Origin of the sequence: Rhizobium sp. YJ-22, from assembly GCF_029601685.1 — a bacterium.
Taxonomy (GTDB): domain Bacteria; phylum Pseudomonadota; class Alphaproteobacteria; order Rhizobiales; family Rhizobiaceae; genus Metarhizobium.
In genome coordinates this window covers 562817-620487 of the sequence record NZ_JARRIR010000001.1, presented here as the reverse complement: position 1 = coordinate 620487, position 57671 = coordinate 562817, and the positions used below count along the sequence as shown (strand labels likewise).

Sequence of the window (57671 nt, the reverse complement as noted above, 5' to 3'; positions counted from 1 at the left end):
CGTCGTCTCGCGGATGCGGGCGCACAGAAAGCGGATCACGGTTTCCGCGGTGCCGGGCCGGGTGGTGATGATCGGCAGCAGGTCGCGCTTGGCCAGCACATAGCCTTCGGTGGCGGTCACGGTGGTGGCGTCGGCCGAACGCGGCTCGCCGTCGAGGATCGCCATCTCGCCGAGAATGGTGCCGGGCTCCATGTGGCGGATGGCCAGTTCCTTGCCTTGCGGAGAGATCAGCGACAGCTTGACCCGGCCGCTGGCGATGGCGAGCATATAGTTTCCTTCGTCGCCGCGCTGGAAGATTACCGTGCCCGCCGGCCATTTGCGATGGGTTGCGATGTCGGCGATGGCCGCGATCGTTTCCGTGTCGAATTCCTCGAAGATCGGAAAGGAGCGCCAGAAGGCCGCGCTTTTGCTCGTGTCGCTCATGGGGTTCGATCCGGTGCCGCAGGTAATCCGGCGATTTTTGCCGAGGCGCGCGCCGGTTGCAACGGAATTTTTTTTGAAGATGCCGCCTGCTATTCGGCGTCGGCGGCCTCCACGGCCTTAAACAGCACGTTCTGATCGATGAGGTAGCGGGCGAAGATCGGCAGGCTGGCGCCGCCGATGGCCCGCGCCTGGGCGCCGACCGTGCCCTCCCGCAGCTCCGGCATCGGAATGCCCTGAAGGTCCATGCGCCCGGCCGCTGCAATCGTCGCCGCCACCAGCCGCTGCCGCACCCAGGCGGGAAAGCCGCCGTCGATGATCGCTGCGGAAAAATCGATGATCGAGGCGGCCGAGAGGATCGCCTGCGCCAGCGCGGCGGCCGTCTCCTGGATCCAGCGCTCCAGCGGCGCGCCGAAATCGATCCATTCGTCGGCGGAATACCATAGAGGTTGCGGATCGATGTTGTCGGCGCGCAGCATGTCCTCGAGCACGAAGATCGAGGCGATTTCCAGAAGCTGGCGGGTTTCGCCGTTGCGGTTGCGCACCGGCAGCGAGCCGACCGAACCGGCCATGCCGGTGCGCCCGACGAACAGCGCCGAATTCAAGACGATGCCGCCGCCGATGAACGAACCGACGAAGAAATAGATGAAATCGGGATAAGCGGGGCCGGCGCCGAACACCAGTTCGGCGCCGCAGGCGCTGGTGGCGTCGTTCTGCAGATGCACCGGATAGGGAACGAGGGCGGCGACTTCGGCCTGCAGGTCGAAGGAGCGCCAGGCATCCATGGTGCCGCGCGGCGCGCCGACCTGCTCGGCCCAGTTCCACAATTCGAAGGGGGCGGCGATGCCAAGGCCGGCGATGCGGCCGCGCTCGGCGGGCGTCAGTTCGGCGCTGATTTCGGAAAGCGCGCTCTGCAGGAAGGCGATGATGTCGCGCGGCAGCGGGAAGGGATAGGTACGCCGCCGGTGCTTGCGGATATGGCCGACGAAATCCATCAGCACCAGATCGGCGCTGCGCCGGCCGATCTTCAGGCCGAAGGAGAAGACGGCGTCGGGATTGAGATGCAGCGGCGTCGAGGGCTGGCCGACGCGCCCGCGCACCGGCGCGCCGCGACGGAGCAATCCGTCCTTTTCGAGCGAGCGCATGATGACCGACACGGTCTGCGCCGAAAGCCCGGTGCGCCTGGTGATCTCGGCCTTCGACTGGCTGCCGTGGCGGCGCACCAGCGACAGCACCAGACGTTCGTTATAGGCGCGCACGCGCGTCTGGTTTGCGCCTCCGGACGGCTCGGCGGCCGGCAACGCTGAGGAGACGGCTCCTCCTTCCTCCGGAATGGGCATGCGGGTTTCCTCCCCTGCGGCGACTGGTTCCTTTCCTAGCCACGCTGACGCCAGAATGCCAGATCGGATTATTAATTCAACTGGATTTATTTATTGACAGGCCTGAGACGTCGTGTCTAAATATCCACCGTAAAGTGCATCGACGGCCTTTGGAGGAGGGCCCGCAAAGCCCCTCCAGACAGGCCTCACCCACAAAATGTCCTTGGCGGAACATGTCGTTCCGCATCTGCAACTCTCGGGAGGAGTTCATGAAGAAATCGCTGTTATCGGCTGCTTTTGCTGCCCTGTCGCTGGGCGTCGTCTTTTCCGCGCCGGCTCAGGCCGCCGATGTTTCCGCCTGCCTGATCACCAAGACGGACACCAATCCCTTCTTCGTCAAGATGAAGGAAGGCGCGACCGCCAAGGCCAAGGAAATGGGCATCAACCTGAAGACCTATGCCGGCAAGATCGATGGCGACCATGAAAGCCAGGTCGCGGCTATCGAGGCCTGCATCGCCGATGGCGCCAAGGGTATCCTGATCACCGCTTCCGACACCAAGGCGATCGTCGACTCGGTCAAATCAGCCCGTGACGCCGGTATCCTGGTCATCGCCCTCGATACGCCGCTCGACCCGGCCAATGCGGCCGACGCCACCTTTGCCACCGACAATTTCAAGGCCGGCGAACTGATCGGCCAGTGGGCCAAGGCGACCATGGGCGACAAGGCGTCCGCCGCCAAGATCGCCATGCTCGATCTCTCCATCTCCCAGCCATCGGTCGACGTGCTGCGCGACCAGGGCTTCCTCAAGGGTTTTGGCATCGAGCTCGGCGATCCCAACAAGTGGGGCGATGAGACCGACCCGCGCATCGTCGGCCATGAAGTCACCGCCGGCAACGAGGAGGGCGGCCTGAAGGCCATGGAAACCCTGCTCGCCAAGGATGGCGACATCAATCTGGTCTACACCATCAACGAGCCGGCCGCTGCCGGCGCCTACGAGGCGCTGAAGGCCGTGGGCAAGGAAAAGGACACGCTGATCGTCTCCATCGACGGCGGTTGCCCCGGTGTGAAGAACGTCGCCGACGGCGTCATCGGCGCCACCTCGCAGCAATATCCGCTGCTGATGGCTTCGCTCGGCATCGAGGCGATCAAGAAGTTCGCCGACAGTGGCGAAAAGCCCGCCCCGACCCCCGGCAAGGACTTCTTCGACACCGGCACCACGCTGATCACCGACAAGCCCGCTTCCGGCGTCGATTCGATCGACACTAAGGCCGGCAAGGACAAGTGCTGGGGCTGATCGCCCGCCGCGCAGGCGAAGGCTGACAGGATGTGAATGCAAGGGCGGAGCGTCAGGTTCCGCCCTTGCATCGGCACACGCGAACGCCGGGTGCGCACGCACCCGCCATGGGGAGGAAAACCGCTCATGTCATCCGATGCAAAGGCGGTAACCAGCTACGAGGAAGGCCTCAAGGGCGCTTCCGAAAAGGTTGCCGAATTCCAGGAGCAGAAAAGCCTGCTCAAGCAATTGCAGCATTGGCTGCATCAGACGCCCTCGGCGGTGCCGATGATCGTGCTGGTGGTCTCCGTCATCGTCTTCGGGCTGTTGTCGCCCAATTTCTTCAAGGCGATCACGCTGTCGACCATCCTGCAGCAGATTGCCATCGTCGGCATTCTCGGCTGCGCCCAGTCGCTGGTGGTGCTGACCGCCGGCATCGATCTTTCGGTCGGCGCCATCGCGGTGTTTTCCTCCGTGCTGATGGGGCAGTTCACCTTCCGCTACGGCATTCCGGCGCCGTTCTCCATTCTGCTCGGCCTCGGCTTCGGCACGGCGATGGGCTTCGCCAATGGCTGGCTGATCGCCCGCGTCAAGCTGCCGCCCTTTATCGTCACGCTCGGCACCTGGCAGATCATTCTTGCCGCCAACTATATCTATTCGGCCAACGAGACGATCCGCTCCTCGGATATCGAGGCGGTGGCGCCCGCCCTTCAGTTCTGGGGCTATTCCATCCAGCCCGGCGGCGTGAAAGTGTTGTATGCCGTGTTCCTGATGGTGGCGCTGGTGATGCTGCTCGCCTATGTGCTGCGCCACACCGCCTGGGGCCGCCATGTTTATGCCGTCGGCGACGATCCTGAAGCCGCCGAACTGGCGGGCGTGCAGACCAAGCGCATCCTGGTGCAGGTCTATGCCATCGCCGGCCTGTTCTGCGCCATCGCCGGCTGGGTGATGATCGGCCGCTTCGGTTCGGTATCGCCCTCGGCCTCGACCGGCCAGCTCGGCAATATCCAATCGATCACCGCTGTCGTGATCGGCGGCATCTCGCTCTTCGGCGGACGTGGCTCGATTGCCGGCATGTTCTTCGGGGCGCTGATCGTCGGCGTCTTCGAAATGGGCCTGAAGATGGTCGGCACCGATCCGCAATGGACCTTCTTCCTCATCGGCGTGCTCATCATCCTCGCCGTCGCCGTCGACCAGTGGATCAGAAAGGCATCGGCATGACCCAGGAACCCATCCTCAAGGCGCGCGGCCTGATGAAACGCTACGGCAAGGTGACCGCGCTCAACAATTGCGACTTCGACCTCATGCCCGGCGAAATCCTGGCGGTCATCGGCGACAACGGCGCGGGAAAATCCTCGCTGATCAAGGCGCTCTCCGGCGCCATCCGTCCCGATGACGGCGAAATCATGCTGGACGGCAATCCTGTGCGCTTCGCCAATCCGCTGGATGCGCGCGGCTACGGCATCGAATGCGTCTACCAGACGCTCGCCATGTCGCCGGCGCTCTCCATCGCCGACAACATGTTCATGGGCCGGGAGCTGCGCAAGCCCGGCATCATGGGCAGCCTGTTCCGCCAGCTCGACCGTCCGGCCATGGAAAAGTTCGCCCGCGAAAAGCTGACCGAACTCGGCCTGATGACCATCCAGAACATCAACCAGGCGGTGGAAACGCTGTCTGGCGGCCAGCGCCAGGGCGTGGCGGTGGCGCGCGCCGCCGCCTTCGGTTCCAAGGTGGTCATCCTCGACGAGCCGACGGCAGCCCTTGGCGTCAAGGAAAGCCGCCGCGTGCTGGAGCTGATCCGCGACGTGCGCTCGCGCGGCATCCCGATCATCCTGATCAGCCACAACATGCCGCATGTCTTCGAGGTGGCGGATCGCATCCACATCCATCGCCTCGGCAGCCGCCTCTGCGTGGTGAAGCCGCAAGACTACACCATGTCGGATGCCGTGGCCTTCATGACCGGGGCCAAGGAACCGCCGGCGGAGGCATTGGCGGCCTGATGACCTCGGTTCAAGCCATCGCGGCGGAGATCCTCCGCCGTGCGGGCGATGCCAAACGCTTCGTCGTCGGCATCGCCGGCCCGCCGGGTGCGGGAAAATCCACTCTGGCCGATGCGCTGCGCGAAGAATTTTTGGCACGCGACGAGCGAGCCGAAGTCCTGCCGATGGACGGCTTCCACATGGACAATGCCATCCTCGAAGCGCGCGGCCTGCTGCCGCGCAAGGGCGCCCCTGAAACCTTCGATGTGCGCGGCTTCATCGACATTCTCGAAGCGGTGAAGAGGGGCGGCGAGGAGGTGCTGGTGCCGGTCTTCGACCGGTCCCGCGAGATCGCCATCGCCTCGGCCCGCGCCGTGTCGCCGCAAACCCGCATCGTGCTGGTCGAGGGCAATTACCTGCTGCTCGACGAGGCGCCCTGGTCGAAGCTCGACGGACGCTTCGATTATACCGTCTATGTCGGCCCGGCCTATGACGTGCTGGAGGAGCGGCTGCGCCAGCGCTGGCAGCATTACGGCCTCGACGAGGAGACGATCCGCCAGAAGCTCTACGGCAACGATCTGCCGAACGGCAAGCGGGTCAGCGAACGGAGCCGCCCGGCGGATTTGCGCATCGAGATCTTCTGAACGGCATTTGCAAGCGGCCGGCTGTTGATGATATCGGAACTGCAAGGCAAGCCCGGGGCCGGACCCCGGGTTTGCGTCCTGACGCGACAGAGCCGGAGCCGATGCCGATGACCACCCCGACCGCCGAAATCACCCTGCGCCGCCCCGACGACTGGCACCTGCACCTGCGCGACGGCGAGATGCTGAAAGGCGTGATCGGCGATACCAGCCGGCATTTCGCCCGCGCCATCATCATGCCGAACCTGGTGCCGCCGGTGGTTACCACGTCAGATGCCAGGGCCTATCGCGACCGCATCCTCGCCGCCCTTCCGGCCGGCGACCGTTTCGAGCCGCTGATGACGCTGTACCTCACCGAGCACACCAGCGCCGACGACGTCGAAGAGGGTAAGAAGAGCGGCCTGATCACCGCCGTCAAGCTCTATCCGGCCGGCGCCACCACCAATTCCCACGGCGGCGTGCGCGACATCGAAAAGGCGATGCCGGTGCTGGAGCGCATGGCGAAGATCGGCCTGCCGCTCTGCGTCCATGGCGAGGTGACGACGCCGGAGGTCGATATCTTCGACCGCGAGGCGGTGTTCATCGATACCGTGCTCGACCCGCTGCGCCGCCGCCTGCCGGAGCTGAAGGTGACGATGGAACACGTCACGACATCTGATGGTATCGACTACATCTCGTCTGCGGAAAAGAACCTCGCCGGCTCGATCACCACCCATCACCTGATCATCAACCGCAACGCCATCCTGGTCGGCGGCATCAAGCCGCATTATTATTGCCTGCCGGTCGCCAAGCGCGAAAGCCATCGTCTGGCGCTGCGCAAGGCCGCGACCTCCGGCGATGCCCGCTTCTTCCTCGGCACCGATTCCGCCCCGCATGTCGATCCGCTGAAGGAATGCGCCTGCGGCTGCGCCGGCATCTATACCTCGATCAACACCATGAGCTGCCTTGCCCATGTCTTCGAGGAGGAGGATTCGCTCGACAGGCTGGAGGCCTTCGCCTCGCTGAACGGCCCGGCCTGGTATGGGCTCGCCCCGAACGAGGAACGCATGACGCTGGTGCGCCAGCTCGAACCGGTGGCCTATCCGGCAAAAATCGAGACCGGCGCCGGCCCGGTCACCGTCTTCGATCCGATGTTCCCGCTGCACTGGGCCGTGGCCGGCTGAGCCGACGTTTCAGTTTTTAAAATTCAGGAGAGCGCCTCATGTTTCAGACCGTTTTTACCGACCGCGCGGTCGTTGCCGAGCTGGTGGCGAAAATGCTGTGGGAAATCAAGGCCGTGCATTTTTCCGCCGACAAGCCCTACAAGCTGTCCTCGGGCATGATGAGCCCGGTCTATATCGATTGCCGCAAGCTGATCTCCTATCCGCGCATCCGCTCGGCGATCATGGATTTCGCTGCCGCCACCGTCTTGCGCCAGGCCGGCTTCGAGCAGTTCGACGTGGTTGCCGGCGGTGAGACGGCGGGCATTCCCTTCGCCGCCTTCCTCGCCGAGCGCCTTGGCCTGCCGATGATCTATGTGCGCAAGCAGCCCAAGGGCCATGGCCGCAATGCCCAGATCGAGGGCCATCTGCCGGAAGGCGCGCGCGTGCTGGTGATCGAGGATCTGACCACGGCCGGCGGCTCGATGTTCAAGTTCATCGATGCCATCCGCGATGCCGGTGCCACCGTCGATCACGGCATCGCTTTGTTCTATTACGGCATTTTCCCCGAGGCCCAGCAGCGCTTCGACAAGGGCGGCGTCAAGCTGCATTACCTCGCCACCTGGCGCGACGTTCTCGCCGCGGCGCGAGCGGAAAAGCTGTTCGATGACAAGACGCTGTCGGAAGTCGAGGCCTTCCTCGATGCGCCGCTCGCCTGGTCCGGCCGCAACGGCGGCGTCGCTTCTCTCTAGGAACACACATGCGAATTGGCGCTGGCTTGGCCGACGCTTGATTTAATCGATTGAAACGGGATCTGCGGAGGAAGGCTATGATCATCTGCTGTGGCGAGGCGCTTATCGATATGCTGCCGCGCGAAACGACGTTGGGAGAGAAGGGCTTTGCACCCTATGCCGGCGGCGCGATCTTCAACACGGCGATCGCCGTCGGCCGCCTCGGGCTCTCCGCCGGTTTCTTCACCGGTCTTTCCGACGATATGATGGGCGATATCCTGCGCGAAACGCTGACGGCGAGCCACGTGGACTATTCCTTCTGCGCCGTCTCCGGCCGTCCGACGACCATCGCCTTCGTCAAGCTGGTCGAGGGACAGGCGACCTATGCCTTCTATGACGAAGGCACCGCCGGCCGGATGATCACCCGCGACGACCTGCCGACGCTCGGCGACCATGTCGAGGCGCTGCATTTCGGCGCCATCAGCCTGATCCCCGATCCCTGCGGCGACACCTATGAGGCGTTGCTGATGCGCGAGGCCGACAGCCGCGTGATCTCGCTTGACCCCAATATCCGTCCCGGCTTCATCAAGGACAAGGCCTCGCATCGCGCCCGTCTGGAGCGCATGGCGGCCAAGGCCGACATCATCAAATTCTCCGACGAGGATCTGGATTGGTTCGGCCATGAAGGCGGCCATGATGAGATCGCCGCCCATTGGCTCGATCATGGCGCCAGGCTGGTGGTGATCACCAGGGGCGCCGAGGGCGCCACCGGCTACAGCCGCGCCCACAAGGTCTCCGTGCCGAGCGAACGCGTCACCGTGGTCGATACGGTTGGCGCGGGCGACACTTTCGATGCCGGCATTCTCGCCTCGCTGAAGATGCAGGGATTGCTGACCAAGGCGCAGGTCGCGGAGTTGACCGAGGAACAAATTGCCAAGGCACTGGCGCTCGGTGCCAAGGCCGCGGCCGTCACAGTCTCTCGCGCTGGCGCCAACCCGCCCTTCGCCCACGAAATCGGCCTCTGACGAAAAAAGGCCCGCATCGGCGATGCGGGCCTGGAAGCGGTCTTCAGCGACCGCACGGTGTCTTGGGAGGAGTCTCAGGAGTTGAACGAAGAACGGGCGTCAATGACGGTCGTTCTTGTGGCTCTGCTGGCCGGCCTTCACATGCTGCTCATGCGAGCCGCCCTGGGAGCCGCCTTGCGAACCCTTGTTCATGTCGCGGTCGTCGGAAGACCGGGAGCCGGCCTGCTGGGTATTCTTGTGGCTTTGCTGACCAGCCTTGACGTGCTGTTCGTGCGATCCACCCTGATTAGCCATTGCAGTTCTCCTTGGTTACGTTCGTTTCGAGGCGGGTTCGCAGTGCCTCGTGCTTGATACGAACCCGATCCGACGAGGCCGTTCGTTGACCTCGCCCCGTCTAATCGCCAGAAGGGGCAGGCGTTCCCTTTTTTAATATTTCGTGATCGCATCGCACAAAAAAGGTGCCGTCGCGGAAGGCCGCGACGGCACCTGCGGTTTTTTTCGAAAGCGAAGGCGATTACTGGCGCAGCCCTGCGAGCGCCGCGACAAGCCCGGCGGTGGAACTGTCGTGGCCGGCAGCGCTTTGCTTGCCCTCGACCACCGGCAGGAGGCCGGTCGCCAGTTCCTTGCCCAGTTCCACGCCCCACTGGTCGAAGGAATTGATGCGGAACAGCACGCCCTCGACGAAGACGCGGTGTTCGTAAAGCGCGATCAGCCGCCCGAGCGCAAAGGGCGTGAGCCGGTCATAGACGAAGGTGATCGACGGCCGGTTGCCGGTGAACACCCGGTGCGGCGCGATGAAATCGGCCTTTTTGTCGTCCATGCCCTTGGAGGTCAGCTGCGCCTTGGCTTCCGCCAGCGTCCGGCCCTTCATCAGCGCCTCGGACTGGGCGAGGCAGTTGGCGATCAGCAATTCGTGCTGGTGTCGCAACTCCGGCTCGAAGCCATTGGCGGCGATCATGAATTCGGCCGGGACGATGCTGGTGCCCTGGTGGATGAGCTGGTAGAAGGCGTGCTGGCCATTGGTGCCAGGCTCGCCCCAGACGACCGGGCCGGATTGGCCCTCGACCGGCGTGCCGTCGATAGTCACGCCCTTGCCGTTCGATTCCATGTCGAGCTGCTGCAGATAGGCCGGGAAGCGCGACAGGCGCTGGTCATAGGGCAGGATGGCACGCGAGGGGTAGCCGAGCACGTTGCGATGGTAATAGCCGATCAGGCCGAGCAGCAACGGCAGGTTTTTCGCAGGTTCTGCTTCCCGGAAATGGACGTCCATGGCGTGCGCGCCGTCGAGGAAGCGACCGAAATCCTCCGGCCCGATGGCGATCATCAGCGGCAGGCCGATGGCCGACCAGATCGAATAGCGCCCGCCGACCCAGTCCCAGAAGCCGAAGACGCGGGTGGGGTCGATGCCGAAGGCGGCGACCTTGTCGAGCGCCGTCGAGACGGCGGCGAAATGATGCTGCACGGCCTTTTCGCCGAGCGCCGAAGCGATGAAGGCGCGCGCCGTCTGGGCGTTGGTCATCGTCTCGATGGTGGTGAAGGTCTTGGAGGCAATGATGAACAGCGTCGTCTCGGCCGTCAGCAGCTTCAGTGTATCGGCGATATGGGCGGCGTCGATATTGGAGACGAAGTGCAGGCGCGGGCCGTCGTGATAGGGCGCCAGCGCCAGCGTCGCCATGACAGGGCCGAGATCGGAACCGCCGATGCCGATATTGACGACATCGGTGATCGCCTTGCCGGTCGCGCCCTTGATCGCGCCGGAGCGGATGGCGTCCGCAAACGTGCCCATCGCCGCCAGCACGGCGTTGACGTCGGGCATCACGTCCTTGCCGTCGACTAGAACCGGCGTGTTGGCGCGGTTGCGCAAGGCGGTGTGCAGCACGGCGCGGTTTTCGGTGAAATTGATCGCCTTGCCGGTGAACATCTCCTCGCGCTTGCCCGCCACGCCGCCGTCTTCGGCCAGCTTCAGCAGCAGCGGCAGGATGGCCTCGTTCACGGCCGTCTTGGAGAAATCCATAGTCAGGTCGTCGAACCGGACGCTGAAGCGGGAAAAGCGCTGCGGATCGGCCGCGAAGGCGGCGCGGATATCCGTGGCATCGGTTTCGGCGGCGGTCGTTTTCAGGGTTTCGACAATCGCGTGCATGGCAAAATGCTCCTGGGCCGAGTTTTCAATCGATTAAACTACTAGTCGCAATCGCCCTGCCAAATCAAGCGGCCCCACGCAATTCCTTGCGCAGGATCTTGCCGACGGGGGATTTGGGCAGTTCGGTGCGGAATTCGATATGGCGCGGCCGTTTGTAATTGGTGAGATTGGCGGCGCAATGGGCGCGCAAAGCTTCTTCGGTCAGGGCCGGATCCTTTTTGACGACGAACAGCTTGACCGCCTCGCCGGAATGCTCGTCGGGCACGCCGATCGCCGCCGCTTCCAGCACGCCGGGCAGCATCGCCGCGACTTCCTCGATCTCGTTGGGATAGACGTTGAAACCGGAGACGAGGATCATGTCCTTCTTGCGGTCAACGATGCGGGTATAGCCGTCCTCGCTCATGAAGCCCATGTCGCCGGTGCGGAAGAAGCCGTCTTGCGTCATCACCCGCAGCGTCTCGTCGGGCCGCTGCCAGTAACCGGCCATCACCTGCGGCCCGCGAATGCAGATCTCGCCGATTTCGCCCAGGCCCACGTCCCGGCCGAGATCGTCGCGGATGGCGAGTTCGGTGGAGGGCAGGGGCAGGCCGATCGAGCCCGTAAAGCTCCGGGAATCGAAGCGGTTGGCAGTGGCGACCGGCGAGGTCTCCGAAAGTCCGTAGCCTTCGGTGATGGAAATGCCGGTGCGCTCGAACCAGCGCTCGGCCACCGGCCGCTGCACCGCCATGCCGCCGCCGAGCACCAGCAGCATCTGCGAAAAATCGATCTTGCCGAAATCCGGGCAGTTCATCATCGCGTTGAACAGCGTGTTGAGCCCGGGGAAGATGTGGAACCGGTATCTGGCCATTTCCCGGGTAAAGGCGGGAATGTCGCGCGGATTGGCGATCAGCACGTTATGGCCGCCGACCGAGATGCCCATCAGCGAATTCACCGTCAGCGCGAAGATGTGATAGAGCGGCAGCGCGCAGACGAAACGCAGCACCTCCGGCTGCGGCCGGTCGATGAAGCAGGCGCGCAGCCATAGCAGGATCTGGTCGCGATTGGCGATCAGATTGGCGTGGGTCAGCGCCGCGCCCTTGGAAATGCCGGTCGTGCCCCCGGTATATTGCAGGAAGGCGACGTCGCTGCCGCCGCGTCCCGCCGGCGCCAGCGGCAGGCCGGCGCCCTTTTGCAGCGCCGCGCGGAAGGAGACATGGCCGGGAAGCGACCAGGCCGGCACCATCTTCTTCACCTTGCGCACCACGAAATTCACCAGATGCCCCTTGAGGCCGAGCAGGTCGCCCATGGCGGTGACGACGATATGCTTCACCTTGGTCTTTGCCACTGCCTGCTGCACGGTTCGGGCGAAGTTCTCCAGCACGAAGATCGCCTTGGCGCCAGAATCGTCGAGCTGGTATTCCAGCTCGCGCGGCGTGTAGAGCGGGTTGATGTTGACGACCACGAAACCGGCCCGGAGGATGGCGTAGACAGCGACCGGGTTCTGCAGCACGTTCGGCATCATCACCGCCACACGGTCGCCCCGGGCGAGCCCTATGGACTGCAGCCACGCGGCGATGGCACGGCTCTTTTCATCCAGGTCGCCATAGGTCATGTCGCGGCCCATGCTGGTGAAGGCGATGCGCGCCGCGTGGCGCTTGCAGCTCGCCTCCAGCACGTCGGACAGCGACGTATCGCGCGACGGCTCGATTTCGGCGGGCACCACCGGCGGATAGGAAGCGAGCCAGATTTTGGCCGGGCTGGCGGCTGTCGCCCTTGCATCCTGTTCCTGCATCGTCCTCACCTCCTGCCTTGTCCTCGGACGCCGCAGCTCTCCCGAAGCAGGCGGCGTCCGAGGATGAGCTTAGGCGATTGTGTTCGAGGCGCAAGTCGAAGGCATGACGGAAGGGGAACAATCGATCCGCCGGGGCGTTGGGTCCATGCAAGAAGAATCGAAAGGAGAATCAAAATGCTGCATCAGGACACCACAAGCCACCGGGATGCGTCCGTTCGTGAAACCTCGGCGCTGATCGCCAGCGACAAGGTCGAGGGCACTTCGGTCTACGGCGCCGATGGCAAGCATATCGGCTCCATCGAGCGCGTTATCCTGGAAAAGCGCGGCGGCCGTGTCGCCTATGCCGTTCTGAGCTTTGGCGGCTTTCTCGGCCTCGGCCAGGACCACTATCCGCTGCCGTGGGAAAAGCTGACCTATGACGAAAGCCTCGACGGCTATCGCATCGACCTGACCCGCGACCAGATCGAGAACGCGCCGCGTTATGCCGAGCGTGACGACGAGAGCTGGTATCGGGAAAACAGCCGCCGCGTCAACGATTACTACGGCGTTCCCCCCTTCTGGATGTAACATCGCCATAATCTTTCAGGTTCAATTCGGCGCCCCGCCGCAAAAGCGGGGCGCCTTTTCTGTATTGTCGGCATTGTTGCGTCGATTAAACAAAATATTAGAGTTTCGCGGCAAGATTGGCATCCCAGAGAGGTCTGACGATGCAGGACGAACGACAGACAAAGGGGATCGGTGAAACCTGCGCTGCCCTGTGGCGGCGGATGGTGAACTTTCCCTATCTGCCGGCAGCGATCATGCTGGTCGTCGTCATCCTGACCGGCATGTTCGCCGACAACCAGAAGCTCAGGATCGCCGAGGAAAATCTGCGCGCCCAGGTCACCGAGCAGTTGAGCCTGGTGCGCTCGCGCGTCGAAGGCAAGATCAACGGCAATGTCGAACTCATCCAGGGTCTCGTTTCGGTCATCGAGACCGAGCCGAACATGAGCCAGGCGCGCTTCAACGATCTCGGCTATCGCATTTTCCAGAACGCCTCGCAGATCCGCAACATCGCCGCCGCCCGCAATATGGTGGTCAACCTCATCTATCCCCTGCGCGGCAACGAGAAGGTGCTGGGCCTCGACTATCGCAACCGGATAAAGCAGCGCGACGGCGTCGAGCGGGTGCGCGCCACCGGGAAGATCGTCATTGTCGGTCCGTTGGATCTGGTGCAGGGCGGGCGCGGCATTATCGTGCGCTATCCGGTTTTCTCGCAGACTTCGCCCTATAGCGGCCGCTTCTGGGGCATCGTCTCGGCCGTCCTCGATCTCGACTGGCTCTACCGCGACAGCCATATCGCCGAAAACCGGACGATCGACGTCGCTATCGCCGACAATTCGCCGGAAGGCCAATACGGCATTCCCTTCTACGGCGACGGCGCGGTGTTCCGCTCCAGGCCGGTGGAGATGACCATTGACCTGGCCCAGGAAAAATGGCGTATCGCCGCCATTCCCAAGGGCGGCTGGGAAAGGCTGCCGGCGGATATCTGGTGGTTTCGCGGCGCCAGCATCGCAATCGGGGCGCTGCTCCTGTTGCCGATGGTCTGGGCCGGCCGTCTGACGGCGGAGCGCCAGCGCAACATGGCCGATCTCGAACGCGGCAAGGAGGCGCTACGCGTTCTGTCGCAACGCCTGAAGATAGCGGTCACCTCGTCACGCACCGGTATCTGGGAATATGACGCCGCCAGCGGCGTGCTGGTCTGGGACGAGCGGATGCGCAATCTCTATGGCGTTTCCGCCACCCAGACCGTCTGTACCTATCACGATTGGAAAAAGGTGCTGCACCCGGAAGACTGCGCCCGTGCCGAAGAGGAATTCGACGCGGTGCTGCGCAGCGTCGGCGCCTATCAAAGCCAGTTCCGGATCGTGACGGCGGAAGGTTTCGTGCGCCATGTGCGCGCCATCGGCCAGGCCTATATGTCACCAGCCGGCACGCTGAAGATCGTCGGCGTCAACTGGGATGTCAGCGACGACATCCGCCTGCAGCAGGAACTGCTGGAGGCCAAGCGGCGCGCCGAGCAGCAGAACATCGAGCTCGAGCAGGCCCGCCTGCTGATGGAGCACAATTCGCTGCATGATGCGTTGACCAAGCTGCCGAACCGCCGCTATCTCGACCAGATCCTGGCCCAGAAATCGGCGGCGCCGAACGGCCGGGCGACGCTGACCGTGCTGCATATCGACCTCGACCGCTTCAAGGAAATCAACGACACGCTCGGTCATGCCGCCGGCGACGAGATTCTCAAGCATACCGCCGAGGTGCTGCGCGCCAGCCTCCGCCCGGAAGATTTCGTCGCCCGCATCGGCGGCGACGAATTCGTCATCATTTCCGATATGCCCGAGGCCGGCGGCTATTACCAGCGCCTTTCCGACCGCATCATCGAGGCGCTGGGTCAGCCGATCCTGTTCGAGGGCCACGAGTGCCGCGCCGGGGCCAGCATCGGCATCGCGGTGCGCACCGATGCCTGCGAGCGCAATGACGAACTGCTGATCAACGCCGACATCGCGCTCTATGAGGCCAAGCGACGCGGGCGCAATCGCTGCGAGTTCTTCACCGACATGCTGCGTTCCTCGGTCGTTCACACCAAGCAGACAGCCGACGAAATTCTGCGCGGGCTGGAGGCCGGCGAATTCCTCGCCTATTACCAGCCGCAATTCGACGCCCATACGCTGGAGATCTCCGGTGTCGAGGCGTTGGTGCGCTGGGATCATCCCACCAAGGGCATTCTGCCGCCGGCCGCCTTCCTGAAGATCGCCGAAAGCCTGAACGTCGTCGGTACGCTCGACCAGATCGTTCTCGAACAGGCGCTGGTGCATTTCAACCAGTGGACGGCGCATGATCTCGCCATCCCCAAGGTCTCGGTCAACATCTCGGCGCAACGGCTGCACAATCCGCATCTCTACGAGCGGGTCGCGGCGCTCGGCCTGCGTCCCGGCTCGGTCTGCTTCGAATTGCTGGAGTCCATTTCCTTCGACGAGCATGACGAGACGCTGATCGGCAACATCCACAAGCTGAAGTCGCTGGGCATCGAATTCGAGATCGACGATTTCGGCACCGGTCATGCCTCGATCATCAGCCTGCTGAAGTTGACGCCGCGCCGGCTGAAGATCGATCGGCAGCTCATCAAGCCGATCCTGTCGTCTTCCACCGAGCGGCAACTGGTCGAGTCGATCATCGACATCGGCAAGGCCTGCGCCATCGAAATCGTCGCCGAAGGCGTCGAGACGATGGAACATGCCGCCATGCTGCGCGACATGGGCTGCGATCATCTGCAGGGCTATGCCTTCGCCCGCCCGATGAGCGCGGCCGATTTCCTTGATTTCGCCCACCGCCGCGCCTGGTTTGCCGCTTATGAGAAGGCCGCCGGCCCGCCACGCCTGCAATGGGCCTGAACTGCCGTCTCGGCCAATAAAAAACGCAGGGACCGAAGAGCCCTGCGTTCGTATTTCAATTCGTTGAACTGACGTTTAGCGCATTTTGCGGCGCTCTGCGACCGGCTGGTAGGCGAGGCGCTGGTGATAGGTGCAATAGGGCGAGCTTTCCGGGGCTTCGCCGCCGCAGAAATGGAAATCGTCCTTCAGCGGATCGCCGACCGGCCACTTGCAGGTGCGTTCGGTCAGTTCCGTCAGGCCGAGACGGCGCGAGATCGGCACGACCACGTTGCCGCGTGTGGAGGGGGTGTAGGGCGCTGCCTCGACGGTATCGTCGATCTCGATCTCTTCCTGAACCATCGTGGCGCCGACCGGGCGGGCAACGGTGCGGGTGACGGCGCGCGGCGCGAAGGCCGGATTGCGCGGCGCCGGCGCCGCTGCGGGGCGCTTGGGCGTGCGGGCGGCGGCCGGCGTGCCGCCGGCCTTGGCGCGGCCGGGCAGGTTGAGGCGGTGGACCTTGCCGATCACGGCATTGCGGCTGACGCCGCCGAGCTGGGCGGCGATCTGGCTCGCGCTCAAACCCTCGGCCCAAAGCTTCTTGAGTTTCTCGACCCGCTCGTCTGTCCAGTTCATGCTTATCTCCGCCTGTCCGCATTGCAGATGATGACGGAATCCGTCATCGTGCCCCGAAGATGCTCCGGAGCGCAACGCATCTCGATTTGTGGTGACTAGTTCCGCCGCATGCAGTCTAGTAATTGAACTTTAACCTAGTGTGAGGCTGACTCCGTGGCAAGAGTCGCCGGAATCATCGCGAATCGATTTCGCGTTTTTCCCCAACTTGCTCGCCGATAGAGTCAAATTTGCAACGGTTCCGTGCCCCTTGCCTGCGCGGATCGGATAGGCTCGCATCCCCGCGGATTTGTTGACAACCCGCCGGGAAATGGGGATAGTGCCCGCGCCGCCGAAAGGCGGCATTTTGATTTTTTGGGTCCTGCCCCAACGCGTCATTTCCGGGAGTTTATGCCATGGCTGAAGCCACGCCCCTCTTTGAGACCTACAATCGCATCCCGCTGCGGTTCGAGCGCGGCGAGGGCGTCTGGCTGGTGACCGAAAGCGGCGAGCGCTATCTCGATTTCGCCGCCGGGATCGCCGTCAATTCGCTGGGCCATTCCCATCCCCATCTCGTCGAGACGATGAAGGCGCAGGCCGAAAAGCTCTGGCATCTCTCCAATCTCTACGAAAGCCCCGGCCAGGAGAAGCTCGCCGCCCGCCTGACGGCGGCGACCTTCGCCGACAAGGTGTTCTTCACCAATTCCGGCGCCGAGGCGCTGGAATGTGCGATCAAGACCGCGCGGCGTTATCATTATGCCAAGGGCCATCCCGAACGCTTCCACATCATCACCTTCGAAGGCGCCTTCCATGGCCGCACCCTGGCGACCATCGCCGCCGGCGGCCAGGCGAAATATCTCGAAGGTTTCGGCCCCAAGGCTCCCGGCTTCGACCAGATCCCCTTCGGCGACCTCGATCTCGTCAAGGCCGCGATCACCGACGAGACGGCGGCCATCCTCATCGAGCCGGTGCAGGGCGAGGGTGGCTTGCGCTCCGCCGGCCGCGAATTCCTGCAGGGTCTTCGCGCACTTTGCGACGAGCATGGCCTGTTGCTGATCCTCGACGAAGTGCAATGCGGCGTCGGCCGCACCGGCAAGCTGTTTGCCCATGAATGGGCCGGCATCACCCCCGATATCATGGCGGTTGCCAAGGGCATCGGCGGCGGCTTCCCGCTCGGCGCCTGCCTGGCGACGGCGGAAGCGGCGGCCCCCATGGTCGCCGGCACCCACGGCACCACCTATGGCGGCAACCCGATGGCCATGGCGATCGGCAATGCCGTGCTCGACATCGTGCTGGAAGACGGCTTCCTCGAGCATGTGCGCGATGTCGCGCTGGTCTTCCGCCAGGGCTTGGCCTCGTTGCAGGACCGGTTCCCCGATATCATCGAGGACGTGCGGGGCGAGGGGCTGATGCTCGGCCTCAAGGCGCGCGTTCCCCATAGCGAATTGCTGGCGGCGATGCGCGACGAGCATGTGCTCGGCGTTCTCGCCGGCGACAATGTCATCCGCCTCCTGCCGCCGCTGACCACCACGGCGGAAGAGGCGCGTGACGGCATCGCCCGCATCGAGCGGGCAGCCGCGAAGTTGCAACAGGAACAGTTGAAGAAGTCCGCCTAGTTCCAGGAGGGGCGGGCGAAGCATTTCCGGGAAAAGTGGAAACCGGTTTTCCGTCCGGAAATGCGCAAAAAGAAGCACAGGACAGGACCATGGCATCACCGAAGCATTTCCTCGATCTCTCGGCCATGACGGCGGACGATCTGCGTCGCATCATCGATGACGCCCGCGTCCGAAAAACCGCCACCAAGGCCGGAACCGCGGACAAGCCGCTTCAAGGCAAGATGCTGGCGATGATCTTCGAAAAACCCTCCACCCGCACCCGCGTTTCCTTCGATGTCGGCATGCGCCAGCTCGGCGGCGAGACGCTGTTCCTGTCGGGCACGGAAATGCAGCTCGGCCGCGCCGAAACCATCGGCGACACCGCCAAGGTGCTGTCGCGTTATGTCGACGCGATCATGATCCGCACCACCGATCACCGCCGCCTGCTGGAAATGGCCGAGCACGCCACCGTTCCGGTCATCAACGGCCTGACCGACGAGACGCATCCCTGCCAGATCATGGCCGACATCATGACCTTCGAGGAGCATCGCGGCCCGGTTGCCGGCAAGACCATCGCCTGGACCGGTGACGGCAACAATGTGCTGCATTCCTTCGTCGAGGGCGCGGCCCGCTTTGGTTATCACATGAACATGGCGGTGCCGATGGGCTCGGAGCCGATCGACCGCATCCTCAACTGGGCCCGCGACAATGGCGGCGACATCAAGCTGTATCACGATGCCGAGCGCGCCGTTGACGGCGCCGATTGCGTGGTCACCGACACCTGGGTGTCGATGAACCTGGAGCACAAGGCGCGCGGCCACAACATCTTCCAGCCCTACCAGGTCAACGGCGCGCTGATGCGCCATGCCAAGCCCGAGGCGCTGTTCATGCACTGCCTGCCCGCCCATCGCGGCGAGGAAGTTACCGACGAGGTGATCGACGGCGCGCAGTCGGTGGTGTTCGACGAGGCGGAAAACCGGCTGCATGCGCAGAAATCGGTTCTGGCCTGGTGCCTGGGCGCAATCTGAACCTCAGGGTTTTGCTGTCGCCGGCGGCTTGACCTTCGTCGCCGGCGTGACCATCTAGGTAGCCAAAGGACAACCGGAAGCGGTTTTCCGCCCGGAACAAGGTAAAAACACAGAGCCGGACCATTTTCGCTTTTCGAACGAGAGCGAAAAATGCTTCGGCTCGTTTCGATGTAAGGAGCCGTATCATGGCAGATTCAGGGGCCGAACTCGGCGAATTTGGTTTCGCCGGTGACGATCGCGTCGTGCCGTTCCAGGTCGACGGGCTGGACGTGCGCGGCCGCGCCGTGCAGCTCGGGCCGATCCTCGACAGTATTCTCGGGCGTCATGCCTATCCGCTGCCGGTCGCCAGGCTGCTGGCGGAAACCGTCGTGCTGACGGTGCTGATCGGCACCTCGCTGAAATTCTCGGGCAAATTCACGGTGCAGACCAAGAGCGACGGGCCGGTCGATCTGCTGGTGGCCGATTTCTCGACGCCGGACAGCGTGCGCGGCTATGCCCGCTTCGACGAGGATGCCGTCAAGGCGGCGGTCGCTGCAGGCCTGGCTGAGCCGCATCAGCTTCTAGGCCAGGGCGTGCTCGCCTTCACCATCGACCAGGGCGGCTATACCCAGCCCTACCAGGGCATCGTGCCGCTGGACGGCTCGACGCTGGAGGATATCGCCGGCGTTTATTTCCGCCAGTCGGAGCAGATCCCGACCCGTGTGCGCCTCGGCGTCGCCGAACTGTTCGACCGCGATGCCGACGGCAAGTCGCGCCATCGCTGGCGCGCCGGCGGCCTGATCGCCCAGTTCCTGCCCGAGGCCCCGGAGCGCATGCGCCAGCCCGACCTGCATGGCGGCGACGGCGACGACCGCGACGGCGATCATCTGGAAAACGATTCCTGGTCGGAAGCGCGGATGCTGGTCGACACCGCCGATGCGCATGAACTGACCGACCCGCAGGTCGGCACCGAACGGCTGCTGTTCCGCCTGTTCCACGAGCGTGGCGTGCGCGTCTACGAACCGCAGGCGGTCGCGGATCGCTGCTCCTGTTCGCGCGAGCGGATCAAGGGCGTGCTGTCGGGATTGTCGGCTGAGGAGATCAAGGACAGCATCGAGGACGATCATATCGCCGTCACCTGCGAATTCTGCTCGACCACCTACCGGTTCGAGCCCTCGGAATTCGAAGAACAGACCGTCTAATATGAGAGCGCCGCAGGCCCCGAGCCTGCGGCGCTTAATTCAAGGTGCGGCGCAGGCCGGGCGAATCCAGCGAAAAGGCGGGAATATCGACGTCGAACAGCTCACCGTCGTCGGTCTCCATCTGGTAATGCCCGAACATCATGCCTGATGGTGTATCGAGCGGGCAGCCGGAGGAGTATTCATAGGTGTCGCCGGGCTCCAGCCGCGGCTGTTCGCCGACCACGCCGGGGCCGGTCACCTCGTCCACCTGGCCGTTTTCGTCGGTAATATGCCAATAGCGGTTGAGCAGGCGCACCGGCGCATCCGAATGGTTGGAGATGACGATGCGGTAGGCCCAGACATAGCGTTGGTCGTCCGGATCGGATTGCTCCTCCAGATAGAACGGTTCGACGACCACTTCGATGTCTCTCGTCAGGGCGCGATACATCCCCTACACCTTCACCATCTGCCGCCGCATCCTTGCCAGCGATGCCGCCACCATTCCTTATAACAAAAGAACGGCCGGAAAGGTCTCCTTTCCGGCCGATCCCGTTTCGTTCTGACCCAATTCTGCGCCATCATGGCGCAAAAAGGTTAAGGATGTTTATTTGCTCGCCATGCTGGCAGTCGCTCAGGCTGAAACCTTCGACAGCGCCCGCTCGAAATCGGCGATCAGGTCGTCGGCATCCTCGATGCCGGCCGAGAGGCGTACGGTGCCGGCGGAAATGCCCAGTTCGGCGCGCGCTTCGTCGGTCAGGTTCTTGTGCGTCGTCGTCGCCGGATGGGTGATCAGGCTCTTGGCGTCGCCGAGATTGTTGGAAATCTTGACGATTTCCAAAGCGTTCTGCAGCGCGAAGGCTGCCGCCTTGCCGCCCTTCATCTCGAAAGCGACCAGCGTCGAGCCGCCGCTCATCTGCCGGGCGATGAGATCCGCCTGCGGATGGTCGACGCGGCCGGGATAGATCACCCTGGCGATCTGCTTGCTGTCGGCGAGGAAGTCGGCGATGCGGGCCGCATTCTCGGTCTGCTGCTTGACGCGCAACGGCAGGGTTTCAAGCCCCTTCAGCAGCGTCCAGGCATTGAAGGGCGACATGGCCGGGCCGGTATGGCGGAAATAATCGTGCAGGTTCTCGTCGATCCACTGCTTGTCGGAGAGCACGACGCCGCCGAGGCAGCGGCCCTGTCCGTCGATATGCTTGGTGGCGGAATAGACGACCACATGCGCGCCGAGTTCCAGCGGCTTCTGGAAGAGCGGCGTGGCGAAGACGTTGTCGACCACGACCTTGGCGCCGATCTGATTGGCGAGCTTGGCGACGCCAGCGATATCGACGATCTCAAGCGTCGGATTGGTCGGGCTTTCGAGGAAGAACACCTTGCTGTTGGGGCGGATCGCCTGTTCCCAGTTGGCGAGATCCCGGCCGTCGATCAGCGTGCAGTCGATGCCGTATTTCGGCGCCAGCGTCTCGACCACCCAGCGGCAGGAGCCGAACAGGGCGCGCGCGGCGACGATATGATCGCCGGCCTTCAACTGGCAGAGGATGGCGGAAGCGACGGCGGCCATGCCGGAGGCGGTGGCGCGGGCGTCTTCGGCGCCTTCCAGCGCGCACATGCGCTTTTCGAACATGTCGTTGGTGGGGCTGGCATAGCGGGCATAGATGAAGCCGTCGGTCTCGCCCTTGAAGCGGGCTTCGGCCGCTTCCGCCGTGTCATAGACGAAGCCTTGCGTCAGGAAGATCGCTTCGGAGGTTTCGCCGTGATGCGAGCGGGTCGTGCCGCCATGGACGAGGGTTGTTGCGGGGCGCCATTTCTGAGACATGCCATCACCACTTTCAAAAACAAAAAAACCGGTCGCGAAAGCGAACCGGTTTTCAACCCGGTCCTTTTAGCCACTTGTTTAACGTGGCTGCAAGCCGACCGGCCAAATCACCACGGGATAACGGCCTGAATACTGCGCCTTGCCGCTTGCGTCAATTGCTCAGGTTTGGTTTTGTCTGCCGCAAAAGGAAGGGCATGATGACCAGGACCACAGGCATTCTGGCGGACAAGGCGATCCGCGCGCTGTTTACCGCCGGGCGGCTGAACTCCGAGTCCGCGCTCGATTCCGACCAGATCCAGCCGGCAAGCCTCGACCTGCGCCTTGGCGCGCGTGCTTATCGGGTTCGCGCCAGCTTCATGCCGGGTCCGAACCATTCCGTCGCCGACAAGCTGGAGCGGCTGAAGCTGCACGAGGTCGACCTGAGCGTGGGCGCGGTGCTGGAAACCGGCTGCGTCTACATCGTGCCGCTCCTGGAAAGCCTCGACCTTCCGGCCGACATGTCGGCCTCCGCCAATCCGAAAAGCTCCACAGGCCGGCTCGACATCTTCACCCGCGTCATCACCGACCGGGCGCAGGAATTCGACAAGATCCCCGCCGGCTATAACGGTCCGCTCTATCTGGAGATCTCCCCGCGCACCTTCCCGATCGTCGTGCGCCGCGGCTCGCGCCTGTCGCAGATCCGCTTCCGCATCGGCCATTCGCTGCTCGCCGACGCCGAACTTCTGGACCTGCATACGCGCGAAACCCTCGTCGCCAGCGAGGCGCCGAACGTCTCCAACGGCGGCATCGCGCTGTCCATCGACCTCAAGGGCTCCGGCCCGCTCGGCCTCATCGGCTATCGCGGCAAGCACCATACGGCCGTCATCGATGTCGACGCCAAGGCGGCGCAGGACGTGCTCGATTTCTGGGAGCCGCTCTATAGCCGCGGCCGCGACGAGCTGATCCTCGATCCCGACGAATTCTACATCCTCGTCTCGCGCGAGGCCGTGCATGTGCCGCCGCTGGTCGCGGCGGAAATGACGCCCTATGATACGCTGGTCGGCGAATTCCGCGTCCATTACGCCGGCTTCTTCGATCCCGGCTTCGGCCATGCCGAGGCCGGCGGCTCCGGCAGCCGTGCCGTCCTCGAAGTCCGCAGCCACGAGGTGCCCTTCATCCTCGAACATGGCCAGATCGTCGGCCGCCTGGTCTACGAACACATGCTGGAACGCCCCGAAGGCCTCTACGGCGAAGGTCTCGGCTCGAACTATCAGGCGCAAGGCCTGAAACTCTCCAAGCATTTCCGCCCCGCCTGATTCTGTCGCTCCCTTGACAGGCCGCGGGAACTGGTGGAGAAGAAAACCCGCGCGGGTGTAGCTCAATGGTAGAGCAGCAGCTTCCCAAGCTGAATACGAGGGTTCGATTCCCTTCACCCGCTCCAGGTTTTCACGCAAATGATTTCATTTTTTTGAAGCCATGACGGTCGATGCCGTTGCCGTCTGCCCGGCCTTGGCCGGTGAATCGGCGGCGTTGGCGCAGCGCGCGGGCTCGTGCGGTGTCTTGTGCCAGAGGAAAGGGTTGCTGCGCAGTTCGAAAACCGCGCGCCAGGCCGCAGCCGAGACCATCATCCAATAGGCGGGCAAGGCGAGCCAGCGCCAGCCGATCAGCTTCTTTTCATGGCGGATCATTGCGGCGCTGCCGACGCCGAGAACGGCGGCGTAGCTGCCGAGGATATTGGTGAAATCCATGGCGAACAGGATCTGCGTGGCGATCGACAGGCCTTCGCCCGGCGCCTGCATCAGCGCCCAGATGGTCACGAAGATGAACAGCAGGATGAAGGGATGGGCAAGCGACGAGATCAGCATGCCGCCGATCAGTAGGTTGAACATGGCGAAGGCCGAGGTTCCCATCTCGCGCCGCAGTTCGGCCGGCGCGCGCATCATCACCAACCAGGTCTGGAGCCAGCCCTTGAACCAGCGGGTGCGCTGGTTCATCCACACCCTTGCCGTGGTCGGCGCATCCTCCAGCGTCTGCCGCAGCAACACGTCGGAGCGATAGCCGAGCCGGTAGAGCCGCATGCCGAGATCGGCGTCCTCGGTCACGTTGAACGGATCCCAGCCGCCGGCGGCGCGCAGCACGTCGGTGCGGAAATGGTTGGAGGTGCCGCCGAGCGGCAGCGGCATGCGGCTGCGGGCCAGCATCGGCAGCAATGCCCGGAACAGCGCCGAATATTCCAGCGAAAACAGTGCGCTCAGCCAGGATTGCCGGGCATTGGCGATGATCAGCGGCGCCTGCAGGCAGGCGATATCGTCCGGTGCCTGCCGGAACCTGCCATAGGCCTCGCGCAATTGGTCGGGATGTGGCCGGTCCTCGGCGTCGTAGACGGCGAGATAGCTGCCGCGCGCGGCCGTCAAGGCATAGGTCAGCGCCTTCGGCTTGGTGCGCGGCGCCATCGGCGGAACCTCGACGATCTCGAAATGCGGCGGCAGGTCGAAGGACTTCAGGGCCAGGATGGTGGCGTGATCGTCCGCCTCGCAGACCAGCTTGATGTCGAGCCGCGAGGTCGGCCAGCGCAGCCGCCGCAGTGCCGTCACCAGCTGCGCCGCTACCTGTTCCTCGCGATAGAGCGCCACCATGACCGAGTAGACCGGCAGGTCGCGCAGCGGCGGCAGGGGCGGGATCGGCGCCGCCGGCTCGCGGCAATGGCGGATGGCGCAGCATTTGATCAGGAAGGTCAGGAAATAGAGCAGCGTCAGCACGACATGGATCACGTCGATCGATGGGTGCGGCGCCAGCAAGAGGCCGGCAATCACCATGGAGACGCCGAGCCCGGCATAAAACCCTTGCCGCCCCCAGAACACCACCCGCGCCGAAAGATGCGGCTGCCGTTCGAACAGGCCGGTGATGCTGTCGCGCACGCGGCGCATTCGCCCCGCCTCCCAGACGGCGGCGCGCAGCGTCGTGGCGGAGACGACGACCATATCGGCGCGCAGGCCCGGATTGCGCGCGAGCAGCGCCATGGTCTGCGGCAGCCGCCGCGCCTCGGGCGCCAGCGCCGTCAGCGCGCTTTTGCGCGGGCGCTGCAACCGGACCATCATCGGGCGCGTCAACTGGCTGTCGAGCGCGGCGGTGTCCGGCAGCCGCCCTTCGGGAATCTTGTCGAGATAGGAAAGCGACAGGAGGTGCGCCAGTCCGGCATAATAGGCCGGCTCGCTGACGGCGCCGCTGGCCAGCAATTCACGCTCCAGGGTTGCGCCGGATTGCGTGGCGCGCTCGGCCATTTCGGCGATCAGCGGCTCGCCAATGCCGAGGCGACGCAGCACTTCGCTCTCGATTTCGGCATCGGTCATGGCTGGCATCGAGAAAGGCGCGCCGCCCGTGTCCGGCGGTTTGCAGATGTCTGGATATTTCCCGTTGCGCATGAACCTGCTACACCCCGTCACGGACTGAGACTCCGTTGCCGGGCCATCCGCTGATGGCTTTGGTCAACGGTTGCGCGTGTTGTCGTCAACTCCTTGTGCGAGGTGGTGACAACGACATCTGGAGTTGGATCATAATGGCGACGCCGCGTCTCGCACCCCTAAAATTTTGGGGTAAATGCACTTTTCTCGTGTTTTTTTTGGTTCTGTCTCTCCCGAATATGGCGAGAACCGAGCCGACGCATACGGTGCCGCTGCTGTTCGACGCGCGCGATCGCCTGCCGGGGGCCGATCTGTCGGCGCTCACCCGCCTGCGTTTCGTCACCACGGTCGATTTTCCGCCATTCAATTTCATGGACCAGACGGGCAGGCTTGCCGGCTTCCAGGTCGACCTTGCGCGGTTGATCTGTGCCGAGTTGAAGGTTGCCGACAAGTGCCAGATCCAGGCCATGCCGTTCGGTGAAATCGAGGCGGCGTTGGACAGCGGACAGGTGGACGCGGCCATCGCCGGCCATGCGGCGACGGCGGCGTTGCGCGCGCGCTTTGGTTTTTCGCGGCCATTCCTGGCGCTGCCGGCGCGCTTTGCCGTGAACCGCAAGGCGATGCCGGCGGGCGAAACGGCGGCGGCGCTCGCCGGCCGCAAGGTCGGCGTGCTGGCCGCGACGACGCATGAGGAAATGCTGAAGGCCTATTTTCCCGGGATCGTGCCGGTCACTTTCGAAACCCGGGCGGCACTTCTGGAGGCATTGAAGGCGGGATCGGTCGAGGCCGTCTTCACGGACGGCGTGCAACTGATCTTCTGGACGGCCAGCCCCGCCGCCGAATCATGCTGCAGCCTGTTCGATGGTCCGTATTTCTCCGAGACCTATCTCGGCGAGGGGCTATCGGTGATGCTGCGCAAGCAGGACAAGGATCTGACAGCGGCGATCGACCATGCGCTGCTGATGCTGTCGCGCAATGGACGGCTGCAGGAAATCTATCTGCGTTATTTTCCGAATGGATTGTATTGAGTTTCAGAGCATAATCCGACCGGAGCGAAACGAGGATCGACACTCTAAAGCGGCCGGTAGCGCGCCTCGGCGGAGCGCTCGATGGCGGCTGCGGTCAGCTTGTCTAGCGCCAGGCGGTCGCGCAGCAATTGCAGGAGGCGCAGTTCCTCGGCCACCACCCGGCGATCTGCGGCGACGATCTCGACGGCCAGCGCATAAGCCGTGTCGCGCAGGCGCGGCGGCAGCGTGTCGCGGATGATTTCGAGCGCGATGTCGAGACCCTCATTGCCGGAGACCAGCGCGGTGCAATCCTGCGCCACGGCGATCAGCCGCTCGGGATCGAACCCGTCGAACACCGGCAGATGCTGCACGATCTCGCCGATGCGCGCCAGTTCGCCGTCGCTCATCGTCCGGTCGACGGCCGAGGCCATCACCATGGCATAGATCAGGGCTTCATGGGGTGTCAGCGCGGTCATGCGGGTGTCTCCGGTTCGTTCGAGCGTTTCCAGGAAAGTGCATCGCGGTTTTCCGTCCGGAAATGCTACTGGCAGATCGCGCCGTAGATAGAGAGTGGCGGAAGGCGGCGCAAGGGCGCTGCCGCGGCCCGCGAGACGAGAGGCGTCATGGCGCCCCGGCGGCGGTGCTGCGGCGCGGGTCGTCGCCGAACAGGCCCTCGCCGGCCTTGCGCGCCTCCTCCTGCAGCTTTTCGTAGCCCGAGCCGGGGGCGGCCTCCGCCCAGCCATTGCCGACCAGCCAGGCGCCGATATCGATGTCTCCGAGCTTGCATGTGGCGGTGCTGCCGTCCGCCCAGTCCTTGCCCTTGAGGTCGCAGGCGATGGTGCGGTTGCGCAGGAACTGGCGCTGGGCGGTGGCGGCGAGCGCACCGCACGGCCAGTCTTGGCCGGCCGTGTCCCTGCAGGTGCGGGCGGGATCGGTGGCGACGAGGCCCGCAAAGGCAAGCTTGCGCCCGCCGGCGGTGACGAGGCCGGCTTGGACCGTGACCGGGCGCGGCAGCAGGGCCGGCTTGGGCGGAGCCGGCGGCGGCGTGGGCTGTTGCTTCGGCGCGATGCGCTCCAGCGGCTGGGTGTTGTCGGCAAGAGGATTGTCGAAACCGTCGGCCGCGGCCGGGCGCACGGGCCTGTTTTCCTCCATCAAAGGCGAGGTCTCGGAAGGGGCTACGGGCGGCGGCGCACTTTCCGCCTCCGCCATGCCCTGCGACAGGATCGCCTCCGCCTCGGCGCTTTCCGCCGACATGGCGGCGAGGTCGTCGCCGCTGACGGCGGTTCCGGCCTGCTCGCCCCGGGCGCGCACATGTGCGCCGCCGGCCATCAGCAGTCCGCTCCACAGGGCGATGCCGGCAAGCGCGAGGGCGGGAAGAATGGGATGAGCCACTGAAAATAATCCTATGGCATTTCCACCCTGTCTGCGGTCGGGAAATGCGGTGAATATTACTGGCTGGCCCAGATGATCCGGGCGATCCAGTCCAGATCCGCCATCTCGAAGCTGCGGTTGGGATGATCGGGATTGAGCGACATGAGCTCGATGGCGCGCGGCGTCTGGCGCATCAGCACCTTTGCCATGACCTCTCCTTCGTTGGTGCGCACCACCACGCGGTCGCCGCGGCGAACCTGCGCGCCGGGCTCGACGATCAGGATATCGCCATCGCGATAAAGCGGCAACATGCTGTCGCCCTGCACTTCGAGCGCATAGACACCGGCCTTGCGATCCGGCGAGGCGGGAAACTCCACGACATCCCAGCCCTGGCCGGCGGGAAAGCCGCCATCGTCGAAAAAGCCGCCGGCGCCCGCCTGCGCGAAGCCGAGCAGCGGAATATTGCCGGTTTGTGGTGGAAAAAGCCCGTCCGGCAGGCCCCGCTCGGGCATGGCCGGCTGCATGTAGCTCATGAACTGGTCGAGCGACGCGCCCGTCGCCTCCAGCACCTTGGCGATCGATTCGGTGGACGGCCAGCGCAGCCGCCCGTCGGTGCTGAGGCGCTTGGACTTGTTGAAGGAGGTGGGGTCGAGCCCCGCCCGGCGCGCCAGCCCCGACGGCGTCAACTGATGCCGCTCGGCCAGCGTGTCGATCGCGCCCCATATCGTGTCGTGTGAAAGCATGGTTCAGGGTTCCCGGCGATCAGGGCGTCGTTGCTTTGCATCTCCGGACGGAAAACCGGCGCCCGTTTTTCCTGGACATGCGTCAGGCGATTTCGTCCGCAATCACGGCCCTACATTAACCAAGCCGGGCGGCTGAGTAAAGGGATAAAGGAATAAAATCCTGTCCGTTCACGCAGGCGTGGCGGCGTTGATCTTGCCGAGCTGGATCACCGCCTGGGTGCGGCTGTCGACATTGAGCTTGAGCAGGATGGCCGAGACATGCGCCTTGATCGTCGCCTCGGAGACGCCGAGTTCATAGGCGATCTGCTTGTTGAGCAGGCCTTCGGCGAGCATGCCGAGCACGCGGCTCTGCTGCGGCGTCAGGGTGCGCAGCCTGGCGATGACGTCGGCAACCTCCGGGTCCGGCTCGTAGCCGCCCTTGAAACTGGGCGGCGTGGCGATATCGCCCGAGAGTACGGTGCGGATCGCCTGGCGGATCTCGTCGATGCCGGCGGATTTGGAGATGAAGCCGGAGGCGCCGAGTTCGAGGGCGCGGCGGACGGTGACGGCGTCGTCGGTGGCCGAAACGATGACGATCGGCAGATGCGGGAATTCCGAGCGCAGCGCCATCAGCCCGGAAAAGCCGCTGACGCCGGGCATGGCGAGGTCGAGCAGCATCAGGTCTGCTTCTCCTTTTTCCGCCGCCGTGCGATGCGCGGCATCGAAATCGCCGGCTTCGAGGATCTCCAGCGTCTCCTCCAGCCCGTTCACGGCCTGACGCAGCGCGCCGCGGAACAACGGGTGGTCGTCGGCGATGATGATCGTCAGGCTGTGCATGGTCGAAACTCCCTCCCAAGAGCTTCCCGGTGCGTTCTTCACCGCTTGATGCGGGTCACGTCTTGTTCGGATAGGCGTCGTTCTTGGGGTGTTCTTGCGACCACTCCTGCGCCAAACCCATGAACCGGCGCATCATTTGTTCCATGATCGAGAGGCTGCGGTCAATCTCCGCTTGGTCCGGCAGGGCCGACTTTTGCGGGATTTGGCTATCTTTCAACGCCTTTTCCAGCGCGGCGATGCGGTTTTCCAGCGCCTTGACCTCCTCCGGCTTGACGCCGCGCATGGCTGCGGCGCCATCGCAGGTGAGTAGGTCGCCCTCGTCGCGGCACAATGTCATCGCTCCGGTCTGGGTGTCGAGCCGCACGATGCCGCTGGGTGTCGGGGCGATCTGGTAGCGGCCGGGCGCATCTTGCGCGGATGCGGCAAACGGCAGGGCGGCAAGCGCCAGACTCCATAAAATCTGCTTCATGCTGTCCTCCATGATGCGTGAGGTTACGAAAACTTGCGGCTTAACCCGTGGACAAACGCGTCGGCTTTCGGCAAATGCCTTTAGCTTGGAAGGAGGGCCTGCCTCATGACCCATGTCGTCTACAAGATCGTCCCGGAAAACCTGTGGAATGAAGCGCGAAAAACTGGCGTTTTTCAAGGCGCGCCGGTGGATCTGGCCGATGGTTTCATCCATTTTTCGACCGCCGCGCAGATGCGCGACACCGCGCGGCTGCATTTTGCCGGTATCTCCGGTCTGCTGCTGGTGGCGATCGATGGCGAGAAACTGGGCGAAGCGCTGAAATTCGAGGCCTCGCGCGGCGGCGCTCTCTTCCCGCATCTTTATGGCAACCTGCCGCTCTCCGCCGTGATCTCGCAAACGCCGCTGCCGCTCGGGGCCGATGGCCTGCATGTCTTCCCGGAGGATGCCGGATGATCGATGCCTTTTCGCTGATCGGCAAGCGTGGCCTGTTCCTGTTCGATCCCGAAACCGCCCACGGCCTGTCTATCGCGGCGCTGAAATCCGGCTTGCTGCCCGCTTGCCGCCTCGCGCCCGATCCGCGCCTCGCCCAGACGGTCGCGGGCTTGAGCTTTCCCAATCCGCTCGGCATGGCCGCCGGCTTCGACAAGAATGCCGAAGTGCCCGAAGCGCTGCTGAGACTCGGTTTCGGCTTCACCGAAGTCGGTACGATCACGCCGAAGCCGCAAGCCGGCAATCCCAAGCCGCGTATCTTCCGGCTGGAGGCCGACAAGGCGGTCATCAACCGCCTCGGCTTCAACAATGAGGGCCATGCGGCGGCCCTTGCCCGGCTGAAGGCGTTGAAAACCGGCGGCATCGTCGGCGTCAATATCGGCGCCAACAAGGACAGCGCCGACCGTATCGGCGATTATGCCGAGGGCATACGCACCTTCTACGGCGTGGCGCGCTATTTCACCGCCAATATTTCCTCGCCCAACACGCCCGGCCTGCGCGACCTGCAGGCCCGCGCTTCGCTTGCCGAACTGCTCTCCGCAGTGCTGGCGGCGCGGGCGGACGAGGCGCAAAAGAGCGGCCGGCGCGTGCCCGTCTTCCTCAAGATCGCCCCGGACCTGACGCCCGAAGGCATGGACGATATCGCGGCGGAAGCGCTGGCCCATGATCTTGACGGCTTGATCGTCTCCAACACGACGTTGTCGCGCGAGGGGCTGAAGGATCGCGCCCAGGCGGGCGAGGCCGGCGGTCTTTCCGGTGCGCCGCTGTTCGAGAAATCGACGTCGGTGCTCGCCGGCATGCGCAAGCGCGTCGGGCCTGCCTTGCCGATCATCGGCGTCGGCGGCATTTCCTCGGCGGAAACGGCGCTGGAAAAAATCCGCGCCGGGGCCGATCTGGTGCAACTCTATTCCTGCATGGTCTATGAGGGGCCGGGGCTGGCCGGCCGCATCATTCGCGGCCTGTCGCAACTCCTTGATCGCGAGCGCGTCGCCTCGATCCGCGAGGTGCGCGACAGCCGCACGGATTACTGGGCGGCGCTGAACGCCTGATCGGCCTTGGCCGGCAGGCGCAGCGCCAGCAGCACGCCGCGCAGCAGCAGGAAGACGTTCATCGCCGCCCAGAGGCCGTGATTGCCGAAGACCGGCACGAATACCGCCAGCGCCGCCAGATAGAAGGCGAAGGAGAGCAGCATGCGGTTACGCATCTCGTTCGACCAGGTGGCGCCGATGAAGACGCCGTCCATCAGAAAGGCGAGCGCGCCGGTGAGGCTGGTCAGCGCCGCCCAGGGCAGGAAGGTCTCGGCCGCTGCACGCACCTCCGGCGCCGTCGTCAGAAGCGCGATCAGCGCCGGCCCGGCAATCAGGAAGAAGGCGCTGGCAAGGGCGGCGAGCGCGAAGGACCAGATGATCGTCAGCTTAACGCCACGCTGGAAGGCCGGGCGATAGCGCGCGCCGATGGCGCGGCCGGTCAGTTGCTCGGCGGCATTGGCGAGCCCGTCGAGGAAGTAGCCCGATAACAGGAAAAAATTCATCAGCACCGCATTGGCCGCCAGCGTCACCGCCCCGAAACCGGTGCCGATGCGGGTCATCAGCGCAAAGGCAATCAAAAGCACGAAGCTGCGGATAAGGATATCGCGATTGAGCGCAAACAGCGCCCCGATCGCCTGCCGCGACAGGATTTCCGCCCGCGGCGGCCGGTCCGCCGGCGAAAATCCCCGCATCACGATGGCGAGGCCAACAAGCGCGCCAACCGTTTCGCCGACCATCGTGCCCCAGGCGACACCGGCCACGCCCCAATGCAGGCCGAGGCCGAGCGCGATGGACAGTACGATATTGATGCCGTTGACGATGGTCTGCAGCAGCAGCCCGACACCACCCTGGCCACGCCCGAGCACGAAGCCGAGGATGGCGTAATTGGCGAGCGCCGCCGGGCCGGAAAGAATACGGATCGAGAAATAGGTCGAAGTCGCCTCGGCCACGACCGCATCAGGCCCCATGATCGCCAACCCCGCCTTCAGCAGTAGCGGCGAGAGCGCCAGCACCAGCAAGCCACAACAGAGCGCCGAGAGCAGCGCCCGCCAGAAGATCGCCTGCTGCTCGCGTCCGTCATGCCGACCGAAGGCCTGTGCCGTCAAGCCGGTGGTCGAGGCGCGCAAAAAATTGAAGCTGCCGAAGATCAGGTCGAACAGCATGGCGCCGATGGCCAATCCCGCCAGCGCTTCCGCCACGCCGAGCTGGCCGACGACCGCCGTATCGGTCAGACCCAGCAGCGGCGTCGTTAGGAAACCGAAGGTCATGGGGATGGCGATCGACAGCACCAGCCGGTGCGTGACGTCGAAAGCGAGCCGGTTAGAGCGTATCTGCTGATCCATGCTAGGCGCCTCATATCGTCAGGAGGCGGAATCACCTCAGTTGGACAGCACCATGGCCCAATAGGGCCGATTCCCGGAAGAGGGATCGCGCGCCACGGCGACGCCGAGGCCGCGATAATTCCCAAGCATGTTGGCGAGATGTTTTGGCGAGTTGATCCAGGCCGTCACCGCATCCGCGGTATTCGCCTGCCCGGCGGCGATGTTTTCGGCCGCCGGCAGTTTTACATCATGCGCCTTCATTCGCTTGCCGAAATCGTCGCCGAAGCCGATGAGATGGGACATCTTTCCGTTCGAGGCCATGCGTTTCGCCTGGTGGGCGGCGGCGCGTGCCGCAACCGGATCGAGGCTGAGCGCCGGCAGGCCCCTGGATTTACGCAGTGCATTGACGGCCGGAAGTGCGGCGGCGGTCTCGTCGCCGGCGATCGCCGACGGGCGGTTCAGCGTGCCGCAGCCGGCAAGGGTCGCGAGAAGACCAAGGCCTGCGCCAAGCGCGAGGCGGCGGGAAAGAGGCGGATGGGGCATGGTCAGCGGCGATAGCTCAGGAGGCGCAGGAGGATGAAGGCGGGAATGACGATGGTGGCGCCGAGCAGCAGATAATCCCCGACGCGGCCGAGCGCGGCAAAGCCGGTATGCCAGAGATCGAGCAGGAAATAACGGAGGCTGTCGACGAGATCGAGCGGGCGCAGGCCGAAGACGTTCATGATGAAGCCGACGATCAGCGACACCACGACGAGCTTGACGAGCGTGCGCGCCGGCGAGTCTCCCAAAAGCCTGTTCATCTGTTCGGACATGTCTTCTCCTGTCGGCGGTCTCGCCCGTTCTCTTCGCCTCTGAAATAGGACTTGAGTTTTTTTGTGTCCACCGTCACAAGCGCATCTTATCCTCGAAAATCAGCTTGCGCCCCCGGAGCGCCCCCGATGTCGACCCACGCCTTGTCCTCCGGCGACCTGACCGCCGACCGCCGTGCCGATTATGCCCGCATGCTGGGCGAGGGCGGCGATCCCGGAGCTGCGGCCGAACTGATGGAGCAGGCGCTGGACCTGGTTCCCTGCTGGGCCGCCGGCTGGTTTCGCCTCGGCGAGTACCGGCAGAAGGCCGGGCTGGCGGGCGCGGCGGATGCCTATCGCCGGGCGCTGGAATGCGATGCGCAGGATATTTTCGGGGCGGGGCTGAAACTGGCGCTGCTGGGCGAAGCCAAAATTCCGAGCCAGCCGTCGAGCCGTTATGTCGAGCGCCTGTTCGACGATTATGCCGATCGTTTCGAAACGGCGCTGGTCGAACGGCTCGATTATGTCGTGCCGCAAGCCCTGGCCGCGATGATCGCCGCCACCGGACGGCAGTTTCGCCTCGGCGTCGATCTCGGCTGTGGCACCGGCCTTCTCGGGCCGGAGATCCGCGATCGCGTTACGCGGCTGGAGGGCTTCGACCTGTCGCGCAACATGCTCGCCAAGGCGGCGGAAAAGCAGGTCTACGATCATCTGGCCCAGGCCGACCTGTCTCTGGCCCCGGAGGGGTCCGGCCTGTTCGAGGGTGCCGCCATGCACCGCGCCGACCTGATCACCGCCGCCGACGTGTTGATGTATCTCGGCGATCTCGAAAACGCGTTCGTGCTGATTGCGGCACTGGCCGCTCCCGATGCCATCCTCGCCTTCTCGGTGGAGGACAGCGGCGAGCCGGATAGCTTCGTCCTGCGCGATTCTATGCGGTATGCCCATGGCGAGGCTTATGTCGCGGCGCTGTGCGCCATCCATGGCTTCGCCGTTGCCGCAACGCAAAAAACCGCCATTCGCAAAGATGGCGGCAAAGCCATCATGGGCATTCTGTTCGTTGCCGCGCGGACGACATGAACGCAGCTTTCTTGCGAAATGAAAATGGGTCAGCAGTCCTGACGTATTTCGCTTGCAAGCGGCCGAGAAATACCCCAGATTTCAGCCACTTCACGATGGCGCCGGGCGAAGGAAATCCGATGCGTCGTGACATCCTGTCATCGCAATTTCGGTTTTCGGCAAGAAGCACCCGTTTCGGGGCGAAGCGTTGCCGCGTGCTTTCTGGAGACGGCTTTCATGGCGCACATCATTTCGGCTCTCGGGGTGTGGAACACCAGCGCTACGAAGCATACGGCGCTCGAGGATGTGCAGGGTATTGCCTGCGGCAGCGTCATCGCCGCGCTCGGCCTCTATTGCCTCGCCAGCGCCGGCCTGTTGACCGGCAGCACCGCCGGCATTGCCTTCCTGCTGCATTATGCCTTCGGCCTGAATTTCGGCCTCGCCTTCTTCCTGCTCAATCTGCCTTTCTTCTATCTCTCGTGGAAGCGGCTCGGCATCGGCTTCACGCTCAAAACCTTTGCCGCCATCGGCCTGACCTCCGTTCTCACCGACATGCAGTCGCGCTTCATCCATATCGACAGCATCCATCCCGCCTGGGCGGCGCTGATCGGCGGCTTATTGCTCGGCTTCGGCCTGCTGGCGCTCTATCGCCACCGCGCCAGCCTCGGCGGCGTCGGCATTCTCGGCATCTACATGCAGGAACGCTTCGGCATCCGTGCCGGTCTCGTCCAACTCGTCATCGACCTCGGCGTGCTGGCCGCCGCCTTTTTCATTACCGCCCCTTCGGTCGTCTTCTACTCCGTCCTTGGCGCCGTCGCCCTCAACTTGTTCGTCACCGTCAACCATCGCGCTGACCGCTACATCGCGATGTAAGCATCTTTTTGCGCAATTCCGGACGCAAACCGTTGCACACTTTTGCTGGAATGGCTTGAGCCCTTCAATTCCCTTCGAATCGAACTACATTCGCAGCCGTGGATCAGAACGGCGCCGATAGTCTTGCGAACCTGCCTGCCCCCTTTCAGCGCTGGTTCGCCGAGAAGGGATGGCGGCCGCGTGCGCATCAGATGGAACTGTTGCGTCGGGCTGAGGCGGGGGAGAGCACGCTGCTGATCGCCCCGACCGGTGCGGGCAAGACGCTGGCTGGTTTCTTACCGGCGCTCACGGATCTGACCCGGCGCGGCAAGCCCAAACCCGGAACCGGGTTTCGTGGCGTGCATACGCTCTACGTCTCCCCGCTCAAGGCGCTGGCCGTCGATATCGAGCGCAACCTGATGAAGCCGGTGGCCGAGATGGGCCTGCCGCTGACCATCGAAAACCGCACCGGCGACACGCCCGCCTCCAAGCGCCAACGGCAAAAGCTCAATCCGCCGGATATCCTGCTGACCACGCCCGAACAGGTGGCGCTGCTGCTGGCCAACAAGGAGTCCGAGCGCTTTTTCAAGGATCTGCGCTACATCGTCCTCGACGAGTTGCATTCGCTCGTCACCTCCAAGCGCGGCCATATGCTTTCGCTGGGTCTCGCACGGCTGCGCCGGCTGGCGCCGAAGCTGCAGACCATCGGCCTCTCCGCCACCGTCGCCGAGCCGATGGACCTGCAGAAATGGCTGGTGGCGCAGAAAGAGGGCGAGCCACGCCATTCCGGGCTGGTGACGGTCGAGGGTGGGGCGAAGCCCGATATCTCGATCCTGAAAACCGAGGAGCGCATTCCCTGGGCCGGTCATTCGGCCAAATACGCCATTCCCGACGTCTACGATCTCCTGAAAGATCACCAGACGACGCTGCTCTTCGTCAACACTCGCAGCCAGGCGGAGATGCTGTTCCAGGAATTGTGGACCATCAACGACGACAATCTGCCGATTGCCCTGCATCACGGTTCACTCGACGTTTCCCAGCGCCGTAAGGTCGAGGCGGCGATGGCGGAAAACCGGCTGCGGGCCGTGGTCGCCACCTCCACCCTCGATCTCGGCATCGACTGGGGCGATGTCGATCTCGTCGTCCATGTCGGCGCGCCCAAGGGGGCCAGCCGGCTGGCGCAGCGCATCGGCCGCGCCAATCACCGCATGGACGAGCCGTCCAAGGCCGTGCTGGTGCCGGCCAACCGGTTCGAGGTGATGGAATGCCAGGCCGCACTCGACGCCAATTATATCGGCGCGCAGGACACGCCGCCGGTGGGGGCAGGGGCGCTCGATGTGCTCGCCCAGCATGTGCTCGGCATGGCTTGCGCCGAACCCTTCGACATGCTGGAGCTTTATGACGAGGTGGTCGGCGCCTCGCCCTACGCGGATTTGAGTTGGGAAACGTTTGAGCGCATCGTCGATTTCGTCGCCACCGGCGGCTATGCCCTGCGCGCCTATGAGCGCTACGCCCGCATCCGCAAGACCAAGGAAGGGCGCTGGCGCGTCTCCAATCCGCAGGTGGCGCAGCAATATCGCCTGAACCTTGGCACCATCGTCGAAAGCCCGATGCTGAACCTGCGCATGGTCAAGCGCGGCGAGAAGGGGCGCATCGGCCGTGGCGGCGCGACGCTCGGCAAGGTCGAGGAATATTTTCTCGAACAGCTTTCGCCTGGCGATACCTTTGCCTTCGCCGGCAAGGTGCTGCGCTTCGAAGGTATCCGCGAGAACGAGGCGCTCGTCAGCCAGGGCTTTTCGCTCGATCCGAAAATCCCGGCCTATGCCGGCGGCAAGTTTCCGCTTTCGACCTATCTCGCCGACCAGGTGCGTTCGATGCTCGCCGATCCCGAGCGCTGGCATCGCCTGCCGGATCAGGTGCGCGACTGGTTGGCGCTTCAGAAGGACAAGTCGATGCTGCCCAAGCGCGACGAACTCCTGATCGAAACCTTTCCGCGCGGAAACCGGGCCTATCTGGTCGCTTATCCCTTCGAAGGGCGGCTGGCGCACCAGACGCTCGGCATGCTCCTGACCCGCCGGCTGGAACGCTTCGGGGCAAAACCCCTCGGCTTCGTCGCGACAGATTATTCACTCGGCATCTGGGGGCTGGAGGATCTGGGGCTGATGATATCAAATGGCCGTTTGAGCCTTGCCGAACTGTTCGACGAGGACATGCTCGGCGACGATCTCGAAGCGTGGCTAGCGGAATCCTTCCTGCTCAAGCGCACCTTCCGCAATTGCGCCGTCATCGCCGGCCTGATCGAGCGCCGCCATCCGGGCAAGGAAAAGACCGGACGGCAGGTGACGGTTTCCGCCGACCTGATCTACGACGTATTGCGCAGCCATGAGCCGGATCACATCCTGCTTCAGGCGACGCGACAGGATGCCGCGACCGGGCTTTTGGATATTTCGCGGCTTGGCGATATGCTGAGGCGAATCAAGGGCCACATCACCCATCGCGCGCTCGACCATATCTCGCCGCTCGCCGTGCCTGTCATGCTGGAGATCGGCAGGGAGTCCGTGCCGGGCGAAGCCCATGATGCCGTGCTGGCCGAGGCCGCGGACGATCTGATCGCCGAGGCGATGGGCTGAAATTCGAAGGACGAATGCAATCGTGATGAGCCGACTGGCGCTGGCGCGCGCCGCAGCAATGACATCCGTACCGGTCTCGGCCGAAACAACCGTCAACGGCGTCGCCGCCGTCTGCGATCCCCTGGGTGGCCTCTATCTGCCGGAGAGCGGAATGCTGGTCGTGTCCGACCTGCATCTTGAAAAGGGCGCGGCCTTCGCGCGGCGCGGCATGATGCTGCCGCCCTACGATACGCTGGCGACGCTGACCGTGCTTTCCGCCGTCATTACCCGCTACGCGCCCAAAATCGTCGTTTCGCTCGGCGACAATTTCCATGACCGCATCGGTTCGCGCGAGATGCCGGAGGAATTCCGCACGCTGCTTGCCAACATGGCGCGCGGGCGCGAATGGGTCTGGATCAACGGCAATCATGACCCGGACGGCATCTTCGACCTGCCCGGCACGTCGGCCGACGAGATGCATTATGGCGGCCTCGTCTTCCGGCATGAGCCGCAGCCGGGCCTGCAGCGCGGCGAGATCGCCGGTCATCTGCATCCGGCCGCCACCGTGCGCCGCCGCGACAAGGCGGTGCGCCGGCCCTGTTTCGCGACCGATGGTTCGCGTCTCTTGATGCCGGCCTTCGGGCTGATGAGCGGCGGGCTCGACCTGCGCCACAAGGCGATGCACGGCCTGTTCGACCGGGCGGCGCTGATCGCCCATCTCATGGGCAAGGACCGCATTTATTCCGTCCGCTTCGGCAATCTCACGGGCTAAACCCGCCTGTTTCCATGGGAACAGAACCAGGCCCGGTTTTCGGGCAAATCTTGTGTCACCGGCGCACCTCCAGCGCCGGGGCGCGGAAAAACCTTCCGCGAAAAATTCATCTGGGACAGGACCATGACACAAATGGCTGACGAATTCTGGCTTCTCGCCTCGCGCATCAAGGTTGCCGTGGCGCAGGACAGCAACACGGACCGCATCTCGGTTCTGGTGCATGACGCCGCCTTCGGCGAGGCCCCGCCCTTGCATATCCATTACGGTGAAGACGAGATTTTCCATGTTCTCGAAGGAGAGCTGGAATTCGAGCTGGACGGCGAGAAGCGGCTGGCGCGGGCCGGCGAGACGCTCTGTGCCCCGCGCGGCGTGCCGCACCGGTTTCGCGTGGTGTCGAAGGCGGGCGCGCGGTTTCTCACGGTGACGCGCGGCGGTTTCGAGGGGCTGGTGCGCGATATCGGCAAGCGGCCGCAAGGCCCCGGCCGCCCGGCGCCTTTTACGCCCGGCCCCGGCGAACAATCGGTGCTCGCCGCCGCCTGCTTCGCCAACGGCATCAACATCATCGGCCCGCCGCTGGCGGCTTGATGTAACCTTTAAGACCCGGGCGGGATGCCGCCCGGGTTTTCAGTTCTTCTTGAAGATCACGCTCGCGCCCCAGCCGGTGACCAGCGCCAGGAAGACGGCGAAGACGCCGTAGAGGAAGGGGCGCTCATGCGCGGCGTCGGTGATCGCCTGTTCGAGGCCGGTCTTGACGACGCGCAGCAGCAATTGCTTGTCCGCCACGAAGACGCCGCTCTTGAACAGATAGGCATGCACGGTATGCACGCCGTTGGGAATATTGGCCGGCAGGCGCAGCGAGGCGCGAAACAGCGACGGGCTGACGAAGCGCACACCGGCGGTATCGCGCGCATAAAGCCCGCTTCCCGTCTTCAGCCGACGATAGGCGTCGCGGAATTCGCCGAGATTGGCGGCATTGCCGACGAAGCCGATGGGGATCAGCGGCAGATGCGCAATGCCGACGCCACGATCGTTCAGCGCCGTATCGACGGCGATCGAATCGACGGCGCGGGTGCTGGAGATCGCATAGGATTCCGGCACATGCTCGAAGGTCATCGAGCGGCGGTTGACCCAGATGCCGAACAGCCGCTCCTTCTTGCGCACCGTCGCGATATCCTTCGGCCCCTCCAGCGCGACGATGACGTCGTACTGGCCGATGGCCATCAACAACTCGTCGGCATAATCGACCGAGCCGAAGACGGTGAGATCGGCGCCGGCGAAATCGGAGGTGATGGCGATCTCGGTGGTCGAGACCCCGATCTGCAGCCGTTCGCGCTGCTCGATGGAATCGCCGAGCATCGGCATCTGCGCCGCCGCCGGCAGGGCGGCGAACAGCAGGGCGAAGAGGGCGGGCAGCAGGCGGCGCATCAATTCATGCCCCCGACAACGACCGAATAGACATCGGCCGGCGTCACCACCAGCGCGATGGCAAGGCGCAGGCCGACCGCCAGCACCAGCAGGCCGAGAAGGGCGCGCAGCTGCTCGCCGCGCAGCTTCTGGCCGACACGCACCCCGTATTGCGCGCCGATGACACCGGCGACCATCAGGATGAAGGCCAGAACGATATCGACGGAATAGTTGGTCGTCGCCTGCACGACGGTCGTATAGGCGGTCACGAAGATGATCTGGAACAGCGAGGTGCCGACGACGACATTGGTCGGCACGCGCAGCAGGTAGATCATCGCCGGCACCATGATGAAGCCGCCGCCGACGCCCATGATCGAGGTGAGGATGCCGATGCCGAAGCCGAGCGCGACGACCGGGATGACGCTGATATAGATCGTCGATTTCTTGAACCGCATCTTGAGCGGCAGGCGATGCACCCAGCTATGCTGGCCGGGTTTTCTCAGCGTCACCGGCTCGTTGCGCCGGGCGCGACGCATGGCGTTGACGCTTTCCATCAGCATCAACCCGCCGACCGTGCCGAGGAAAACGACATACATCAAGGAGATGATCAGGTCGAGCTGGCCGAGGCGGCGCAGCAGCGAGAAGATCCAGATGCCGACCGTGGCGCCCGCCAAGCCCCCGATCAGCAGGATGGTGCCGAGCTTGAGATCGAGCGTGCCACGCCGGAAATGGGTGATGGCGCCGGAGACCGAGGAGGCGACGACCTGGTTGGCGCCGGTGGCGACGGCGACGACGGGAGGGATATTGTAGAAGATCAGCAGCGGCGTGATGAGGAAACCGCCGCCGACGCCGAACATGCCGGACAGGAAGCCGACGGCCGCGCCCATGCCGAGGATGACGAAGATGTTCACCGACAGTTCCGCGATCGGCAGGTAGATCGTCACGGCATGACCTCAACAATAGGACAACGGCCCCGCGGTGTCGGCGCAAGGCGCAAGGATGAACGGCGTTACAGGCCGGGCGACCGAAGCATTTCCAGAGGGAAAACCGGTCCCCACTTTTCCTGGACATGCTTTAGCACGGCGAACCTTCATAATTCCTGAAATCGAGTCCGATTTTGGGAATTGCGACAAGGAAACACAGAAAAGTCCCCGGAGGCGGTCCGGGGACTGGTTTTCAGCCTTTCATGCGGCTTATTTGTTGCGGGCGAGAAGCTCCTTGACGAGCCGGTCGGAGACCTTGCCGTCCGTCTCCATGCCGACCGACTTCTGGAAGGCCTTGATGGCGTTGACCGTCTTCTTGCCCATTTCGCCGTCCGGCGGGCCGGCGTCGAAGCCGTTGTTGTTGAGGATGGCCTGGATGTTGCGCACGGCCTTCTTCATGTCGACCGAGGCGGTCGTATGGGCCTTGCCGACCCAGGCGTCGGGCAGGTCGACCGAATTGGCGTTCTGGTCGAGCGGCTGCGGCTTCCACAGATCCACCTTGGCGCGGGCGCTTTCCAGTTGCTCGGGGCGCATGGCGTTGGCCACTTCGTCGCGCTTCTGGGCGGCGTCCTTGTCACCGTCCTTGGCGGCGATGGCGAACCACTTGTAGGATTCTTCCAGATCCTGCTTCACGCCGTTGCCGCGCGCATAGAGGATGGCGAGGTTGAACTGGCTGTCGGCGACGCCGAGATCGGCGGCCTTGGTGAACCAGCCGACGGCGGTGTCGAAATCCGGCTTGCCTTCGGCGCCGGTCGCCAGCAGCACGGCGAGATTGTGCATGGCGCTGGCATTGCCCTGCGCGGCAGCCGCTTCATAGTAGTGCCGCGCCTTGGCGAGATCGCGCTCGACGCCGGTGCCCTTCTCGAACAGGTTGGCGATGCGATATTGCGCCGGGGCAAACCCCTTGTCGGCGGCCTGGGTGTACCACTTGGCGGCAGCGGCAAGGTCGGACTTGACGCCGCGTCCCTCGGTATAGCGCGCGCCGATCTCGAACAGCGCCAGCGCGTCGCCATTGCGGGCGGCATCGGCCAGCGCCTTGGGCGTGATCGTGTCCGGCACTTCGAGGGCGGCCGGTGCAGTCTCGGCCGGCGCCAGCTTGGCCTCGGCTTGCATGGGGGTGGTCGTTTCGGCCGGAACGGCCGGTGTCTCGGCTGCGGGTGCGACGGCGCCATCCGCGTCGAGTGCGCCATCGGTGGCGGGCTCGACCGGCGGCGTGGCCTGCGTCGGTGCGGCCAGGGCTGCGGCCTGCTTCGGCTCGCTCGTGTCGGCGGCTGCCGGTTCGCTGGCGGCCGGCTCCTTGGCGGCGGGCGCGATACTGGCTTCGACGGCGGCAGGCGCCTTCTTCGGCGCGATGAAATTCTTGGCGAGCGGCAGCGCCATGACGGCGAGCAGGATGGCGCCGACCGCCATCAGGATCGGCCGGCGATGGCGCTTGATCGTCGAGCCCAGCGCCGAGCCGCCCTTGGCGGGCGCGGATTTCTGGGCCTGGTCGATTTCCTGCGCGGCGGCCTGGGCGGCGCGGCGGGCGGCGGCGATGTAGTCGGCGCGGTCGCCGTCGCTGCTGCCTGCCCCGCCGGCGGCCTGGGCGTTCTGCATGGCGCGGACACGCTCGAGAATGCGCTTGATGTCGGGCGCACCGGAGCCGGGCTCCAGCAGCTCGTTGGCCTCGGGGGAGGCGACCATTTCTTCCGGCGCCAGCGGCGGCGTCGGCTCGATGGTGGCGCGCTGGCCGGCCGGTTGTTCGGCCTTGTTGCGGCCGGTGCGGAACTTGCGGCCGAGATTGGCGAACAGGCCGGGCCGGGCCTCTTCCGTCACCGGCGTCTCGACCGGCAAGCGGGCGGTATCTGCTTCGCCTTCCACCGCGTCTAGGGTGGGCGCGTCGAGCATCGGCGCCAGCGGCGGCGCATTGAAGCGGGCGGCGTCGCGGGCCGGTTCGCGCGCGTCGGCCGTCTCGGCATAGGCGTAGGCCTCGGCCTCGAAGGCCTCTTCGGCGAAGACCGGCTGGGTTGCCTTCGGCATTACCGGCTGCGGCCGGCGCTCGTAACGGTCTTCCTCGAAGTGGCGAAATCGGCCATCCATGTCCTCCAGCCGGCCGGCGATCTGCACGAGCGTGTCGTGCAGGGCCTCAAAAGTCTGCTGGGTGCGTTCCTCCGAGCCGCGGCTCAGGTCTTCCAGATGGCGCAGGTCGTCGGCAAGCGCCGCGAGCGCCGAGACATCGGCGACCGGCGCACCGGCGGAGGCGCTGATGCCGCCGCGCGAATAGGCCTCGACCACCGCTTCGGCCGCATGGCGGGCCGCCTCGATGATGTATTCGTCATTGGTCGCCATATAGTCTTCGATGGCCGAGAGACGGCTTTCGAAGACGGCGGGCAGCTCGACGGCATGTTCGGCGCGCGGCTCGCTGATCAGCTGCGACAGATGGGCGATCTGGTCTTCCAGCGCCCGCAGCGCCGAGTGGTCGCCGGCGGGTGCTGCGGTCGTCTCGTCCAGCCGGGCGGCGATGTCGTTGAGCTGGCCTTCGATGCGGCGCATGGCGGCGTCGTCATGCGGGCTAGCGACGGCATGCTGCGGCTGGAATTCGAATTCCTCGATGCGGCGGGCGAGGTAATCCAGCCGTTCGGCCAGCACGTCGTTGACCGAGCCCTGTTCGAGCGCATCGATCTTGCGGGAGATGTCGGCGAGGTAATCGGTCAGTTCCGGCGCGGCCGGGGCTTTCTGCGATCGCTCCATCAGCAGCGAAAGCTGCTCCAGCCGCTCGTCGAGCCGCATGGCGGCTTCCTGATGCGCCATGTCCTCGACGCGGGCGGTCAGCGCCTCGATGCGGGCGCCAAGCTGGGCGGCCGGGTCGGGCCGGTTTATGGTTTCGCGGCCGATGGTATCGATCTGTTCGGCCAGCGCCGACAGACGATTTTCCAGCCGCTGCATGGCGTTATTGTCGGCCGGGGCCGCGGCCCGACTGGTGGCGGCGATGGCGCGGCTGATCTCGTCAAGACGCAGGTCGAGGCCAGCGAACTGCTCGCTGATCCCGTGATCGTTGGCGGGCATACGCTCGCCAAGCGTCTCGACGGCATGGGCGACGCGCATCAGCTTGTCTTCCAGCGCATGGATCGCCGGGCTGTCGCGCATCGAGCCGAGCTGCATCTTGATGTCGTCAAGCCGATAGGCCAGCGACACCAGCTCTTCCTGCAGCGGGCCGGTTTCCAGCGCGTGCAGCTTGTCCTCGACGCCGTTCCAGCGCATGTGCATGTGGCGGATGGAATCCTCGCGGGCAAGCCCGTCCATCATCGCCCGCAATTCCTCGAATTCGGCGCGCAGGCTGTCGGCCTCGCGCTGGGCGGAGGACTGGTGGCCGAGCTGGTCGATGCCGGCGGCAAGCCTTGCGAGATCGTCACGCATGTCGAGCGCGACCGGATGGTTTTCGGCAGACGTGCGGATCGAGCGCATTTCCTCGCGCAGCATGGCCGCCTCGCGGGCGAGGCCTTGCGAAATGTCCTGCTTCAATTCGTGGCGCAGGTTCACCAGCGCCTGCGCGATGTCGTTCATCCCCGGATCGGGCATGGCCGGCGCTGCCACGGGCGCGCGCATGGCGGCATGCGGCTGGGCCTGCGGCGCGCGCGGCGCCGGGCGGGGCTCTTCACGCAGGGCATGACGCGGCGGCTGGGGACGCTGCGGGGCGGGGGCGGGCTGGCGCTCGCGGCCGGCATCGAGCATGCGCTGGCGCTGGCGGATTTCGGCCAGCGGATCGAAGCGCTCGCCCTGGGGCTCGCGTTCACGAAAGCTGTCGCGCCGGGCTGGGCGCTCAGTGGGTTCGGGTTGTGGGCGTGTGCGATAATCGCCGCGCGCCGTCGATCCCATCAGCCCCTCGATGCGTGCCTCCAGGCCCTCGATGGTGCGGCTCAGCGCGTCGAGCGATGATCTGTCACCGGGGCGGGATGGTGTTTGGCGCGATCCGTTCATGCTCTTGCTCGTTTCAGCGTTGGTGCCTGGGGCCTTGGGTCGTCTGGGGTCATGCGGGACGAAGGAACGATTGCGGCGCGCCTTCATGCAAAGAATGCCGGCAGTCCACGAAACGCATCACGGAAGAAGATTGCGGAGCCACCACACCCTGGTCCGCACAATCGGCGAAATATGGTAAACAGTCGGTTAACGTCGCTCCAAAATCTTAATCATTTCCGCCGCCGGGCGCCGTATGCGACTTCGCGGGCGGTACTCTGGCCGGAAATGGAGCAAGCGATTAACTCTCTGCCAATATACTGGGCTTGTATGCTGGACGACGGATTGCAAGCCCGCCGAACAGACCAACTCTTAAGCGGTCAGCCTGCTTCGAAGCTTGCGTCGCGTGCGTTGCTCAAGGGAGGAAAGACGATGCCGATCTACAAGGCCCCGGTGGAAGACACGCTTTTCGTGCTCGACGAGGTGCTGCAGCTTGCCCGCTACAACAACCTGCCCGGTTTTTCCGAGGCGACGCCCGACATGGTCGAGGCGATCCTCACCGAGGCCGGCCGGGTTTCCGAGGAGGTGCTGCTGCCGGTCAATGCGACAGGCGATGCCGAAGGCTGCATCCGTCATGAGGACGGCTCGGTGACGACGCCGAACGGTTTTCGGCAGGCCTATGCCGCCTATCGCGACGGCGGCTGGATCGGGCTCGCCATTCCCGAGGAATTCGGCGGGCAGGGCCTGCCCTATACGCTGCATTGCGCCGTCGGCGCCTTCACCTCGGCCGCCAACATGGCGCTGATGATGTATCCCGGCCTGACGCAAGGGGCGATCGCCGCGCTCGTCGTTCATGGCAGCGAGGAGCAGAAGGCGACATGGCTGCCCAACATGGTCTCCGGTCTGTGGTCCGGCACCATGAACCTGACCGAACCCCATTGCGGCACCGATCTCGGCCTGTTGCGCACCAAGGCCGTGCCGCAAGGTGATGGCAGCTATAAAATCACCGGCCAGAAGATCTTCATCTCCGCTGGCGAGCACGACCTGACGGAAAATATCGTGCATCTGGTGCTCGCCCGCATCGAGGGCGCGCCCGAGGGAACCAAGGGCCTGTCGCTGTTCCTCGTGCCGAAATTCCTGCTGAACGCGGACGGCACGCTCGGCGCACGCAATGCCGTTTCCTGCGGCGCCATCGAGCACAAGATGGGCATCCACGGCAACGCCACCTGCGTCATCAACCATGACGGCGCCACCGGCTATCTGGTGGGCGAAGCCAATCGCGGCCTCAACGCCATGTTCGTGATGATGAACGAGGCGCGCCTGTCGGTCGGTTTGCAGGGCATGGCGATTGCCGACATCGCCTATCAGAATGCCGCCCATTATGCCCGCGAGCGCCTGCAGGGCCGTTCGCTCACCGGCGTCAAGGCGGCCGACAAGCCGGCCGATCCGATCATCGTCCATCCCGACGTGCGCCGCACGCTGATGACCATCCGCGCCTTCACCGAGGCCGGCCGCGCCTTCCTGCTGTGGACCGCGCTGAAATCCGACATCGCCCATCGCTCGCCGGATGCCGCCGAGCGGCAGGCGGCGGATGACATTTTGGGCCTCGTCACCCCGATCCTCAAAGGCGTGATGACCGACAAGGGTTTCGACCACGCCGTGATGGCGCAGCAGATCTTCGGCGGCCATGGCTATATCGAGGAAAACGGTATGAGCCAGTTCGTGCGCGATGCCCGCATCGCCATGATCTACGAGGGCGCCAACGGCATCCAGGCGCTCGATCTCGTCGGCCGCAAGCTGGGCCAGAACGGCGGCCGGGCGATCATGGCGCTGTTCAGGGAGATCGGCGATTTCTGCGAGGCGCACCGCGCCGACGAGGCGATGAGCTTCTACACCAAGAGCCTCAAGAAGGGCCTGAACGACGCGCAGGCCGCGACCATGTGGTTCATGCAGCATGCCATCGCCAAGCCCGACAATGCCGGCGCCGGCTCCACCGATTACTTGCACCTGCTCGGCCTCGTCGCGCTCGGCTACATGTGGGGGCAGATGGCGAAGGCCGCGTTCGACGGGCTCGCCAAGGGCGGCGGCGACCAGGATTTCTACCGCAACAAGCTCGTCACCGCCCGGTTCTTCATGGAGCGCATCCTGCCGGAAACGGCGCTACGCAAGGCGCGCATCGAAACCGGCGCCGAAACAATGATGGCGCTCTCCGCCGAAGCCTTTTGAACTATAATTCTTTTTGCGGCGCGGGAGGGTTCCGGTGCCGCAATCCGTGGTTATAGTACGGGCTGATTTGGGAAGGGGCGCTAGCCAGGCGCCCGAGGAGACGACAGACCATGACCGACGTTTTCATCTACGATCACGTGCGAACCCCGCGCGGTCGCGGCAAGAAGGACGGCGCGCTGCACGAGGTGCCGACGCCGCGCCTTGCCGCCCGCGTGCTCGAAGCCTTGCGCGAGCGCAACGGCCTCGACACGGCGCGCCTCGACGACATCATCTTCGGCTGCGTCGATCCGGTCTATGAAGCGGGCGCGGTCATTCCGCGCGCGGCCGCCTTCGAGGCCGGCTATTCCTTCCGCGCGCCCGGCATGCAGATCTCGCGTTTCTGCGCTTCCGGCCTCGATGCCGTGAACATCGGCGCGGCCAAGATCGCGCAAGGGGCCGACGACCTGATCATCGCCGGCGGCGTCGAATCCATGTCACGCATCGGGCTGGGGGCTGCCGGCGGCGCCTGGTTCATGGATCCCTCCGTCAGCTTCCCGTCCTATTTCATGCTGCAGGGCGTCTCCGCCGACCTGATCGCCACCAAATACGGCTTCTCCCGCGAGGATGTCGACGCCTATGCGGTGGAAAGCCAGAAGCGCGCGGCGCATGCCTGGGACAACGGTTATTTCGACCGTTCGGTCATTCCGGTGAAGGACCAGAACGGCCTCGTGCTGCTGGCGCGCGACGAGCATATGCGCCCTGAAACCGACATGCAGGCGCTCGCCGCCCTCAATCCTTCCTTCCAGATGCCGGGCGAAATGGGTGGCTTCGAAGCCGTCGCCATCGACGCGCATCCCGATGTCGAGCGCATCACTTACGTCCACCACGCCGGCAACTCCTCCGGCATCGTCGATGGCTCCGGCGCCGTGCTCATCGGCTCCAAGGCCGGTGGCGACATTTTGGGCATGAAACCGCGCGCAAAAATCCGGGCGTTTGCCAATATCGGCTCCGATCCGGCGCTGATGCTGACCGGCCCGGTCGACGTCACCGAAAAGCTCTTGAAGCGCTCCGGCTTCAAGCTCTCCGACATCGATCTCTTCGAACTCAACGAGGCCTTCGCCGCCGTCGTGCTGCGCTATATGCAGGCCTTCGACATTCCTGCGGATAAAATCAACGTCAATGGCGGCGCCATCGCCATGGGCCATCCGCTCGGCGCCACCGGCGCGATGATCCTCGGCACGGTGCTGGACGAGCTGGAGCGGCGCGATCTCAAGACCGCGCTGGTCTCGCTCTGCATCGGCGCCGGCATGGGCACCGCCACGATCATCGAACGCGTCTGAGGGGAGGGACGATCATGGCCTACAAGAATTTCACGATCGAAACCGATGCCGACGGCATCGCCCTCGTCACCTGGGACATGCCCGGCAAATCGATGAACGTCGTCACCGAGGAGGTGATGGACGAGATCGACGCCATTGTCGACCAGGTGGTCGGAGATAGCGCGATCAAGGGCGCGGTCATCACCTCGGGCAAGAACTCCTTCTCCGGCGGTGCCGATCTCTCGATGATCAAGAGCATCTTCACGCTGGCCGAAGAGGAAAAGGCCCGCGATCCCGAAAACGCCATGCAGCGCATCTTCGATGTCGCCGGGCGCATGACCTGGCTGTGGCGCAAGCTGGAAACCTGCGGCAAGCCCTGGGTTTCGGCGATCAACGGCACCTGCATGGGCGGCGCGTTCGAACTGTCCTTGGCCTGCCATGCCCGCGTCGTCTCCAATGCGAAATCGGTCAAGCTAGCGCTGCCCGAGGTCAAGGTCGGTGTCTTCCCAGGTGCCGGCGGCACCCAGCGCGTGCCGCGCCTGACCAATGCGCAGGACGCCCTGCAGATGATGACCACCGGCCAGACGCTGACGCCGGCGCGCGCCAAGGCCATGGGCCTGGTGCATCAGGTGGTCGAGCCGGCCGAGCTGGTTCCTGCCGCCAAGCAGATGATCAAGGACGGGCTGAAGCCCATCGCCCCCTGGGACGAGAAGGGCTTCAAGCTGCCGGGCGGCGGCATCTGGACGCCGCAGTCGGCGCAGCTCTGGCCGGCCGCCGCCGGCATCATGCGTCGCGAGACCCATGGCAATTATCCGGCCGCGCTCGCCATCCTGAAATGCGTCTATGAAGGCCTGCAATTGCCCTTCGACGCCGGTCTTAGGGTCGAGCAGCGTTATTTCACCGAGATACTGCAGACCACCGAAGCCTTCTCGATGATCCGCTCGCTGTTCATCTCCATGCAGGAGCTGGGCAAGGGCGCCCGCCGCCCGGCCGGCATCGAAAAGACGGTGCTGAAGAAGGTCGGCATCGTCGGCGCCGGCTTCATGGGCGCCTCCATCGGCTATGTCTCCGCCGCCGCCGGCATCGAGGTGGTGCTGGTCGACCGCGACATCGAAGCCGCCAACAAGGGCAAGGGCGTTTCGGAAAAGCTGGTGGCGGACGCCATCGGTAAGGGCCGGATGACCAAGGACGACGGCGACAAGCTGCTGGCGCGCATTACGCCTGCCGCCGATTACGAGGGCCTGCGCGATGTCGGCCTCGTCATCGAGGCGGTGTTCGAGGACCGCGCGGTGAAGAAGGCGGTGATCGAGGCGGTGGAAGCCGTGCTGCCGCCGGATGCCATCCTCGCCTCCAACACCTCCACCCTGCCGATCAGCGGCCTCGCCACCTATGCCAAGCGGCCGAAGCAGTTCATCGGCGTGCATTTCTTCTCGCCCGTCGACAAGATGATGCTGACCGAAATGATCCTCGGCGAGGAAACCGGCGATAAGGCACTGGCCGCCGCGCTCGATTTCGTCGCCGCGATCCGGAAGACGCCGATCGTCGTCAACGACACGCGCGGCTTCTATGTCAACCGCTGCGTCTTCCGCTACATCAACGAAGGCTACGACATGCTGATCGACGGCGTGCCGGCGGCGATGATCGAGAATGTCGCAAAAATGATCGGCATGCCGGTCGGGCCGCTGTCGCTCAACGACGAGATCGCCATCGACCTCAGCCAGAAGATCATGAAGGCCCAGCTTGCCGATCTCGGCCCCGGCCCCGGCTCCGTCGATCCGCGCCATATGGAGCTCAACGACCGCATGGTCGACGGCCTCGACCGGCGCGGCCGCAAGAACGGCAAGGGTTTTTACGACTATCCTCCGAAGCCGGCGAAAAAGTCGCTCTGGCCGGGCTTGAAGGATTTTTACCCGCAGAAAAAGGCCGACGACGTCGATATCGAGGAAATGAAGCAGCGCTTCCTCGTCACCATCGCGCTGGAAGCGGCGCGCACGGTGGATGAAGGCATCGTCATCGATCCGCGTGAGGCCGATGTCGGCTCCATCCTCGGCTTCGGTTTCGCACCCTATACCGGCGGCACGCTGTCCTACATCGACGGCATGGGGGCCGCGACATTCGTCGCGCTCTGCGACCGGCTGGCGGCGAAGTTCGGCGAACGTTTTGCCGTGCCGCCGCTGTTGCGCGAAATGGCCGAAAAGGGCGAGACCTTTTATGGCCGTTTCGACCCCTATGCGAAGAAAGCGGCGGCCTGATCGATTGACATTGCACATGCGGGCCGGTGCCCGCATGTGCCCCTCGCATGGCTGCCCGGCGTGGCCGCCATGGCTATGAGCGCATTGATCGCTCGACATTTTCACCGTTTCGCGTTATGAGCCGCGCCAAAGAGGGCCCGCGACCATCGTTGGCCGCGGCGATCCTGCGCCTCATCGGGCCATCGAGGCCCTTGGCGTGGACGAACCGAAATCCGAAAGACGAGACTTATGACAGATATCGAGGGCATCGTTCCTGCGATCGCACGGGCGTTGGAAAAACGCGGCTACACGGAATTGACGCCGGTCCAGAAGGCGATCGTATCAAGCGAACTCGGCGAGCAGGACGCGCTCGTTTCCGCCCAGACCGGCTCCGGCAAGACCGTGGCCTTCGGCCTGGCGCTGGCGCCGACGCTGCTGCGCGGCGAGGAACGCTTCGGCCCGGCCGCCACGCCGCTCGCCATGGTCATCGCGCCGACGCGCGAACTGGCGCTGCAGGTCAAGCGCGAGCTGGAATGGCTCTATGAATTTGCCGGCGCCACCGTCGTTTCCTGCGTCGGCGGCATGAACATGTCGACCGAGCGCCGCGCGCTGGATCGCGGCGCCCATATCGTCGTCGGCACGCCGGGGCGCCTGTGCGACCATATCCGCCGTGGCTCGCTCGACATGGACGACCTGCGCGCCGTCGTGCTCGACGAGGCCGACGAGATGCTCGACCTCGGTTTCCGCGAGGATCTGGAATTCATCCTCGAAGCCGCGCCGGAAGACCGCCGCACCCTGATGTTCTCGGCCACCGTGCCGAAGGCGATCGCCAAGCTGGCCGAAAGCTATCAGCGCAACGCCGTGCGCGTCGAGACCACGGCCGCCAAGGAACAGCATGTCGATATCGAATATCGCGCTTTGGTCATGGCCCCGTCCGACCGGGAAAACGCCATCATCAACGTGCTGCGTTTCTATGAAGCCAAGAACGCCATCGTCTTCTGCTCGACGCGCGCCGCCGTCAATCACCTGACGGCGCGGCTCGGCAATCGCGGCTTCTCGGTCGTGGCGCTGTCGGGCGAACTCAGCCAGAACGAGCGCACCCATGCGCTGCAGGCGATGCGCGACGGTCGCGCCCGGGTCTGCATCGCCACCGACGTCGCCGCGCGCGGCATCGACCTGCCCAATCTCGAACTGGTCATCCATGCCGACCTGCCGACCAATCCGGACACGCTGCTGCACCGTTCGGGCCGCACCGGCCGCGCCGGCCGCAAGGGCGTCAGCGCGCTCATCGTGCCGATGCCGGCGCGCCGCCGCGCCGAGCGCCTGCTGCAGACCGCCAACATCGCCGCCGCCTGGGATCGCCCGCCATCCGCCGACGAGGTGACCACGCGCGACGGCGAACGGCTGCTGGCCGATCCGTCGCTGTCGGAAACCGTGGGCGAGGACGAAAAGGCCTTCGTCGCCAAGCTTCTGGAACAGTGCAGCGCCGAGCAGGTGGCCGCCGCCTTCGTGCGGCTGTATCTCGCCGGCCGTTCCGCGCCGGAAGAGCTGATCGAGATCAGCCTCGACGCCAAGCGCAGCCCGCGCACCGACCGCGACAACCCCAATGCCGGCTTCAAGGGTTCCGACGAGCCGCGTCGCGGCCGCGAGGATTTCGGCGCCAGCGTCTGGTTCTCGCTGTCGATCGGCCGCAAGCAGAATGCCGAGCCGCGCTGGCTGATCCCGATGCTGTGCCGCTCCGGCAACCTCACCAAGCGCGACATCGGCGCGATCCGCATCCAGCCGCAGGAAACCCATGTGGAGCTGTCGGCCGACAGCGCTGAGGCGTTCCTGGGCTCGATCGGCCCGAACCGCACCATCGAAAAGGGCATCCGCGTTGCCCAGCTCGACGGCGCCCCGGAAGCCGACAATCGCGGCGAGCGCAAGCCCTATGGCAAGCCGGCCGGCGGCAACTGGGACGGCGATCGCAAGCCTCCCTTCAAGGGCAAGGGCAAACCCGCCTTCGGCAATCGCGACGAGCGTCGTGGCGAGAAGAACTGGGCCGAGAAAAGCTGGGGCGACAAGCCGAAGTTCGACAAGCCTAAATTCGATAAGCCCAAGTTTGACAAGCCGAAGTCGGACAAGCCCTGGGCCGGCAAGCCGAAGCCGGACGACGCCGCCCCCGGCGTGAAAAAGGCGAAGAAAAAGAACGCCAAGAACCGCGAGGAATAGGGCTCAGAGCATTTCCAGGAAAAGTGTGAAACGGTTTTCCGTCCGGAAATGCGAAGAAACAGGGAAAGAGCATTTCCAGGAAAAGTGTGAAACGGTTTTCCGTCCGGAAATGCTTGAGCGTGAAAATCAGTGCCCGGCGGCATCGTCGGGCATCAGCTTTCCCGTGAGGTAATAGGCGATGCCGTCGGGTTCGTAGACGCAGCTTGCGGACCCGGAAAAATAGCCGGCGACGATCTGCTCGGAAAGCCGGCTGCCGAAGCCGCGCCGGGTGGGGCTGGCAAGCCCGGGCACGCCGGTTTCCTTCCAGGCGAAGGAAAAATCATCGCCGTTCACACGCCATGAGATTGCCACCCGTCCATCGGGGTGATGCAGCGCGCCATATTTCGTGGCATTGGTCGCCAGTTCGTGCAGCGCCAGCGACAGGCCGAGGGATTGCTGGGCATTGAGCGCGACTTCCGGCCCGTCGAGATCGAAACGCTCGGCGGTCCGATAAGGCGACAGCGCCGCGTCGATCAATTGCCGCAGCCGGGCATGGGAGCCGCCTTCGCTGGTCAGCAGATCCTGCGCCCGGCCGAAGGCGGAAAGCCGCGCCGAGACGCTTTCCAGTGCGGCTTCCGTGGAGGTCGCACCGCGAATGCTCTGCGAAACGATGGCCTGGACGATGGCCAGCAAATTCTTGATGCGGTGGACCAGTTCGTGGCGCAGGACCTTCTGCTCGGCCTCCGCCGCCTTTTGCGCGGCAAGCGCGATGCGGGCGTTCTCGACCTCGCCCTCCAGCGAGCGGTTGGCCTCGTCCATGCGCCGGCGCAATATCACCGCATCGGTGGTTTCGGTGACGACGTCGAGGAAACCGGCGATCCGACCGTCATCGTCACGCACCGGGCTGTAGGAAAACGTCCAGAAGGTCTGCTCTTCGAAGCCATTGCGGGTCATGGTCAGCGGCAGATCTTCGCGCCATACGGTTTCGCCCGAAAGAGCTGCCTGCACCATCGGTAGAATGTCGTCGAAGACGTCGTGCCAGGTTTCATATAGCGGCCTGCCGAGAGAGGTGTTGGCGCGCTTGCCCAGGATCGGCGCAAAGCTGCAATTGAAGATCGTCGTCAATTCCGGCCCGTACCACAGCGCCATCGGCTGGGCGCTGGTCATCATCATGGCGACAAGGCTGCGCAGCGCCGGGCTCCATGTGGAAAGGGGGCCGAGCGGCGTCGCCGACCAGTCGAATTCGGCGATCCGGCGCCCGCATTCGCCGCTGGCGCGCAAGGCTTCCTCGAAGGTTTGCACGTTCCGTTCGATTCCGTCCCAGGCATTTCGTGTGATCAAGGCGGCATCCCAAGCAAATCGGCGGCAATTAAAACCGGTAGGATATATAGAGCATTCCCAGGAAAAGTGCGAAGCGGTTTTCTGGTGGGCAAGGCATGGAGGCAAATCGGCGGGACAAGATCGGTCCGACACGGCGATTCATTCATGTTAGCGGATATGTCCGCGCAGTCCGGTGGGACTATTCCGCGGCGGCACTGCGAAGCCCCGCCATCTGGGTCAGATAGGCGCGCAGCGCCGCCGGACGCGCCGGCTTGTTTTGCAGGGCGATGGCGTTGCGTTCGGCCTCGGCGCGCACTTCCTGGCTGCGGTCGGCGGTCAGGAGCAGCGCCGGCAGGTCGGCGCGCACCTCTCGCCGTAGCGCCAGGATCGCCTCGATGCCGGTGCCCTTGTCGAGATGGTAGTCGGCGATGACCAGATCGATGCGCGCCGGCGTGGCCAGGCGCGCCAATGCTTTTTCCAGCGAGGTCGCCGTCTCCACCCGGCATCCCCAGCCGGAAATCAGCACCCGCATGCCTTCGAGGATGCGCTCCTCATTATCGATGCAGAGAACGTTCAGGCCGGCGAGCGTCGGCAGCGCGGTGTCGGGCAGGAGCGGTGCTGCGGCCGGGCTCGCGGCCGGCATGGCGCGGTCGAGCGGCAGGGTCACGCGAAAATCTGTGCCGCGCCCGAGCTGCGAGCGCACCTCGACGCCGTGGTTGAGCACGCGGGCGATACGGTCGACGATGGAAAGGCCGAGGCCGAGGCCGGAGGCGGTGCGCGCGCCCTCGTCCAGCCGGGCGAACTCCTTGAAGATGGTGCGGAATTTCGAGGAGGGAATGCCGATGCCGGAATCCATCACCTGGATGACCACCTTGCCGCCGCGGCGCCGGGCGCCGACCAGAACCTTGCCGCTGATCGTGTATTTGATGGCGTTGGACACCAGGTTCTGGATCAGCCGGCGCAACAGCGCCGGGTCGGAACGCACGCTGAGGTTCGTCGGCATGATCACCAGCTTCAGCTTTTTTTCGCGGGCGATGGGCGCGAAATCGGTCTCGATGCGCGACAGCAGGTCACGCAGCGGGACGCTGGCGAGGCGCGGCTTCATCGCGCCGGTATCGAGCCGCGAGATGTCGAGCACGGCGCCGAGAATGGTCTCGACCGATTCAAGGGCCGAATCGATGTTGCGCACCAGCGCGGCATTGTTTTCCGCCTGCCCGAGGCGCTCCACCAGCGCCGAGGAATAGAGCCGGGCGGCATTGAGCGGCTGCAGGATATCATGGCCGGCGGCGGCGAAGAAACGCGTCTTGCCGATATTGGCCTCGTCGGCGCTGGCGCGCGCCTCGGCAAGCGCGTGGTTGACGCGGGTCAGCTCGGCGGTGCGTTCGGCGACGCGCTGTTCGAGGGTTTCGTTGGCCTGTTTCAGCGCCCGGTCGGCGGCGACGCGCTGGGTGATGTCGGTGAAGGTGGCGACGATGCCCCGGTCGGGCATGGCGTTGGAGCGCACCTCGATAATGGTGCGGCCTTCGCCGAGCACCAGCGGGAAGGGCTTGTCGAAGGTCAGGAAGCTGGCGATGATCTCGTCCTGCTCGCCGGGCGGAATATCGCCATGGCCGGAGAGGATGGCGACGATATCGGCCAGCGGAAACCCTACCTGACCCACATGTTCGGGCAGATCGAGCAGGCTGCGGAAACGCCGGTTCCAGATGGTCAGCCGGTGGGAACTGTCGAAGACGGCGATGCCCTGGTCCATCTGCGACAGGGCCGTCTGCAGCATGTCCTGATTGTATTGCAGGGCTTCGCTGGCTTGGTCGAGCAGCCAGGCAGTGTCGGAGGAGGCGTCCTCGACCTTCTGCAGGATCAGCGAGATGACAAGGCGGGCCGAGGAGGAGCCGATGGCGCTGCCCAGCAGCTGTTCGGAAAAGTGGATCAGCGCCATGTCGGCCGGCTGGCCGTCGTCCAGGCGCTTGCCAATCGAGCGCTCATAGCTGCCGAAGGAACGCTGCATGCGCTCCTCGCCGAGGTAGCGGGCGATCGTGGTCTTCAGGTCGCCGACGCCGACGCGAGTCTTCCAGCCGCGCGTGGCGAATTGCGAGCGCAGGTGGCGCTTGACGAAGATGCCGGACTGGATACGCTCGACCGGTTTCGGATTGCGGGTCAGCGAGGCGATGACGAAAGCCAAGCAGTTGACCAGCAGGCTGAGGAAGACGGCATTGACGAGCGGATCGGCATCCGGCGCGGTGAACATCGTCGTGCCCGGCAGCAGGAAACCGAGCACGGCGCCGGCGACATGCGAATAATCCGGCCCGCCGAGGCTCGGCAGGAACAGCAGGTAAGCCCAGACGACGAATCCGCTAACGAGGCCGGCAATTGCGCCACGCGCATTGGCGCGACGCCAGACCAGCCCGCCGAACAGCGGCGGCGCCAGTTGCGCGATGGCCGCGAAGGCGAGCAGGCCGATGGAGGCGAGGCCGACGCCGGAATCGGTGGAGCGATAATAGGCGTAGCCCAGCAGCATCACCGCAAAGATCGCCGTGCGGCGTATGCGCAGCAGCGATCGGCCGAAATCCTGCCGCTGCGCCCCGCCGGCGAGATTGCGACGCAGGAAGAAGGGCATGACGAGGTCGTTGGAGACCATGATCGCCAGCGCCACCGATTCGACGATCACCATGGCGGTGGCGGCGGAAAAGCCGCCGATGAAGGTGATCAGCGACACCAGTTCCTTGGAGTGCGCCAGCGGCAGGGAGAGCACATACATGTCGGCATCGCCGCTGCCGCCGAAGGCGAGCACGCCGCCGATGGCGACCGGCAGCACGAAGATGTTGATGGCGACGAGATAGAGCGGCAGCATCCAGCCGGCCAGCTTCAACTCGCCGGCGGTTCGGTTTTCCACCACCGTCACATGGAACTGGCGCGGCAGCATGACGATGGCGAAGGCGGAAAGCACGATCAACGTGATCCAGCGGCTGACGGGTGTCTCATAGGCGAGCGCATCCATCGCCATCGCATTGGCGGAGGCCGCTTCCCACAGATACGCCGGCCCCTGATAGAGAAAGAACAGCACATAGATGCCGACCGTGCCGAAGGCGACCAGCTTGACCAGCGATTCGGCGGCGATGGCGAAGATCAGCCCGTCCTGGTGCTCGGTGGCGTCGGTGTGGCGGGTGCCGAACATGATGGCGAAGCAGGCAAGCACCAGGGTCACGATCAACGGCAGGTCGACGAAATAGAGATTGCCGCTGCCGATGCCGTAATCGGAGGGGTTGACCATGGCCGAGACGGAATTCGACACGGCCTTCAGTTGCAGGGCGATATAGGGGATGGTGC

General features: G+C 64.6%; 47 protein-coding genes, 1 tRNA gene and 1 riboswitch (2 of these 49 running past the window's edge). Of the genes, 26 read left to right on the top strand and 22 right to left on the bottom strand.

The annotated features are described in order from the left end of the window. Both P7F60_RS02940 and P7F60_RS02935 read right to left on the bottom strand, forming a co-directional pair. A protein-coding gene (locus P7F60_RS02940) for a Crp/Fnr family transcriptional regulator (protein WP_277916197.1) crosses the window boundary here: on the bottom strand, nt 1-423 show its 5' portion. 282 nt of this gene lie to the left of the window's left edge; 423 of the gene's 705 nt are visible here — the first part of the coding sequence; it begins with the start codon at nt 421-423; the stop codon falls past the left edge of the window. 89 nt (nt 424-512) lie between these two features. Next, nucleotides 513-1760: an ROK family protein gene (locus tag P7F60_RS02935; RefSeq protein ID WP_277916196.1), complete on the bottom strand. Its 1248-nt coding sequence runs from the start codon at nt 1758-1760 to the stop codon at nt 513-515. Nucleotides 1761-2008: 248 nt separating this feature from the next. On the opposite strand from P7F60_RS02935, the gene P7F60_RS02930 reads away from it, so the two are divergent. The 7 genes from P7F60_RS02930 to P7F60_RS02900 all read left to right on the top strand — a co-directional run bounded on the left by P7F60_RS02930 (nt 2009) and on the right by P7F60_RS02900 (nt 8528). After that, on the top strand, nt 2009-3034 hold the full coding sequence (locus P7F60_RS02930; protein ID WP_277916195.1) for a sugar ABC transporter substrate-binding protein: 1026 nt from the start codon (nt 2009-2011) through the stop codon (nt 3032-3034). A 126-nt stretch (nt 3035-3160) separates the two neighbouring features. Further along, nucleotides 3161-4234, top strand: a complete 1074-nt coding sequence (locus P7F60_RS02925) for an ABC transporter permease (protein ID WP_277916194.1) — start codon at nt 3161-3163, stop codon at nt 4232-4234. After that, nucleotides 4231-5013 carry an ATP-binding cassette domain-containing protein gene (locus tag P7F60_RS02920; protein WP_277916193.1) on the top strand — a complete coding sequence of 261 codons (783 nt, stop codon included), beginning with the start codon at nt 4231-4233 and terminating at the stop codon, nt 5011-5013. Before P7F60_RS02925 ends, P7F60_RS02920 begins: the two co-directional genes overlap by 4 nt. Next, a complete protein-coding gene (locus P7F60_RS02915) occupies nt 5010-5636 on the top strand; it encodes a nucleoside triphosphate hydrolase (RefSeq protein WP_277916500.1) in 627 nt (208 codons plus the stop codon). The genes P7F60_RS02920 and P7F60_RS02915 overlap by 4 nt, the downstream gene beginning before the upstream one ends. Before the next feature lie 107 nt (nt 5637-5743). After that, complete coding sequence (pyrC, locus tag P7F60_RS02910; protein WP_277916192.1) at nt 5744-6796, top strand: dihydroorotase; 1053 nt, start codon at nt 5744-5746, stop codon at nt 6794-6796. A gap of 38 nt (nt 6797-6834) precedes the next feature. Further along, entirely contained in the window at nt 6835-7524 is a 690-nt protein-coding gene (locus P7F60_RS02905) for an orotate phosphoribosyltransferase (protein WP_277916191.1), read from the top strand. 77 nt (nt 7525-7601) lie between these two features. After that, on the top strand, nt 7602-8528 hold the full coding sequence (locus P7F60_RS02900; RefSeq protein WP_277916190.1) for a carbohydrate kinase: 927 nt from the start codon (nt 7602-7604) through the stop codon (nt 8526-8528). Between the two features lie 99 nt (nt 8529-8627). Here P7F60_RS02900 and P7F60_RS02895 read toward each other — a convergent pair whose 3' ends face one another. From P7F60_RS02895 to P7F60_RS02885, 3 genes are all read right to left on the bottom strand, one after another. Next, nucleotides 8628-8822, bottom strand: coding sequence for a hypothetical protein (locus tag P7F60_RS02895; RefSeq protein WP_277916189.1), 195 nt, complete (start codon nt 8820-8822; stop codon nt 8628-8630). 220 nt (nt 8823-9042) lie between these two features. Beyond that, nucleotides 9043-10668 carry a glucose-6-phosphate isomerase gene (pgi, locus tag P7F60_RS02890; RefSeq protein WP_277916188.1) on the bottom strand — a complete coding sequence of 542 codons (1626 nt, stop codon included), beginning with the start codon at nt 10666-10668 and terminating at the stop codon, nt 9043-9045. 64 nt (nt 10669-10732) lie between these two features. Then, nucleotides 10733-12439 carry a long-chain-fatty-acid--CoA ligase gene (locus P7F60_RS02885; RefSeq protein WP_277916187.1) on the bottom strand — a complete coding sequence of 569 codons (1707 nt, stop codon included), beginning with the start codon at nt 12437-12439 and terminating at the stop codon, nt 10733-10735. A 174-nt stretch (nt 12440-12613) separates the two neighbouring features. On the opposite strand from P7F60_RS02885, the gene P7F60_RS02880 reads away from it, so the two are divergent. Next, nucleotides 12614-13006, top strand: coding sequence for a PRC-barrel domain-containing protein (locus P7F60_RS02880; RefSeq protein ID WP_277916186.1), 393 nt, complete (start codon nt 12614-12616; stop codon nt 13004-13006). A gap of 200 nt (nt 13007-13206) precedes the next feature. Continuing rightward, nucleotides 13207-15870 carry an EAL domain-containing protein gene (locus P7F60_RS02875; RefSeq protein ID WP_277916499.1) on the top strand — a complete coding sequence of 888 codons (2664 nt, stop codon included), beginning with the start codon at nt 13207-13209 and terminating at the stop codon, nt 15868-15870. Between the two features lie 75 nt (nt 15871-15945). On the opposite strand, the gene P7F60_RS02870 is transcribed toward P7F60_RS02875, so the two are convergent. After that, the gene (locus tag P7F60_RS02870) at nt 15946-16482 is read right to left on the bottom strand and encodes a GcrA family cell cycle regulator (RefSeq protein ID WP_277916185.1); all 537 of its coding nucleotides are present in this window, start codon (nt 16480-16482) and stop codon (nt 15946-15948) included. Nucleotides 16483-16874: 392 nt separating this feature from the next. On the opposite strand from P7F60_RS02870, the gene P7F60_RS02865 reads away from it, so the two are divergent. The 3 genes from P7F60_RS02865 (at nt 16875) to P7F60_RS02855 (ending at nt 20262) form a co-directional block, all read left to right on the top strand. Further along, complete coding sequence (locus P7F60_RS02865; protein ID WP_277916184.1) at nt 16875-18074, top strand: aspartate aminotransferase family protein; 1200 nt, start codon at nt 16875-16877, stop codon at nt 18072-18074. Between the two features lie 89 nt (nt 18075-18163). Next, nucleotides 18164-19081, top strand: coding sequence for an ornithine carbamoyltransferase (gene argF, locus P7F60_RS02860; protein ID WP_277916183.1), 918 nt, complete (start codon nt 18164-18166; stop codon nt 19079-19081). A gap of 185 nt (nt 19082-19266) precedes the next feature. Continuing rightward, nucleotides 19267-20262 carry an Hsp33 family molecular chaperone gene (locus tag P7F60_RS02855; protein WP_277916182.1) on the top strand — a complete coding sequence of 332 codons (996 nt, stop codon included), beginning with the start codon at nt 19267-19269 and terminating at the stop codon, nt 20260-20262. Between the two features lie 34 nt (nt 20263-20296). Here P7F60_RS02855 and apaG read toward each other — a convergent pair whose 3' ends face one another. Together apaG and P7F60_RS02845 are read right to left on the bottom strand one after the other, a co-directional pair. Next, nucleotides 20297-20689 carry a Co2+/Mg2+ efflux protein ApaG gene (gene apaG / locus P7F60_RS02850; protein ID WP_277916181.1) on the bottom strand — a complete coding sequence of 131 codons (393 nt, stop codon included), beginning with the start codon at nt 20687-20689 and terminating at the stop codon, nt 20297-20299. Nucleotides 20690-20872: 183 nt separating this feature from the next. After that, nucleotides 20873-22057 (bottom strand): O-succinylhomoserine sulfhydrylase, encoded by a 1185-nt coding sequence (locus P7F60_RS02845; RefSeq protein WP_277916180.1) that lies wholly within the window; start codon nt 22055-22057, stop codon nt 20873-20875. Between the two features lie 46 nt (nt 22058-22103). Beyond that, nucleotides 22104-22181, bottom strand: a riboswitch (SAM riboswitch). Between the two features lie 73 nt (nt 22182-22254). Here P7F60_RS02845 and P7F60_RS02840 point away from each other — a divergent pair. Continuing rightward, nucleotides 22255-23352: a 2'-deoxycytidine 5'-triphosphate deaminase gene (locus tag P7F60_RS02840; RefSeq protein WP_277916179.1), complete on the top strand. Its 1098-nt coding sequence runs from the start codon at nt 22255-22257 to the stop codon at nt 23350-23352. Between the two features lie 51 nt (nt 23353-23403). Continuing rightward, a tRNA-Gly gene (locus P7F60_RS02835) sits at nt 23404-23477 on the top strand. 19 nt (nt 23478-23496) lie between these two features. Here P7F60_RS02835 and P7F60_RS02830 read toward each other — a convergent pair. Beyond that, entirely contained in the window at nt 23497-25386 is a 1890-nt protein-coding gene (locus tag P7F60_RS02830) for a glycosyltransferase family 2 protein (protein WP_277916178.1), read from the bottom strand. Between the two features lie 290 nt (nt 25387-25676). Between P7F60_RS02830 and P7F60_RS02825 the strand changes: the two genes are divergently transcribed. Continuing rightward, the gene (locus P7F60_RS02825) at nt 25677-26465 is read left to right on the top strand and encodes a transporter substrate-binding domain-containing protein (protein WP_277916177.1); all 789 of its coding nucleotides are present in this window, start codon (nt 25677-25679) and stop codon (nt 26463-26465) included. 44 nt (nt 26466-26509) lie between these two features. Here P7F60_RS02825 and P7F60_RS02820 read toward each other — a convergent pair whose 3' ends face one another. From P7F60_RS02820 to P7F60_RS02800, 5 genes are all read right to left on the bottom strand, one after another. Then, nucleotides 26510-26920, bottom strand: a complete 411-nt coding sequence (locus tag P7F60_RS02820; RefSeq protein WP_277916176.1) for a tellurite resistance TerB family protein — start codon at nt 26918-26920, stop codon at nt 26510-26512. Nucleotides 26921-27065: 145 nt separating this feature from the next. Continuing rightward, complete coding sequence (locus tag P7F60_RS02815; RefSeq protein ID WP_277916175.1) at nt 27066-27836, bottom strand: thermonuclease family protein; 771 nt, start codon at nt 27834-27836, stop codon at nt 27066-27068. 56 nt (nt 27837-27892) lie between these two features. Continuing rightward, the gene (locus tag P7F60_RS02810) at nt 27893-28558 is read right to left on the bottom strand and encodes a helix-turn-helix transcriptional regulator (RefSeq protein ID WP_277916174.1); all 666 of its coding nucleotides are present in this window, start codon (nt 28556-28558) and stop codon (nt 27893-27895) included. A gap of 168 nt (nt 28559-28726) precedes the next feature. After that, on the bottom strand, nt 28727-29374 hold the full coding sequence (locus P7F60_RS02805; RefSeq protein WP_277916173.1) for a response regulator transcription factor: 648 nt from the start codon (nt 29372-29374) through the stop codon (nt 28727-28729). Between the two features lie 55 nt (nt 29375-29429). Further along, complete coding sequence (locus tag P7F60_RS02800; RefSeq protein WP_277916520.1) at nt 29430-30056, bottom strand: hypothetical protein; 627 nt, start codon at nt 30054-30056, stop codon at nt 29430-29432. Here P7F60_RS02800 and P7F60_RS02795 point away from each other — a divergent pair. Then, on the top strand, nt 29949-30296 hold the full coding sequence (locus P7F60_RS02795) for a DUF952 domain-containing protein (RefSeq protein WP_277916172.1): 348 nt from the start codon (nt 29949-29951) through the stop codon (nt 30294-30296). The genes P7F60_RS02800 and P7F60_RS02795 overlap by 108 nt on opposite strands. Then, nucleotides 30293-31381, top strand: coding sequence for a quinone-dependent dihydroorotate dehydrogenase (locus P7F60_RS02790; RefSeq protein ID WP_277916171.1), 1089 nt, complete (start codon nt 30293-30295; stop codon nt 31379-31381). Before P7F60_RS02795 ends, P7F60_RS02790 begins: the two co-directional genes overlap by 4 nt. Here the strand turns inward: P7F60_RS02790 and P7F60_RS02785 are convergent. The 3 genes from P7F60_RS02785 to P7F60_RS02775 are packed head-to-tail and all read right to left on the bottom strand — an operon-like array spanning nt 31357 to nt 33494. Beyond that, nucleotides 31357-32703 carry an MATE family efflux transporter gene (locus P7F60_RS02785; protein ID WP_277916170.1) on the bottom strand — a complete coding sequence of 449 codons (1347 nt, stop codon included), beginning with the start codon at nt 32701-32703 and terminating at the stop codon, nt 31357-31359. The two genes, P7F60_RS02790 and P7F60_RS02785, sit on opposite strands and share 25 nt — an antisense overlap. Before the next feature lie 36 nt (nt 32704-32739). Beyond that, a complete protein-coding gene (locus P7F60_RS02780) occupies nt 32740-33225 on the bottom strand; it encodes a CAP domain-containing protein (protein ID WP_277916169.1) in 486 nt (161 codons plus the stop codon). Nucleotides 33226-33227: 2 nt separating this feature from the next. Continuing rightward, nucleotides 33228-33494 (bottom strand): DUF6460 domain-containing protein, encoded by a 267-nt coding sequence (locus P7F60_RS02775; RefSeq protein WP_277916168.1) that lies wholly within the window; start codon nt 33492-33494, stop codon nt 33228-33230. Between the two features lie 126 nt (nt 33495-33620). Here P7F60_RS02775 and P7F60_RS02770 point away from each other — a divergent pair, with 126 nt between their 5' ends. From P7F60_RS02770 to P7F60_RS02750, 5 genes are all read left to right on the top strand, one after another. Continuing rightward, nucleotides 33621-34550, top strand: coding sequence for a methyltransferase domain-containing protein (locus P7F60_RS02770; RefSeq protein ID WP_277916167.1), 930 nt, complete (start codon nt 33621-33623; stop codon nt 34548-34550). A 216-nt stretch (nt 34551-34766) separates the two neighbouring features. Beyond that, nucleotides 34767-35402 carry a YitT family protein gene (locus tag P7F60_RS02765; RefSeq protein WP_277916166.1) on the top strand — a complete coding sequence of 212 codons (636 nt, stop codon included), beginning with the start codon at nt 34767-34769 and terminating at the stop codon, nt 35400-35402. A gap of 98 nt (nt 35403-35500) precedes the next feature. Then, entirely contained in the window at nt 35501-38011 is a 2511-nt protein-coding gene (locus P7F60_RS02760) for a ligase-associated DNA damage response DEXH box helicase (protein WP_277916165.1), read from the top strand. A 25-nt stretch (nt 38012-38036) separates the two neighbouring features. Beyond that, nucleotides 38037-38762 (top strand): ligase-associated DNA damage response endonuclease PdeM, encoded by a 726-nt coding sequence (gene pdeM, locus P7F60_RS02755; protein ID WP_277916498.1) that lies wholly within the window; start codon nt 38037-38039, stop codon nt 38760-38762. Between the two features lie 123 nt (nt 38763-38885). Beyond that, nucleotides 38886-39347, top strand: a complete 462-nt coding sequence (locus P7F60_RS02750; protein WP_277916164.1) for a cupin domain-containing protein — start codon at nt 38886-38888, stop codon at nt 39345-39347. A gap of 39 nt (nt 39348-39386) precedes the next feature. Here P7F60_RS02750 and P7F60_RS02745 read toward each other — a convergent pair whose 3' ends face one another. The 3 genes from P7F60_RS02745 to P7F60_RS02735 all read right to left on the bottom strand — a co-directional run bounded on the left by P7F60_RS02745 (nt 39387) and on the right by P7F60_RS02735 (nt 45106). Beyond that, entirely contained in the window at nt 39387-40187 is an 801-nt protein-coding gene (locus P7F60_RS02745; protein WP_277916163.1) for a TIGR02186 family protein, read from the bottom strand. Further along, complete coding sequence (locus tag P7F60_RS02740; protein WP_277916162.1) at nt 40187-41110, bottom strand: sulfite exporter TauE/SafE family protein; 924 nt, start codon at nt 41108-41110, stop codon at nt 40187-40189. Before P7F60_RS02740 ends, P7F60_RS02745 begins: the two co-directional genes overlap by 1 nt. 249 nt (nt 41111-41359) lie before the next feature. Beyond that, nucleotides 41360-45106 carry a peptidoglycan-binding protein gene (locus tag P7F60_RS02735; protein ID WP_277916161.1) on the bottom strand — a complete coding sequence of 1249 codons (3747 nt, stop codon included), beginning with the start codon at nt 45104-45106 and terminating at the stop codon, nt 41360-41362. Nucleotides 45107-45514: 408 nt separating this feature from the next. Between P7F60_RS02735 and P7F60_RS02730 the strand changes: the two genes are divergently transcribed. The 4 genes from P7F60_RS02730 to P7F60_RS02715 all read left to right on the top strand — a co-directional run bounded on the left by P7F60_RS02730 (nt 45515) and on the right by P7F60_RS02715 (nt 53048). Further along, on the top strand, nt 45515-47308 hold the full coding sequence (locus P7F60_RS02730) for an acyl-CoA dehydrogenase C-terminal domain-containing protein (protein ID WP_277916160.1): 1794 nt from the start codon (nt 45515-45517) through the stop codon (nt 47306-47308). Between the two features lie 110 nt (nt 47309-47418). Further along, a complete protein-coding gene (locus P7F60_RS02725; protein ID WP_277916159.1) occupies nt 47419-48627 on the top strand; it encodes an acetyl-CoA C-acetyltransferase in 1209 nt (402 codons plus the stop codon). Nucleotides 48628-48641: 14 nt separating this feature from the next. Continuing rightward, entirely contained in the window at nt 48642-50858 is a 2217-nt protein-coding gene (locus tag P7F60_RS02720; protein ID WP_277916158.1) for a 3-hydroxyacyl-CoA dehydrogenase NAD-binding domain-containing protein, read from the top strand. 228 nt (nt 50859-51086) lie between these two features. Next, the gene (locus P7F60_RS02715; protein WP_277916157.1) at nt 51087-53048 is read left to right on the top strand and encodes a DEAD/DEAH box helicase; all 1962 of its coding nucleotides are present in this window, start codon (nt 51087-51089) and stop codon (nt 53046-53048) included. Between the two features lie 126 nt (nt 53049-53174). Here P7F60_RS02715 and P7F60_RS02710 read toward each other — a convergent pair whose 3' ends face one another. Further along, the gene (locus P7F60_RS02710; RefSeq protein ID WP_277916156.1) at nt 53175-54368 is read right to left on the bottom strand and encodes a PAS domain-containing sensor histidine kinase; all 1194 of its coding nucleotides are present in this window, start codon (nt 54366-54368) and stop codon (nt 53175-53177) included. A 178-nt stretch (nt 54369-54546) separates the two neighbouring features. After that, on the bottom strand, nt 54547-57671 hold the 3' portion of the coding sequence (locus tag P7F60_RS02705; protein ID WP_277916155.1) for a PAS domain-containing hybrid sensor histidine kinase/response regulator. It continues 382 nt past the right edge of the window; 3125 of the gene's 3507 nt are visible here — the last part of the coding sequence; the start codon falls outside the window, past its right edge; the stop codon is at nt 54547-54549.

What these genes read in the sequence shown, in the direction of transcription:
- P7F60_RS02715 (WP_277916157.1), top strand. Translation starts at nt 51,087, where the DNA reads ATGACAGATATCGAGGGCATCGTTCCTGCGATCGCACGGGCGTTGGAA.
- P7F60_RS02900 (WP_277916190.1), top strand. Translation starts at nt 7,602, where the DNA reads ATGATCATCTGCTGTGGCGAGGCGCTTATCGATATGCTGCCGCGCGAA.
- P7F60_RS02820 (WP_277916176.1), bottom strand. Translation starts at nt 26,920, where the DNA reads ATGACCGCGCTGACACCCCATGAAGCCCTGATCTATGCCATGGTGATG.
- P7F60_RS02790 (WP_277916171.1), top strand. Translation starts at nt 30,293, where the DNA reads ATGATCGATGCCTTTTCGCTGATCGGCAAGCGTGGCCTGTTCCTGTTC.
- P7F60_RS02895 (WP_277916189.1), bottom strand. Translation starts at nt 8,822, where the DNA reads ATGGCTAATCAGGGTGGATCGCACGAACAGCACGTCAAGGCTGGTCAG.
- apaG (WP_277916181.1), bottom strand. Translation starts at nt 20,689, where the DNA reads ATGTATCGCGCCCTGACGAGAGACATCGAAGTGGTCGTCGAACCGTTC.
- argF (WP_277916183.1), top strand. Translation starts at nt 18,164, where the DNA reads ATGGCATCACCGAAGCATTTCCTCGATCTCTCGGCCATGACGGCGGAC.
- P7F60_RS02805 (WP_277916173.1), bottom strand. Translation starts at nt 29,374, where the DNA reads ATGCACAGCCTGACGATCATCATCGCCGACGACCACCCGTTGTTCCGC.
- P7F60_RS02720 (WP_277916158.1), top strand. Translation starts at nt 48,642, where the DNA reads ATGGCCTACAAGAATTTCACGATCGAAACCGATGCCGACGGCATCGCC.
- P7F60_RS02925 (WP_277916194.1), top strand. Translation starts at nt 3,161, where the DNA reads ATGTCATCCGATGCAAAGGCGGTAACCAGCTACGAGGAAGGCCTCAAG.
- P7F60_RS02795 (WP_277916172.1), top strand. Translation starts at nt 29,949, where the DNA reads ATGACCCATGTCGTCTACAAGATCGTCCCGGAAAACCTGTGGAATGAA.
- P7F60_RS02880 (WP_277916186.1), top strand. Translation starts at nt 12,614, where the DNA reads ATGCTGCATCAGGACACCACAAGCCACCGGGATGCGTCCGTTCGTGAA.
- P7F60_RS02745 (WP_277916163.1), bottom strand. Translation starts at nt 40,187, where the DNA reads ATGCGCCGCCTGCTGCCCGCCCTCTTCGCCCTGCTGTTCGCCGCCCTG.
- P7F60_RS02865 (WP_277916184.1), top strand. Translation starts at nt 16,875, where the DNA reads ATGGCTGAAGCCACGCCCCTCTTTGAGACCTACAATCGCATCCCGCTG.
- P7F60_RS02770 (WP_277916167.1), top strand. Translation starts at nt 33,621, where the DNA reads ATGTCGACCCACGCCTTGTCCTCCGGCGACCTGACCGCCGACCGCCGT.
- P7F60_RS02830 (WP_277916178.1), bottom strand. Translation starts at nt 25,386, where the DNA reads ATGACCGATGCCGAAATCGAGAGCGAAGTGCTGCGTCGCCTCGGCATT.
- P7F60_RS02725 (WP_277916159.1), top strand. Translation starts at nt 47,419, where the DNA reads ATGACCGACGTTTTCATCTACGATCACGTGCGAACCCCGCGCGGTCGC.
- P7F60_RS02845 (WP_277916180.1), bottom strand. Translation starts at nt 22,057, where the DNA reads ATGTCTCAGAAATGGCGCCCCGCAACAACCCTCGTCCATGGCGGCACG.
- P7F60_RS02905 (WP_277916191.1), top strand. Translation starts at nt 6,835, where the DNA reads ATGTTTCAGACCGTTTTTACCGACCGCGCGGTCGTTGCCGAGCTGGTG.
- P7F60_RS02930 (WP_277916195.1), top strand. Translation starts at nt 2,009, where the DNA reads ATGAAGAAATCGCTGTTATCGGCTGCTTTTGCTGCCCTGTCGCTGGGC.
- P7F60_RS02825 (WP_277916177.1), top strand. Translation starts at nt 25,677, where the DNA reads ATGGCGAGAACCGAGCCGACGCATACGGTGCCGCTGCTGTTCGACGCG.
- P7F60_RS02870 (WP_277916185.1), bottom strand. Translation starts at nt 16,482, where the DNA reads ATGAACTGGACAGACGAGCGGGTCGAGAAACTCAAGAAGCTTTGGGCC.
- P7F60_RS02730 (WP_277916160.1), top strand. Translation starts at nt 45,515, where the DNA reads ATGCCGATCTACAAGGCCCCGGTGGAAGACACGCTTTTCGTGCTCGAC.
- pdeM (WP_277916498.1), top strand. Translation starts at nt 38,037, where the DNA reads ATGAGCCGACTGGCGCTGGCGCGCGCCGCAGCAATGACATCCGTACCG.
- P7F60_RS02810 (WP_277916174.1), bottom strand. Translation starts at nt 28,558, where the DNA reads ATGCTTTCACACGACACGATATGGGGCGCGATCGACACGCTGGCCGAG.
- P7F60_RS02855 (WP_277916182.1), top strand. Translation starts at nt 19,267, where the DNA reads ATGGCAGATTCAGGGGCCGAACTCGGCGAATTTGGTTTCGCCGGTGAC.
- P7F60_RS02885 (WP_277916187.1), bottom strand. Translation starts at nt 12,439, where the DNA reads ATGCAGGAACAGGATGCAAGGGCGACAGCCGCCAGCCCGGCCAAAATC.
- pyrC (WP_277916192.1), top strand. Translation starts at nt 5,744, where the DNA reads ATGACCACCCCGACCGCCGAAATCACCCTGCGCCGCCCCGACGACTGG.
- P7F60_RS02785 (WP_277916170.1), bottom strand. Translation starts at nt 32,703, where the DNA reads ATGGATCAGCAGATACGCTCTAACCGGCTCGCTTTCGACGTCACGCAC.
- P7F60_RS02780 (WP_277916169.1), bottom strand. Translation starts at nt 33,225, where the DNA reads ATGCCCCATCCGCCTCTTTCCCGCCGCCTCGCGCTTGGCGCAGGCCTT.
- P7F60_RS02935 (WP_277916196.1), bottom strand. Translation starts at nt 1,760, where the DNA reads ATGCCCATTCCGGAGGAAGGAGGAGCCGTCTCCTCAGCGTTGCCGGCC.
- pgi (WP_277916188.1), bottom strand. Translation starts at nt 10,668, where the DNA reads ATGCACGCGATTGTCGAAACCCTGAAAACGACCGCCGCCGAAACCGAT.
- P7F60_RS02775 (WP_277916168.1), bottom strand. Translation starts at nt 33,494, where the DNA reads ATGTCCGAACAGATGAACAGGCTTTTGGGAGACTCGCCGGCGCGCACG.
- P7F60_RS02920 (WP_277916193.1), top strand. Translation starts at nt 4,231, where the DNA reads ATGACCCAGGAACCCATCCTCAAGGCGCGCGGCCTGATGAAACGCTAC.
- P7F60_RS02765 (WP_277916166.1), top strand. Translation starts at nt 34,767, where the DNA reads ATGGCGCACATCATTTCGGCTCTCGGGGTGTGGAACACCAGCGCTACG.
- P7F60_RS02750 (WP_277916164.1), top strand. Translation starts at nt 38,886, where the DNA reads ATGACACAAATGGCTGACGAATTCTGGCTTCTCGCCTCGCGCATCAAG.
- P7F60_RS02875 (WP_277916499.1), top strand. Translation starts at nt 13,207, where the DNA reads ATGGTGAACTTTCCCTATCTGCCGGCAGCGATCATGCTGGTCGTCGTC.
- P7F60_RS02735 (WP_277916161.1), bottom strand. Translation starts at nt 45,106, where the DNA reads ATGAACGGATCGCGCCAAACACCATCCCGCCCCGGTGACAGATCATCG.
- P7F60_RS02840 (WP_277916179.1), top strand. Translation starts at nt 22,255, where the DNA reads ATGACCAGGACCACAGGCATTCTGGCGGACAAGGCGATCCGCGCGCTG.
- P7F60_RS02800 (WP_277916520.1), bottom strand. Translation starts at nt 30,056, where the DNA reads ATGGATGAAACCATCGGCCAGATCCACCGGCGCGCCTTGAAAAACGCC.